The 51,813-nt window shown below is 61.4% G+C and carries 45 protein-coding genes and 4 tRNA genes; 40 read left to right on the top strand and 9 right to left on the bottom strand.

The window, feature by feature from the left end; genetic code table 11:
• Positions 1 to 2,320, bottom strand: a 2,320-nt coding sequence (locus tag HY896_03885; protein MBI5575483.1) for a response regulator, incomplete at its 3' end; no start/stop codon positions are given.
• Positions 2,321 to 2,561: 241 nt separating this feature from the next.
• Entirely contained in the window at positions 2,562 to 3,194 is a 633-nt protein-coding gene (msrA, locus tag HY896_03880) for a peptide-methionine (S)-S-oxide reductase MsrA (protein ID MBI5575482.1), read from the bottom strand.
• A 116-nt stretch (positions 3,195 to 3,310) separates the two neighbouring features.
• On the opposite strand from msrA, the gene HY896_03875 reads away from it, so the two are divergent.
• The 6 genes from HY896_03875 (at position 3,311) to HY896_03850 (ending at position 11,752) form a co-directional block, all read left to right on the top strand.
• Positions 3,311 to 4,135, top strand: coding sequence for a PIG-L family deacetylase (locus HY896_03875; GenBank protein ID MBI5575481.1), 825 nt, complete (start codon positions 3,311 to 3,313; stop codon positions 4,133 to 4,135).
• A gap of 89 nt (positions 4,136 to 4,224) precedes the next feature.
• Positions 4,225 to 5,529, top strand: coding sequence for an NCS2 family permease (locus HY896_03870; GenBank protein ID MBI5575480.1), 1,305 nt, complete (start codon positions 4,225 to 4,227; stop codon positions 5,527 to 5,529).
• Between the two features lie 101 nt (positions 5,530 to 5,630).
• Positions 5,631 to 6,098, top strand: a complete 468-nt coding sequence (locus HY896_03865) for a cache domain-containing protein (GenBank protein ID MBI5575479.1) — start codon at positions 5,631 to 5,633, stop codon at positions 6,096 to 6,098.
• A 58-nt stretch (positions 6,099 to 6,156) separates the two neighbouring features.
• Positions 6,157 to 8,577 carry an AAA family ATPase gene (locus HY896_03860; protein MBI5575478.1) on the top strand — a complete coding sequence of 807 codons (2,421 nt, stop codon included), beginning with the start codon at positions 6,157 to 6,159 and terminating at the stop codon, positions 8,575 to 8,577.
• Positions 8,578 to 8,652: 75 nt separating this feature from the next.
• Positions 8,653 to 9,363 carry a protein-L-isoaspartate(D-aspartate) O-methyltransferase gene (locus HY896_03855; GenBank protein ID MBI5575477.1) on the top strand — a complete coding sequence of 237 codons (711 nt, stop codon included), beginning with the start codon at positions 8,653 to 8,655 and terminating at the stop codon, positions 9,361 to 9,363.
• A complete protein-coding gene (locus HY896_03850; protein ID MBI5575476.1) occupies positions 9,302 to 11,752 on the top strand; it encodes a hypothetical protein in 2,451 nt (816 codons plus the stop codon). The genes HY896_03855 and HY896_03850 overlap by 62 nt, the downstream gene beginning before the upstream one ends.
• A gap of 1 nt (position 11,753) precedes the next feature.
• Here HY896_03850 and HY896_03845 read toward each other — a convergent pair whose 3' ends face one another.
• Positions 11,754 to 13,181, bottom strand: coding sequence for a 1-acyl-sn-glycerol-3-phosphate acyltransferase (locus HY896_03845; protein ID MBI5575475.1), 1,428 nt, complete (start codon positions 13,179 to 13,181; stop codon positions 11,754 to 11,756).
• A gap of 103 nt (positions 13,182 to 13,284) precedes the next feature.
• On the opposite strand from HY896_03845, the gene HY896_03840 reads away from it, so the two are divergent.
• From HY896_03840 to HY896_03830, 3 genes are all read left to right on the top strand, one after another.
• Positions 13,285 to 13,698 carry a hypothetical protein gene (locus HY896_03840; protein MBI5575474.1) on the top strand — a complete coding sequence of 138 codons (414 nt, stop codon included), beginning with the start codon at positions 13,285 to 13,287 and terminating at the stop codon, positions 13,696 to 13,698.
• Positions 13,699 to 13,872: 174 nt separating this feature from the next.
• Complete coding sequence (locus tag HY896_03835) at positions 13,873 to 14,076, top strand: cold-shock protein (GenBank protein ID MBI5575473.1); 204 nt, start codon at positions 13,873 to 13,875, stop codon at positions 14,074 to 14,076.
• Between the two features lie 89 nt (positions 14,077 to 14,165).
• Entirely contained in the window at positions 14,166 to 14,516 is a 351-nt protein-coding gene (locus HY896_03830; protein MBI5575472.1) for a DUF4282 domain-containing protein, read from the top strand.
• A gap of 62 nt (positions 14,517 to 14,578) precedes the next feature.
• On the opposite strand, the gene trxB is transcribed toward HY896_03830, so the two are convergent.
• Entirely contained in the window at positions 14,579 to 15,499 is a 921-nt protein-coding gene (trxB, locus tag HY896_03825; protein ID MBI5575471.1) for a thioredoxin-disulfide reductase, read from the bottom strand.
• A gap of 153 nt (positions 15,500 to 15,652) precedes the next feature.
• Between trxB and HY896_03820 the strand changes: the two genes are divergently transcribed.
• The 6 genes from HY896_03820 to HY896_03795 are packed head-to-tail and all read left to right on the top strand — an operon-like array spanning position 15,653 to position 21,138.
• Entirely contained in the window at positions 15,653 to 16,798 is a 1,146-nt protein-coding gene (locus HY896_03820; protein ID MBI5575470.1) for an ABC transporter substrate-binding protein, read from the top strand.
• Between the two features lie 12 nt (positions 16,799 to 16,810).
• On the top strand, positions 16,811 to 17,695 hold the full coding sequence (locus HY896_03815; GenBank protein ID MBI5575469.1) for a branched-chain amino acid ABC transporter permease: 885 nt from the start codon (positions 16,811 to 16,813) through the stop codon (positions 17,693 to 17,695).
• Positions 17,692 to 18,666: a branched-chain amino acid ABC transporter permease gene (locus tag HY896_03810; protein MBI5575468.1), complete on the top strand. Its 975-nt coding sequence runs from the start codon at positions 17,692 to 17,694 to the stop codon at positions 18,664 to 18,666. The genes HY896_03815 and HY896_03810 overlap by 4 nt, the downstream gene beginning before the upstream one ends.
• Positions 18,663 to 19,448 carry an ABC transporter ATP-binding protein gene (locus HY896_03805; GenBank protein MBI5575467.1) on the top strand — a complete coding sequence of 262 codons (786 nt, stop codon included), beginning with the start codon at positions 18,663 to 18,665 and terminating at the stop codon, positions 19,446 to 19,448. Before HY896_03810 ends, HY896_03805 begins: the two co-directional genes overlap by 4 nt.
• A gap of 12 nt (positions 19,449 to 19,460) precedes the next feature.
• The gene (locus tag HY896_03800) at positions 19,461 to 20,165 is read left to right on the top strand and encodes an ABC transporter ATP-binding protein (protein ID MBI5575466.1); all 705 of its coding nucleotides are present in this window, start codon (positions 19,461 to 19,463) and stop codon (positions 20,163 to 20,165) included.
• 13 nt (positions 20,166 to 20,178) lie between these two features.
• Positions 20,179 to 21,138 carry a WYL domain-containing protein gene (locus tag HY896_03795; protein ID MBI5575465.1) on the top strand — a complete coding sequence of 320 codons (960 nt, stop codon included), beginning with the start codon at positions 20,179 to 20,181 and terminating at the stop codon, positions 21,136 to 21,138.
• A gap of 218 nt (positions 21,139 to 21,356) precedes the next feature.
• On the opposite strand, the gene HY896_03790 is transcribed toward HY896_03795, so the two are convergent.
• The 4 genes from HY896_03790 to HY896_03775 are packed head-to-tail and all read right to left on the bottom strand — an operon-like array spanning position 21,357 to position 31,518.
• Positions 21,357 to 22,379 carry a cytochrome d ubiquinol oxidase subunit II gene (locus tag HY896_03790; protein MBI5575464.1) on the bottom strand — a complete coding sequence of 341 codons (1,023 nt, stop codon included), beginning with the start codon at positions 22,377 to 22,379 and terminating at the stop codon, positions 21,357 to 21,359.
• A 1-nt stretch (position 22,380) separates the two neighbouring features.
• Entirely contained in the window at positions 22,381 to 23,721 is a 1,341-nt protein-coding gene (locus HY896_03785; GenBank protein MBI5575463.1) for a cytochrome ubiquinol oxidase subunit I, read from the bottom strand.
• A 43-nt stretch (positions 23,722 to 23,764) separates the two neighbouring features.
• Positions 23,765 to 28,759: an SDR family NAD(P)-dependent oxidoreductase gene (locus HY896_03780; protein MBI5575462.1), complete on the bottom strand. Its 4,995-nt coding sequence runs from the start codon at positions 28,757 to 28,759 to the stop codon at positions 23,765 to 23,767.
• Positions 28,756 to 31,518 carry an enoyl-CoA hydratase/isomerase family protein gene (locus HY896_03775; protein MBI5575461.1) on the bottom strand — a complete coding sequence of 921 codons (2,763 nt, stop codon included), beginning with the start codon at positions 31,516 to 31,518 and terminating at the stop codon, positions 28,756 to 28,758. Before HY896_03775 ends, HY896_03780 begins: the two co-directional genes overlap by 4 nt.
• Positions 31,519 to 31,688: 170 nt before the next feature.
• Here HY896_03775 and HY896_03770 point away from each other — a divergent pair, with 170 nt between their 5' ends.
• The 5 genes from HY896_03770 (at position 31,689) to ald (ending at position 35,987) form a co-directional block, all read left to right on the top strand.
• Positions 31,689 to 31,841 carry a hypothetical protein gene (locus HY896_03770; GenBank protein MBI5575460.1) on the top strand — a complete coding sequence of 51 codons (153 nt, stop codon included), beginning with the start codon at positions 31,689 to 31,691 and terminating at the stop codon, positions 31,839 to 31,841.
• A 245-nt stretch (positions 31,842 to 32,086) separates the two neighbouring features.
• Positions 32,087 to 32,326: a hypothetical protein gene (locus HY896_03765; protein MBI5575459.1), complete on the top strand. Its 240-nt coding sequence runs from the start codon at positions 32,087 to 32,089 to the stop codon at positions 32,324 to 32,326.
• A gap of 191 nt (positions 32,327 to 32,517) precedes the next feature.
• Positions 32,518 to 32,718 (top strand): cold-shock protein, encoded by a 201-nt coding sequence (locus tag HY896_03760; GenBank protein ID MBI5575458.1) that lies wholly within the window; start codon positions 32,518 to 32,520, stop codon positions 32,716 to 32,718.
• A 108-nt stretch (positions 32,719 to 32,826) separates the two neighbouring features.
• Positions 32,827 to 34,854 carry an acetate--CoA ligase family protein gene (locus tag HY896_03755; GenBank protein MBI5575457.1) on the top strand — a complete coding sequence of 676 codons (2,028 nt, stop codon included), beginning with the start codon at positions 32,827 to 32,829 and terminating at the stop codon, positions 34,852 to 34,854.
• Between the two features lie 2 nt (positions 34,855 to 34,856).
• On the top strand, positions 34,857 to 35,987 hold the full coding sequence (gene ald, locus HY896_03750; protein MBI5575456.1) for an alanine dehydrogenase: 1,131 nt from the start codon (positions 34,857 to 34,859) through the stop codon (positions 35,985 to 35,987).
• Positions 35,988 to 36,034: 47 nt separating this feature from the next.
• On the opposite strand, the gene HY896_03745 is transcribed toward ald, so the two are convergent.
• Positions 36,035 to 36,637 carry a dephospho-CoA kinase gene (locus tag HY896_03745; GenBank protein ID MBI5575455.1) on the bottom strand — a complete coding sequence of 201 codons (603 nt, stop codon included), beginning with the start codon at positions 36,635 to 36,637 and terminating at the stop codon, positions 36,035 to 36,037.
• 102 nt (positions 36,638 to 36,739) lie between these two features.
• Here HY896_03745 and HY896_03740 point away from each other — a divergent pair, with 102 nt between their 5' ends.
• The 20 genes from HY896_03740 to tuf form a co-directional block, all read left to right on the top strand.
• Positions 36,740 to 37,063, top strand: coding sequence for an SCP2 sterol-binding domain-containing protein (locus HY896_03740; protein MBI5575454.1), 324 nt, complete (start codon positions 36,740 to 36,742; stop codon positions 37,061 to 37,063).
• Between the two features lie 12 nt (positions 37,064 to 37,075).
• A complete protein-coding gene (locus HY896_03735) occupies positions 37,076 to 37,840 on the top strand; it encodes an NAD-dependent deacylase (protein ID MBI5575453.1) in 765 nt (254 codons plus the stop codon).
• A 301-nt stretch (positions 37,841 to 38,141) separates the two neighbouring features.
• On the top strand, positions 38,142 to 38,480 hold the full coding sequence (locus HY896_03730) for a hypothetical protein (GenBank protein MBI5575452.1): 339 nt from the start codon (positions 38,142 to 38,144) through the stop codon (positions 38,478 to 38,480).
• Positions 38,481 to 38,583: 103 nt separating this feature from the next.
• The gene (locus HY896_03725) at positions 38,584 to 42,453 is read left to right on the top strand and encodes a hypothetical protein (GenBank protein ID MBI5575451.1); all 3,870 of its coding nucleotides are present in this window, start codon (positions 38,584 to 38,586) and stop codon (positions 42,451 to 42,453) included.
• Between the two features lie 6 nt (positions 42,454 to 42,459).
• Positions 42,460 to 42,990 carry a prepilin-type N-terminal cleavage/methylation domain-containing protein gene (locus tag HY896_03720; protein ID MBI5575450.1) on the top strand — a complete coding sequence of 177 codons (531 nt, stop codon included), beginning with the start codon at positions 42,460 to 42,462 and terminating at the stop codon, positions 42,988 to 42,990.
• On the top strand, positions 42,980 to 43,381 hold the full coding sequence (locus tag HY896_03715; GenBank protein ID MBI5575449.1) for a prepilin-type N-terminal cleavage/methylation domain-containing protein: 402 nt from the start codon (positions 42,980 to 42,982) through the stop codon (positions 43,379 to 43,381). Before HY896_03720 ends, HY896_03715 begins: the two co-directional genes overlap by 11 nt.
• Positions 43,378 to 44,481: a PilW family protein gene (locus HY896_03710; GenBank protein MBI5575448.1), complete on the top strand. Its 1,104-nt coding sequence runs from the start codon at positions 43,378 to 43,380 to the stop codon at positions 44,479 to 44,481. Before HY896_03715 ends, HY896_03710 begins: the two co-directional genes overlap by 4 nt.
• A 1-nt stretch (position 44,482) precedes the next feature.
• Positions 44,483 to 45,049 carry a hypothetical protein gene (locus HY896_03705; protein MBI5575447.1) on the top strand — a complete coding sequence of 189 codons (567 nt, stop codon included), beginning with the start codon at positions 44,483 to 44,485 and terminating at the stop codon, positions 45,047 to 45,049.
• Positions 45,050 to 45,162: 113 nt separating this feature from the next.
• Positions 45,163 to 45,792: a cadherin-like domain-containing protein gene (locus tag HY896_03700; protein ID MBI5575446.1), complete on the top strand. Its 630-nt coding sequence runs from the start codon at positions 45,163 to 45,165 to the stop codon at positions 45,790 to 45,792.
• 31 nt (positions 45,793 to 45,823) lie between these two features.
• Positions 45,824 to 46,297 carry a hypothetical protein gene (locus HY896_03695; GenBank protein MBI5575445.1) on the top strand — a complete coding sequence of 158 codons (474 nt, stop codon included), beginning with the start codon at positions 45,824 to 45,826 and terminating at the stop codon, positions 46,295 to 46,297.
• A gap of 1 nt (position 46,298) precedes the next feature.
• Positions 46,299 to 46,742 carry a hypothetical protein gene (locus HY896_03690; GenBank protein ID MBI5575444.1) on the top strand — a complete coding sequence of 148 codons (444 nt, stop codon included), beginning with the start codon at positions 46,299 to 46,301 and terminating at the stop codon, positions 46,740 to 46,742.
• 48 nt (positions 46,743 to 46,790) lie between these two features.
• Positions 46,791 to 47,864, top strand: coding sequence for a flavodoxin-dependent (E)-4-hydroxy-3-methylbut-2-enyl-diphosphate synthase (gene ispG / locus HY896_03685; protein ID MBI5575443.1), 1,074 nt, complete (start codon positions 46,791 to 46,793; stop codon positions 47,862 to 47,864).
• Positions 47,864 to 49,591 (top strand): proline--tRNA ligase, encoded by a 1,728-nt coding sequence (locus HY896_03680; GenBank protein MBI5575442.1) that lies wholly within the window; start codon positions 47,864 to 47,866, stop codon positions 49,589 to 49,591. Before ispG ends, HY896_03680 begins: the two co-directional genes overlap by 1 nt.
• A complete protein-coding gene (gene pyrF, locus HY896_03675) occupies positions 49,592 to 50,287 on the top strand; it encodes an orotidine-5'-phosphate decarboxylase (GenBank protein ID MBI5575441.1) in 696 nt (231 codons plus the stop codon).
• A 12-nt stretch (positions 50,288 to 50,299) separates the two neighbouring features.
• Complete coding sequence (rlmB, locus tag HY896_03670; protein MBI5575440.1) at positions 50,300 to 51,025, top strand: 23S rRNA (guanosine(2251)-2'-O)-methyltransferase RlmB; 726 nt, start codon at positions 50,300 to 50,302, stop codon at positions 51,023 to 51,025.
• A 59-nt stretch (positions 51,026 to 51,084) separates the two neighbouring features.
• Positions 51,085 to 51,159: transfer RNA gene (locus tag HY896_03665), tRNA-Thr, on the top strand.
• Positions 51,160 to 51,207: 48 nt separating this feature from the next.
• Positions 51,208 to 51,292, top strand: a tRNA-Tyr gene (locus HY896_03660).
• Positions 51,293 to 51,462: 170 nt separating this feature from the next.
• A tRNA-Gly gene (locus tag HY896_03655) sits at positions 51,463 to 51,538 on the top strand.
• Between the two features lie 21 nt (positions 51,539 to 51,559).
• Positions 51,560 to 51,635: transfer RNA gene (locus HY896_03650), tRNA-Thr, on the top strand.
• A 39-nt stretch (positions 51,636 to 51,674) separates the two neighbouring features.
• A partial coding sequence (gene tuf, locus HY896_03645) for an elongation factor Tu (protein ID MBI5575439.1) occupies positions 51,675 to 51,813 on the top strand: 139 nt, incomplete at its 3' end.

Genomic DNA, 51,813 nt, shown 5'->3' with positions numbered 1-51,813 from the left:
CCTCGGCGGCTGATTCCATTTCCCGGATACGCTTTTCGCTGTCCCTGATGAAGATCCAGACGAGGTTCTTGACGAAGTCCCTGGTCGGACCCATGGCCTCGATTTCCTCGATCGTCGCTTCGTCGAGGCCGGGCCGGATTTCCTTTTCGCCAGCCGCCCCCGCCGGGGACGGCGGAGTCGCCGCCCCGGGAGAGACGCCGTTCTGAGCAGTCAGCGTCGCAATCAGCGCGAGTACCTTCCTCGTTTCGAAAGGCTTCGTGATGAAGGCTTTCATTCCGCCTTCCTCGCAAGCCTTCCTCGAATCCAGCGTGGCGTCCGCGGTCAGGGCCACGAGCGGCACGGGAGGCCCCTCCTTCGTTTCGGAAAGGTAGATTTTCGCGGCTTCCAGTCCTCCCATGACGGGCATGTTCAGGTCGAGAAGGGCGATATCGACCGTCCCGGTCCGGAGGACCTCCAGCGCCATCTTGCCGTCGGAGACGACCTTGATTTCGTGCCCGGCCCGCTCCAGCAGCTTCTGGATGACCATCTGGTTCGTCGGATTGTCCTCCGCGACCAGGATCTTCAGTCGGCGAGGAGATGCGCCGGCGGCGCCGGCCATCACGGGCAGGGCGGGATGCCATCCCTCGTCGTAGGGGAGGACGTAATGCATCGCGCAGATCAGATCGCGGACGTTTTCCGGGGATTCCAGCATGGCCCGATAACCGTGCCGGGAGGCTTCTTCCCCGTAAGCGCCGTCGCATCCTTCGCCGACGAGGACAAGGCGCATGTTCTGGAGGGCGTCCATCTGCCGCAGAGAGGCGATGAACCTGAACGGGTCTTCGTTCAGCTCGTTTTTGACGACGATGGCGATATGGCAGGTGGAACGGTCCCTGACGACGCGGCTCGAGTAATCGTACGCCTGCCCGGTGTTGTAAACCCTGCGGATATGGCCCACTCCCCATGAAAGGAGGAACCCGTTGACCGTTTCGGCGATCGAGTCGTCCGCGGAAACCAGGAGCACCCGCGTGCGCGAGATGGGCATTCGCATGGAACCCACGGCGGCGTTCTCCGGCTGCTTCCCGAGGGCGATCGTGAACCAGAACGTGCTTCCTTTCCCGGATTCGCTCTCCACGCCGATCTTCCCGCCCATGAGCTCGACGAGCTCTTTCGAGATCGTCGTCCCGAGCCCCGTTCCGCCGAATTTCCGCGTGATCGAGTCGTCCGCCTGGGTGAATCGTTCGAAGATCAGCCCCTTGGCCTCCCTGGTCATTCCGATCCCGGTATCCGCAACCTCGAAGCGCACCGTTACGGTATTTTCGTCCTCCGCGACCTTGAGAACCCGAAGAGTGACCTCTCCCCGTTCCGTGAACTTGGTGGCGTTGGAAAGAAGGTTCGTCAGCACCTGGCGGATCCTTCCCAGGTCCCCCGTCACCAGGAAGGGGACGGATGAAGAAACCATGACGCGGAACGCCAGCCCCTTCGCCTTTACCTGGCGGGCGACAATCGACGCGGTGGTCTTTATGAAGGCATGAAGGTCCATCTCCTCCGGCTGGATCGACACCTTCCCTTCCTCGATCTTCGAGAAATCGAGAACGTCGTTGACCAGGGAAAGGAGCGCGGCCGCGGAAGCCTTGACCGTTTTCACGTACTCCTGCTGCTCGGGGTCGAGCCGTGTCCCGGAGAACAGCTCGACCGTTCCCAGGATTCCGTTCAATGGAGTGCGCATCTCGTGCGACATGTTGGCGACGAACCGTGACTTCGCCCGGTTGGCTACCTCTGCCTTTTCCATGGCGGCGGTGACCTTGCTGATCATGAAGCCGACGAAAACCGCCGGGATCAAGACCACGCCGGCGAGAAGTCCGTAGCCCATCTCCTTGTTTTCGATCCAGTACGGCGTTTGCGTTATGACATACCCGAAGAATATGATGCAGAGCGCGCTGCCGTATAAAAGATAACCTTTACCGTATCGAAACGAGTAGCCGAACATGTTCCAGAAGAGCACGAGGACGAGCGGGGCCCCTGCCTTCCCCGAAAGAAACATGCAGTAGCAGATTATGAGAGTGTCGAGCGTTAGGCCGGAAATGCGGCGGAGGTTGCTTTTCCCCGGCTGGATGAACGTGGAAACGAGCATCACGGTGGAGTAGAAGTTGTAGGTCAATGCCGCCCACAGCACCGCGGTCGGTACATTCCCGTGCCTGAAAAGGTAGATGTTGAATACTACGCAGAGTATGAACCGGATGTACCCCTGGTCCCGCTCCGGGCTTTCGGTTTTACGGGCGTAGATCAGGGCCTTCTTCAGGGCGATTCGCATTCTCCTTACGATAACCGGCTGCTCAGCCATGTCGTTTCCGTTTCGTCCATTTTTACACGGTGGCAGGCGCCGCCGACCTTGCGCATGGATCCAATGGAATCCTTATCGGCGGTCGGAAAAGTAATCTTCAGGGAAATATTTCATATTCATGAAATAAATGTCTGTGACTGACGTGGAACGAATATCAATGTGGACTTGCAATTGACCAAATATTAACGAATAGATGAGATATTAGTTGATAATGTATTAATAATACATTATATATTAGCAATTATTTATCGTTCGGCGCCTTTCCCCAGATTTCCTTGAGCCGTTGGTCGCGGCCGCAGGTCGCACGGTAAAACCTGTACCGTATCGGGTTTTTCTTATAGTAATGCTGATGGTAATCCTCCGCGGGGTAGAAATCCGATGCCTGCGCGATTTCCGTCGCGATTACTCCCTGGAATTGCTCCATTTTCTCCAGTTCACGCCTGGATTCCTCGGCAAGGCTCTTCTGTTCCTCCCCATGGTAGAAAATCGCGGACCTGTATTGCCTGCCCGAGTCGCAGAACTGCCGATCGACCGCGACCGGGTCGATGTTTCGCCAGAAGACATCCAGCAGCTTTCGGTAGCCTATGCGGGACGGATCGAACACAATAAGGACCGATTCCGCGTGTCCGGTTCCGCCGCCGGACACTTCTTCGTAGGTGGGATTCTTCTTCGTGCCGCCCGTGTATCCGGAGGTGACCGAAACGACTCCTTCCAGTTCGTCGAAAGGGTGCTCCATGCACCAGAAGCATCCGCCGGCGAACGTCGCCTTTTCGAGGGGCCGTGCCTCCCCGGCCGGCTCTTTCCCTGCGGCGGACGCGATCGCCGCGGCAACCAGGGATATGGTAAGCGTTACGAACATCACGCGTGCATTCATGCTTTTAAGAGTGCGTATCGGTGGACAAGGTTTCTCAAGGAATTGATCCGGGTGGGAAAAGCGGGTTAAATCCGGAGAGTGCCTCTGCGCATCTGAATTTCGAGAGGAGCCGCATGATGAAATACGATTCGGAATACGTTCCCGATTCGGCGATGGGGATCTTCGCCCATCCCGATGACGCGGAATTCATGGTCGCCGGGACGATCGCGCGGTGGGCGAGAGCCGGTTGCGAAGTGACCCTTGTGCTGCTGACCAGCGGAAACGCCGGGACGCACGATGCGGTGTTTACCCCCGGAACGCTCGCCCGCCTGCGCGAGAAGGAGGCTCGCGCCTCGGCGCGGATCCTCGGAGTGAGGAACGTAGTCTTTTTAAGGCAGGACGACTGCGGCCTTATACCGACCCTGGATCTTCGCAAGGAACTGGTGCGGCAGATTCGGAAGTTCCGGCCCGAGGCCGTGATCTGCGGCGATCCCCAGGCCTGGTTCTTCGACGACCGCTATATAAACCACCCGGACCACCGGGCGGCGGGAGTGGCCGCGCTCGAAGCGGTCTTTCCCGCTTCGGAAATGGAGCTTCTATGGCCGGGCAAGGGGAAACCGCACCGCGTCCAGGCCGTTTACGTATGCTCCACGCAGTCGCCGAACACCTGGGTCGACATCTCGGCCACGATCGACACGAAGATCGAGGCGCTGAAAGCGCACGCCAGCCAGTTGAACGGATGGGATCCATCGAGCAGGATCCGGGATTGGGCGGGCGCGGAGGCGCGGAACTCGAAGAGCGCGGGGCGGCGCGGCGGCGGAGGCCGCCCGGGCCGCGTTTCGCGGCCTATGTACGCGGAAAGCTTCCGGGTGATGAGGTTAAGGGAGCGTGAGAGGAGGCCTGAGGAACAGGACAATTCGTACGATCCCGCCGGCAGGCGAACAGCCCGCCGAAAGAGTTGAACTTATCCCGAACCGGTGCCTTGTGGTACATTTTCGTATCTGCCTGACGCCGCGCGCGGTTGCCATACGCGATTCCGGGAAGGATCCGAATGAAGGATTACTTCGAGTTTTCCCGCCACGGAACCGGATACCGCCGGGAGACGCTCGCCGGAATTTCGACTTTCCTTACCATGTCGTACATAGTCATCGTGAATCCGGCTATCCTCGCGGCGGCCGGCATTCCGAAGGGCCCGTCGATGGTTGCGACGATCGTTTCCGCGGTCTTCGGCACCGTCGTGATGGGGCTATACGCGAAGCGCCCGTTCGCCATCGCTCCTTACATGGGGGAGAACGCATTCGTCGCCTACACTGTCGTGAAGGTGCTGGGGTATTCCTGGCAAACGGCGCTGGGCGCCGTGTTCGTAGCGGGCGTCCTGTTCACCCTGCTGACGGTCTTGAAGGTAAGGAGCTGGCTGGCCGATGCGCTTCCGCAGACGCTGAAATTCAGCTTCGCGGCGGGAATCGGCCTCTTCATGACCTTCATCGGCCTCAACGAAACCGGCTGGGTGCGCCTGGGCGTCCCCGGCGCCCCCGTCGCCCTGGGAAATCTTGCCCAGCCTGCACCGCTTCTCGCGCTGTTCACGTTTCTCGCGATCGTGCTGATGATGATCCGGCGGATACGGGGCGCAATCGTGATAGGCCTTCTCGCGGCCACGTTCCTGTCGTTCCTTTGGAAAGTCTCTCCGGTCCCCGGAGAATGGATCGGCCTTCCTCCCTATCCCCGTCCGATACTGCTCCAGCTCGATATCCGGGGAGCGTTGAGTTTCCGCTTTTTTCCCATAGTGCTGACGATGTTCGTGATGGCCTTCGTGGACACGGTCGGAACGCTGATCGGCCTGTCCGCCCGTGCGGGGCTGCTGGACGAAAAAGGAAACCTGCCGGACATCGAGAAGCCGATGCTTGCGGATGCCCTCGCCACGACCGCCGCCCCCTTGCTGGGAACGACCACTACCGGGGCCTTCATCGAATCCGCAGCGGGGATAGAAGAGGGGGGAAGGACCGGGTTCACGGCGCTGGTCGTGGCGTTCCTGTTTCTTCTGTCCCTCTTCTTCGCGCCCCTGCTTACCGCCGTTCCTCCCCATGCGTATGGAGCGGTTCTCATAGTCATCGGGGTGTTCATGATCGCGCCGATCGCGAGGATCGACTTTTCGGACTACACCGAATCGATACCGGCGTTCCTGACGATCGTGCTTATGAGCTTCACCTACAACATCGGCGTCGGGATGACGGCGGGCCTGATGGCATACCCTGTGATCAAGGCGCTCTCGGGGCGCAGCCGGGAGGTGACCGCCGGCATGTGGGTATTGGCGGCGCTCGCTCTTTCATTCTACGTTTATTATCCATATCCTGAGTAGGGAAGGGGGTGGTCGGGGGAGATCCGCGAACGTGTCGCATGGGGCCGCGTAGTGAGAAATCGAACAAACGAAAGGATGAAGGAAATTCCAGGGAGGAACCCATGAGAAAGGCCGCCGTGACGATGCTGGTGATGGTGTTCGGTCTGTTCCTTGCCGCCGGAGCCCTGGCAGACAGCGCCACGAAGGATGAATGCGTGGCGAAGACGAAGGAAGCCGCGATGATGATCAACGAGAAGGGGCTGGACGATGCGGTAAAGGAGATCAACAACAAGCAGGGAAAGTTCGTTTGGAAGGACACGTACGTGTTCCTCATGGATCTTGACGGAAAGATGCTCGCCCATCCGATGAGTCCGGCGCTGATCGGGCAGAACCTGCTCGACAGGAAGGACAAGGGGGAACCCGGGAAACTCCTCTTCAAGGAGTTCGTGGATCTCGCCAAGGCCAAGGGCGAGGGATGGGTAGATTACATGTGGATGAACCCCGGCGATCCGAAGCCGAGGAAGAAGATCAGCTTCATCTACCGCGTACCCGGAAAGGACCTGCTGGCGGGCGCGGGGATCTGGGAATAGGATTTCGCGGCGGGGCCGGCGTTTTTTAAAGGCCGGCCCCGCGCTTCGGGAGACAACGATGGCAAAGAGCCTCACGCCGGACGAACTCTACAGGCGGTGCGACACCTCGTCGCTGCCCTTCAGGACGACCGCGAACCTGCCCCCCCTGGCAGGGATCATCGGCCAGAAGCGCGCGATCGACGCGATCGATTTCGGGCTGAACCTGCACAGCGACGGATTCAACATCTACGCTCTCGGGGAAAGCGGTACGGGCAAGGCATCGGCGATCCGCACTTTCATTTCCCGCAAGGCGGAGAAGGAGATCGTTCCCCCCGACTGGTGCTACGTCAACAATTTCCGGGAGACCGGCGAGCCGATCGCCATCTGGCTCGAGCCGGGGCGCGGGGCCGAATTCCAGAAGGACATGCAAGAGCTCATCGCCTTCCTGAAGACGGAGATCCCCCGGGTGTTCGAGTCGAAGGAATACAAGAGGCGGCGGAGCGCCGTGACCGAGGAATTCCAGGCGAAGCAGAAGGAAGAATTCGGGGCGATCGAACGCGAGGCTGAATCGAAGGGTTTCCGGATCAAGTCGGCTATGGGCGGATTCTCCATCGTCGCGATAGGCGCCTCGGGCGAACCGATCACGGAGGAGGAATACAACTCCCTGGAGCATCAACGGAAGGAAGAGCTCCGGGAGAACGGCCGTATGATCCAGGAGAAGATGGACGATGCGATCCGGCTCGTGAAAAAGGAGGAGAAGGCGACCGGTGAGAAGCTTAACGAGCTCGAACGGTTCGCGGCGCTGTCCGTACTGGGGCACCTGATCGAGGACATCAAGTCCAGGTACCCGAACAACTCGAAACTTATCTCATACCTGGACTCCGCGCAGGAGAACATCCTCGGCAACATCGACGACTTCAAGGCGCAGGCGGAGGAACAGCCCGCCCCGCCCCTCCCTTTCCTGAAGATGCAGAAGGAGGAGCCGAGTTACACGAGATACGCCGTGAACGTCCTTGTGAACAACGGGAACGCTGCAGGGAGTCCGTGCGTCTTCGAAAGCAACCCCACCTATTACAACCTCTTCGGACGCCTCGAGCACAAGCTGCAGCTCGGCGCCGCCATCACCGATTTCACGATGATCAAGGCCGGCTCCCTGCACAAGGCCAACGGCGGATATCTCGTCGTGAACGCCCTGGACCTCCTCCGGAACCTCTTCTCATACGAATCGCTCAAGCGCGCGATAAAGAATTCCGAGGTGAGGGTCGAAGACGTGTGGGAGCAGTACCGCCTCATCACAACGTCGGCCATGAAACCGGAGCCGATCCCGCTGAACGTGAAAGTCATCCTGATCGGAAGCCCGGAGATCTACACCATCCTGTACAACCTGGACGAGGAATACCGCGAGCTCTTCAAGGTGAAGGCGGACTTCGACAACCGCATGGACCGCAACGACGGGAATATCCTGAAGTACGCCGGGTTCGTCGCCTCGAAGACGGGAGAGGAGCACCTGCTTCCCTTCGATCCCTCGGGCGTGGCCCGTGTCGTCGAGTTCGGGTCGCGGCTGGCGGAGCACCAGGAGAAGCTTTCTTCGAAGTTCAGCGACGTCTCCAACCTGATACGTGAATCGCACTATTGGGCGAAAAAGGAAGACGCCGACATCGTCACCGGGGAACACGTGGAGAAGGCGCTCGGCGAGAAGATCTACCGCCACAGCAGGGTCGAGGACAGGATGCGCGAGATGATGGCGGAAGGGTCGCTCATCGTCGAAACTTCGGGGGAGCGGGTGGGGCAGGTGAACGGGCTTGCCGTCCTTGACACCGGGGACTACAGGTTCGGCAGCCCTTCCAGGATCACCACCGCAGTCTATACGGGGAAAGCGGGCGTGGTGAACATAGAGCGCGAAACGAAGCTTTCGGGAAAGATCCATGAGAAAGCGATTCTCATCCTTTCCAATTACCTCGGTAGCAGGTACGCCGCGAGACGGCCGATCAGCCTGTCGGCGTCGATCACGTTCGAGCAGCTCTACGGGATGATCGAAGGCGACAGCGCCACGTGCGCCGAGCTCTATTCGCTTGTGAGCGCGATCGCGGGAGTGCCGATCCGGCAGGGGGTGGCGGTCACCGGCTCCATGGACCAGAACGGGGGAGTGCAGCCCGTGGGGGGGGTGAACGAGAAGATAGAGGGATTCTTCGACCTGTGCTCCCTGCGGGGGCTCACCGGCGGGCAGGGGGTGATAATTCCGGAGCGGAACGTAAGGAACCTGATGTTGAAAAAAGAGGTCGTCGATGCCGTCGCGCAGGGAAAATTCCGGATCCACGCCATCGGGCACGTGGAAGAGGGAATCGAAATACTGGCCGGAATCCGGGCCGGGGAAGCTGATGCGGGCGGGAAGTACCCGGAAGGCACGATGAACCGAAAGGTGGAAGACCGGCTGACGGAGCTGCGCGAGGCCGTAAAAAAGGAAGGCGAGGCGGAGAGGAAAGACAAGAAAGAGGATTAGAAAAACTCGTTAAAAACTAAAACTGCGGGCGAGCCGCCGAGGCGGGGTGCCCGCTGAATCCGAATGAGCGATATTATGTCATTCATCCACCGGTTTATATTTATTCTGTTGGCCGTGTCCCTTCAATTTCCCCCGTGCCTGTGGGGGGGAGACGATCAGTACGCGGCCGAACGCCTGGCCATGGTGAGGGATCAGATCCGGGGCGGCGGGATCGCCGATCCGCGCGTGCTGCAGGCGATGAGCGAGGTTCCCCGACACCTCTTCGTGCCCGGCGAGTACCGCTCCCGCGCATACTATCCGCGTCCTTTGCCCATCGGGGAAGGCCAGACCATCTCGCAACCCTATATCGTGGGGTTCATGACCGAAATCCTGCGTCTGAAACCGACGGACCGCGTCCTTGAGGTAGGCACCGGCTCGGGATACCAGGCGGCGGTCGCCGCGAAAATCGCGGCGGAAGTTTACTCCGTCGAAATCTTCGAATCGCTGGCCTCGCGCAGCAGGGCCGCCCTGGCCGCCCCGGGATACGGCAACGTCCACGTCCGGCAGGGCGACGGATATTACGGGTGGGAGGAGAAATCCCCCTTCGACGCGATAATCGTGACCTGCGCAGGCGGCCACATTCCTCCGCCGCTTCTACGCCAGTTGAAGAACGGCGGCAGGATGGTCATGCCGGTCGGGGGCCCCTTCCTGACGCAGAACCTGGTATTCATCGAGAAGGGCAGCGATGGAAACATCAGCCAGCGAAACGTCCTGCCCGTCGCCTTCGTCCGCCTCCTTGGACACTGAGGAGAAGTCCCACCGGGGAGTTATACACGCCGTCTTTCTCCTGTCGGCTGCTGCGCTGGCGGACGAGATATTCCTTATCCGGCTCCTGTCCATCCGGTTCTGGCCGCATTTCGTCCCGATGATAGTGTCCCAGGCGATGCTCGGTTTCGGAGCGGCCGGCGTAGCCCTTCACCTGCTGCGAGAGAGAATCGAAAAATATCCCCGCCGGGTCTTCGCCTGGCTGATCATTCTTGCGGCCCCGTCGTTCGATCTTGCATTCCGCGCTTCGCAACGGATCGCGTTCGATCCGTTCCTGCTCCTTTGGGAGCCTGGAGCCTGGCCGGCGTTCGGACTGTTTTTCATACTGTTGGCCGTGCCGTTCTTCCTGGCGGGCGGCGCCATCGCCGTACCCTTTTCCTTCCGGATGGGAAGGCCGGGGCCGGTCTATGCTGCGAGTTTCGCCGGCTCGGCGGCGGGAGCCGTCATCGCGCTGGCGGTTTTCCCGCTGGTCCGGACGGAATCGCTGCTGCGAATCCCCCTGGCGTTATGCCTCGCCGCCGGACTCCTCTTCCTTCGCGAACCGCGACGGGGGGGCCGATGGGGCCGGAGGGCCGCCTGGGGGTTTTCCCTTCTCCTGCTTCTTCTTCCGCCCGCCGAATTGTCGCCGTCCCCTTACAAGGACCTGGCCGTTGCGCGCAAGCTCCCGGGGGCAAGACAGCTTGCCGCCCGTTACGGGCCGTCGGGGGATTACAGGGCGGTGTACGCGCCGGGGATCCACGTCGCCCCCGGATTGAGCTTCCGGTTCGCAGGGGATATCCCTCCGCAGGCGGTCGTTTTCTGCGACGGGGAGGCGAGAGGGATCGTACCCGCGGAAGGGTCGATACGCTATCCCGCCTATCTCGATTACTTCCCGTCCTCGCTCGCCTACCGCCTCGTAACACGGCCGGCTGTATTGCAATTCGGTTTGAGGGGGACCGAGGGGATCCTGGCGGCGGCAGGCAACGGAGCCTCCTCCATAACGGTCGTCGAGCCCGCGGGAGAACTCGCATCCCTGCTCAGGAACGACCTTGCCGCATTCTCCGGCGGATGGCCGGCCCCGGCGGGCACTGAGATACGGACCGAAGGGGCGAGAAATTTCCTCGCGAGGAATTCGGGCAGGTTCGACCTGATCGAAGCTGCGGAAATCTCGTCTCCTTCCTTCACTTCGCTGGGAATCCACGCTACCGGCGAGACGTTCCTCCTGACGCGGGAAGGAGTGCGTTCCGCCCTGTCCCGCTTGTCGGACAGGGGGCTTCTTTCCTTTTCCGGGTGGCTCAAGTCGCCTCCAAGGGAAAGCGTGAAGATCCTTGCGACGGTGCGGCTGGAGCTTGAACGCTCCGGAGCGGCGCCCGCATCGGATCGGATCATTATAGCGAGGGGATGGGGGACCTTCGTCGTACTTGCACGGCGCACGCCGTTCACGGAGGAGGATCTTCTCCGGGCGCGGCGGTTCTGCGAGGAGAGGGGATTTTCGATGGTCTGGCCTGCCGGGAGGGGATCCGTTTCCGGGGGAGAAGAGGAGAGGGCTTTGCAGGCCGCCGTGAAAAGGACGATGGAAGGATATTCCGGAGATCGTTCGGCCGACTTTTTCGACCTTTCCCCGGTCACGGACGATTCTCCGTATTTCTACCGCCTGCTCAAGCCGGGAAAACTTCCGGAGTTTCGGCGGATACTTGGAAGCCAGTGGATTCCGTTCGCGGAGTGGGGCGTCGTGTTCCTTCTTTTGTCCCTTGCCGTTTCGCTGGCGCTTGCCGCTGTCTGCCTCCTTGCCCCCCTCGGATTCTCACGCTTCCGGGAGTCGGCCGGCGGTGCGCCGTTCGCCGCATACTTTTCCGCGCTCGGGCTCGCCTACATGCTGATCGAGCTGACCTGGCTTAAAATCGGCATCCTGATCCTGGGCGATTCCATCCGTGCCGCGACGGCTGCGATCGGCGGCTTCGCGTTCTTTTCCGGACTGGGGAGCGCTGCGTCCGGCCGGTGGGATGCTCCGCGGACGATGAGCCGGCGTGTTTTCCCCGCAATCGCAGTTTTCACCCTGTCGGGATATACGTTCCTCTCCCTGTCGGCGGATAACCTTTTGTCCTCCGGAGAGGCGTTGCGTACGATCGCATTCCTGGCGTCACTTGCCCCGGCGGCCCTCCTTATGGGCGCGCCGTTCCCCGCGGCCATGTCCCGCCTGTCGGTTTCCGCGCCTTCCTCCATTCCGTTCGCGTGGGGGATCAACGGCTTCTTTTCCGTGGCGGGCGCTTCCCTTGCGTCGGTCGGTGCAATGTGGATGGGATTCCGCGGCACCGTGATCGCGGGCGCAGCCCTCTACCTCGCGGCCGGGGCGCTATATCCGAGGGTCGGCATCCGAAAAGGCGGCGAGTAAGTCACCTGGACGCGGCATCGGGTGACCGGAACAGGTGGGTGATGGCGTTGGCGTAGTAACACAGAAGCGGCAACTCATCCGGGCGCGCGGAATAGAGCCCGTCCCTCTCGTCCACAAGGCGGCGGAGCATAAGCATTCGAAGCCCGACGTCGACGGCGTAATCCTGGTCGCCGCGCGGAATGTAGACACGCGCCCCCGCGCCCAGTCCGCGAATGCAACGGTGCACCTCGGCCTTCAGCTCCAGGGCGCTGAGTCCTGTTCCGGGATTACGGAGGAATGCCGTAGCGACGAGGGAAACCGGCAGCACCGGGATGACGTTTCCCACGGAATCCATCAAACGCCGAGCCAGCGCCTCCACTTCCGGGAACCGCTCTTCCTTCTCCATCGAGCGGAAGTCGATACTCAGCTCGCGGCAATAATCCTTCATCGAAAGCGGCGTGCCGAAGTTGACGCAGGCGTAGCCGAACCGGTACCAGCGCCCGCGAAGCATAAGGTAAAGGTTCCGGAAGAAGAAGCCGAAGGTTTTCGCGAGAGCGAACGGGAAACTTTTCCGTTCCGCCGCGGGCTCGAGGTCGGCCAGCAGGCTGCGGTCTTCGAGCGTTCGGTCGTAGTTTATCCCCACGGGGATGAATACGAGGTCGCGCTCGCCCTCGGGCGGGAAAGACCTCAACATGTAATCGAGCAGGCCGAGCTTCGGCGGGCGCAGCGTCCCGTCGCGTGAAAGGCCGCCTTCGGGAAAGATCGCCTGGACGACGCCGCTTTCGGTGGCCATGCCCACGTACCGTTCCAGCACGAGGCGGTAAAGCGGATTGCCGGATTTGCGCCGTATGAAATAGGCGCCCAGCGAACGGATGAGAGCCTGCAGAGGCCATATCCTCGCCCATTCCCCCACTGCATAGCTTAACGCCGTGCGGGTCGCGGCAAGGTACGCCACAAGGATGTAATCCATGTTGCTTCGGTGGTTCATCACGAAGACCACGCTGGACTTCGGATGGACCCGTGATAGACCCGCGTCGTCGGTGAATCCCACCCGCACCCGGTAAAGCATGCGCGCCGCCCGCCTCGCCAGCCAATAACCGAGCCTGAAGTAGGCGTAGGCGTTGAAGGAAGGGACGATCTCGCGCGCATACCGTCCGACTTCGGCCATCACTGCGTCGCGGGGCACGTTGTCCCGGCGGGCGCATATTCCGGCGGCTTCCATGATCCTGGGGTCGTACATCAGCCGGTCTATGAGTACCTGCCGCCTGGTCATCGCGAAAGGATGAATCTCGAGATGGAGGCGCTTGTTGATCTCCTCTATGAACATGGCCGCTCTCCGCCGGAAGAACCATCGTACGCCGGGGATCAGCAGGCGTTCGAGCACGGCCCAAATCGCCAGCAGGGCCACGACGGCGGCAAGCCATAGAGGGAGGGTCACGTTTCCGGTCATTCCGGCTCCCTTTTCGATGGGATCTTCAATATTACCGTCATTTTTTACGGGGAAAAGCATCTATAATTCCATCAAGCGGAAAATACGCCGAGAGAGGAGAATCATGATGGCCGATTCGGTGAAAAAGGTCGATTACTTCAAAGCCATGGTTTCCAACAAAATCGGAGAGGGTGCGAAAACCCTTGAGGCCTTGAAAAGGGAAGGGGTGAACCTGCTGGCATTCAGCGGGTTCCCGCGCGGTAAAAAGGCCCAGCTCGATTTCGTCGCGAAGGACGGCGCTGAGTTCCGCAGGGCGGCCAGGCGGGCGGGAATCGACATCACGGAAAAGAAGACATGCTTTCTGATCCAGGGGAAGGATCGCGCAGGCGCGGTGGCCGCCGTTGCGGGGAAACTGGCGGAGGCGGGAGTGGGCATAGTCGCTCTCGACGCCGTAGCCGCGGGCGGCGGAAGATACGGAGCCATTCTCTGGGTCGCGCCGAAGGACGTCGGAAAAGCGGCGAAAGCGCTGGGCGCGTAGCGCAAACCGGGGCGCCGGCTGAATGCATCTCAGGAATAGAGGGCGCAAACCTGTATATTCCGATGGGTTTATATTTCCTTGACGCCTTGGCGGAATTGCTGTTAGAGTGTGCAGCGTCGATCGAAGCGTAAGTCCGCGTCGGACGGCGGGAATAATCTTAAGGAGGAAGGGCAAGTGGTACAAGGCACCGTGAAGTGGTTCAACGACGCAAAGGGGTTCGGTTTCATCTCCCAGGAGGGCGGGCCGGACGTGTTCGTGCATTACAGCGCAATCAAGGGCGAAGGCTTCAAGTCGCTCAACGAGGGAGACCGGGTCGATTTCGAAATCACCCAGGGCCCCAAGGGACCGCAGGCATCGAACGTCGTCAAAGTGAAGTGACGGCATAAGAATCGGGGGAAACAGCGCCCCTGACAATTGAGGCCTCGGCGCATCATTGCCGGGGCTTTAATGTTTACTTGAGGTGAAGTATGCCCGACGACAAGCGCGGGCTGTTCGAATCGCTGTTCGACATTTCCTTCAAGACTCTTGTCACGCCGCGGATCATCAAGGTCCTCTACGCGCTGTCGATCGTGGCGGCCGGTTTCATCGCCGTGGTGCTCGTCATCGAGGGGTTCTCCGAGTCGGCGGGAAAAGGGTTCCTGTCGCTGTTTTTCGTGTCTCCTCTCGTCTTCCTGATACTCGTGATATCCTCCCGGATCGTCTACGAATTGGCCATCGTCGTTTTCCGCATCTCCGAACACACGGCGGAAATCGCGAGGAACACCGCCTTAACGCCACGGCAGGAGGAAACGGCTCCGCCCGCGCCACCCGCCGGCTGAACGGGTTCCTGCGCCGCCTTCCCCGCCGCAGCAGAAGCCTGGCGGGAAATGGGGGGCAGGGGCTAGTCTTCCGCTTCCAGGAATTTTTCCGCGTCGATGGCGGCCTTGCATCCGCTTCCCGCTGCGGTCACCGCCTGCCGGTAGGAAAGGTCGTGCACGTCCCCCGCGGCGAACACTCCCTCCACGCTCGTCTTCGAGCCGTCGCGGAGCACGATATAACCCTTGTCCATATCGAGCTGTCCCTCGAAGATTTTCGTGTTGGGCTCATGACCGATGGCGACGAAGACCCCGTCGATCTTCCGTATTTCTTCCGCGCCGCTTTTCGTGTTCCGGATGCGCGCGGCCGACACCTCGTTTTTTTCGGAATCGAGGATGTCCACGACGACGCGATCCAGGAGGAATTCGATCTTCGTATTCCTCATCGCCCGGTCGATCATGATCCTGGACGCGCGGAACCGGTCGCGCCTGTGCACCAGGGCGACCCTGCTTGCGAAACGCGTGAGGAATATCGCCTCCTCGAGCGCGGTGTCGCCGCCTCCCACCACGATCACCTCCCGATTGCGGAAGAATGCCCCGTCGCAGGTGGCGCATGTGGATACGCCACGGCCCATGAGCCGTTTCTCCGAATCAAGCCCGAGGGTTTTCGCGGAGGCTCCGGTGGCGACGATCAACGTTCTTGTCCGGTACTCCGCCGACTCCGTCCTGACGGTGAAAGGACGGTTTCGGAGATCCACTTCCATCGCCGTTTCGAACGCGTATTCGGCGCCGAAACGTTGCGCCTGGCGTTTCATGATGTCGACCAGTTCCGGTCCCTGGATGCCGTCGACGAAACCAGGGTAGTTTTCGACGTCCGTCGTCAGCGTGAGCTGGCCCCCGGGCTCCCTTCCTTCCAGCACAAGCGGGCCGAGATTGGCGCGTGCGGTGTAGATCGCCGCCGTGGACCCGGCGCAGCCCGAGCCGAGGATGATCACGTTGCGGGTCATCTGGTTTCCTCCCGTTCTTGCGTTATCCGGGAAAGTGTGCCCCCGGCATGTAACGGATGTCAAGGGACGCATGGGCGTTGCAAAAAAAGGCTTAACGAAACGGGTAACTCAAAATAGGATAAGGGGATGAATCGCTCTCAATCCGTCCAGGGGATGGAGGGTCCCATGAAAAAACTCGCGGCGGTCGCGGCGGCGGCGTTGCTGCTTGCCGGGTGCAAACCTCAAGCATCGAACGAAATCAGGATCGGGCTCATCACCCCGCTGACGGGGGATGTGAAGACCTACGGCGAGTCGGTGAGAAACGCATTCGGCATCGCCGTGGACGAGGCGAACCGGGCAGGCGGGGTCGCCGGGATGAAAATAGTCCCCATCGTGGAGGACGACCGGAACGATCCCACCGAGGCGGCAAACGCAGCAACCAAGCTTATCAAGCAGGACCGCGTCCGCGCGATCGTCGGATCCGTAACCTCGAAGGCCACGATCCCGGTATCCGATATCGCTCAGGGTTCGAAGATCCCCGCAATCACCCCTTCCGCCACGAACCCGAAGGTCACGGTTGCCGACGGGAAACGGAAAGACTTCATGTTCCGCGCCTGCTTCATCGATCCTTTCCAGGGCAGGGTGATGGCGAAGTTCGCCCGCGAATCGCTTTTCAAGGAGAAGGCCGCCGTCCTGTACGACGCTTCCAACGACTACTCCAGGGGGATCGCGGAATATTTCGGCGACGCATTCCGGTCCATGGGCGGAAAGGTCGTCTCCTACGAATCGTACGGCAAGGACGACGTGGACTTCTCCGCCTTGCTCACGAAGGTGAAGGCCGCCTCGCCGGACGTGATATTCCTGCCGGACTATTACAACAAGGTCGGGCTGATCGCGAAACAGGCAAGGGAGAAGGGTATACAGACCTCGCTTATCGGCCCCGACGGGTGGGATTCGCCGGACCTGGTGAAGATCGCCGGGAACGCCGTTGAAGGCGGGTATTTCTCGAACCATTACTCGCCCGAAGACACGCGCCCCGAAGTGGTCGACTGGGTGAAGAAGTACAAGGAAAAGTTCGGGCAGACGCCGGACGCGCTCGGAACGCTCGCCTACGACGCCACGAACCTCCTGCTTGAAGCGATCCGGAAGGCCAACAGCGACGATCCCGCCAGGATCCGGCAGGCGCTCGCATCCATCAAGGGATACAAGGGAGTGACGGGGGAGGCCGGGATGGACGACAACGGCAACGCCGTCAAGAGCGCCGTGATCCTGCAGATCGTAAACGGCAGGCAGAAATACCTCAAGGTGGTGAATCCCTGACGGTGAACCCGTGTGGAATACTTTCTTCAACAGTTTCTTAACGGTCTTCAGACAGGATTCGTTTATGCGCTGATCGCCCTCGGATACACCATGGTGTACGGCATCGTCAGGCTGATCAATTTCGCCCACGGCGATGTCTTCATGGTGGGCGCGTTCCTCGGCCTGTACGCGATCGAAAAATTCGGCCTGCCCCTTCCCGCCGTCTTCCTCCTTGCCGTATTCGGGTGCGCCCTCGTGGCGGTCGCGATGGAGCGGGTCGCCTACCGGCCCCTGCGTGAAGCGCCAAGGATCGCGTCCCTTATCACCGCCATCGGCATGTCGCTGTTCCTGGAATACTTCACGTCGCTGCGGCAGGTCTTCGGCCCGAATTACTACTCTTTCCCGAGGCCGTTTCCCGTCACCTCATGGGAAGCGGGCGGGGTATCACTGACCAACATCCAGGTTATTATCTTCGCGGTGACGCTCTGTTGCCTTGCGATCCTCCAGTTCGTCGTATTCCGGACCCGCATGGGGAAGGCGATGCGGGCGGTCTCTTACGACCATGTGACGGCGGGGTTGATGGGTGTGAACGTCAACATGGTGATTTCGTTCACGTTCGGGCTCGGGGCCGCACTGGCGGGGGTGGGAGGCGTTCTGTACGGCATCGCATATCCGCAGATCAATACCTTCATGGGAGTCATGCCGGGCCTCAAGGCTTTCACCGCGGCCGTGCTCGGCGGCATCGGAAGCATTCCGGGGGCGGTGCTGGGGGCACTCATCATGGGGCAATCGGAAACCCTTACCGCCGCGTACCTGTCTTCCACTTACCGTGACGGAATCGCCTTCGTGATCCTGATCGCCGTCCTGTTGTTGCGCCCCACGGGGATCCTCGGCGTCCGGCGGACGGAAAAGGTTTGACCGGCGCCGGACGCATCGCATCCTTCGCACGGAATGCCGCTGCCTTTGCGGCCGCGGCGGCGGCGGGATACCTTCTGGAAGCGACCGGCATCGTCAATCCGTACTGGATCCAGATCTTCCAGCTTGCCTGCATCATGTCCATCTCGGCGTTGGGGTTGAACCTGATCTACGGGTTCACCGGCCTGTTTTCGCTGGGTCACGCCGCTTTCTACGGGATCGGCGCCTATACCGCGGCGTGCGTGATGAAATCCGCCGGCGGGGAATCGCAGGCGGTCTTCCTTGTTTCGCTGGCTGCCGGCACTGCAGGCGCGGCGGCGGTCGCTTTGCTTGTCGGCCTTCCCGTGCTGCGGCTGACGTCGGATTATCTGGGCATCGCCACTTTAGGATTCGGCATCATCATGAAAGTGCTGTTCGACAACGCCGACAGCTTCCTTCCGATGGCGGGCGGCGCGAGGGGAATGACGGGCATCGCGAAGATGACCAACGCCGCGTGGTGCGTCGCCTCCCTATGGATCGTCGCGGTCGCGGTGAGAAACCTCGTCCGCTCCGGTTTCGGCAGGGCGCTCGTTTCGATCCGGGAAGACGAAATCGCGGCGGAATCGGTCGGCATAGACACGTTCCTGTACAAGCTGGCGGGATTCGTCGCCGGCTGCGGCCTGGCGGGCATGGCGGGCGGCCTCTACGCGCACCTGTACACCTTCCTTCATCCCGGCAATTTCGATTTCTTCAAATCGGTCGACGTCCTGGTGATCGTCGTTCTCGGCGGCCTCGGAAACATCAGCGGCACGCTGGTCGCATCCTTCGGATGGATCTTCCTGCTGGAGGTATTGAGGGTCGTTCTCCCCTCCGAATTCATCGAATTCCGCTGGGTGCTGATCCCGGTCCTCCTGATCGTGACGATGCTTCTTCGCCCGCAGGGCCTGTTCGGATTCCGGGAGTTCCGGTTTTTCCGGGACGGAACGGAGGGATGATGCTCGAGGTCAAGGGCATCACGAAACATTTCGGCGGCATAATGGCGTTGTCGGGCGTGGACCTGCGCCTGCGCGAGGGAGAACTTGCAGGGCTGATCGGGCCGAACGGTTCCGGTAAGACCACGGTGTTCAACGTAGTGACCGGTATCTACCGGCCGGACGAAGGCACGGTTGCGGTTTCCGGGAAGACGATATCCGGGTTTGCCCCCCACCGCATCCTGGCGATGGGGATCGCACGCACATTCCAGAACATCCGCCTCTTCCGGAACCTCACGGTCATGGACAATGTGCGCACGGCTCTCCATCCCGGCGCGCCGTACGGCCTGTATTCGGCACTGTTCCGCGCGGGGAGATACGACGAGGGAGAAAGGGAGCTGCGGGAAAAGGCCATGGACCTGCTGTCCATGTTTTCGCTCCAGGTACGGAAGGACGACCTCGCCGGCAGCCTTCCTTACGGGGATCAGCGCAGGCTTGAAATCGCAAGGGCGCTCGCCACCCGGCCGAAAGTGCTTCTTCTCGACGAACCCGCCGCGGGCATGAATCCGTCGGAAGTAAGGGCGTTGATGGAATTTCTCACGGGAATCAGGAAGCGTTTCGGCCTGTCGATCCTGCTGATCGAGCACCAGATGAGGCTCGCGATGGGGATATGCGAACGGCTGATCGTGCTTGATTTCGGTACGGTGATCGCCGAAGGGACGCCCGAAGAAATACGGAACGACCGCCGGGTTATCGAAGCGTATCTCGGCCGGGGTTTCAAACGCGACCCGGAACTTAATGGATAAGGTCGGAAATTGATTCTAATTATAGATAAAATAAGCGTATATTACGGAAGCATGCCGGCGTTGCGAGATCTTTCACTTGAAGTGGGCAAAGGGGAAATCGTTTCGCTGATCGGCGCGAACGGAGCGGGAAAATCCACCGTATTGAAGGCCGTCTCCGGAGTCGTTTCACCGCGCATGGGAAGGGTCCTGTTCGGAGGGGCGGACATAACCGGCAAGCCGCCGCACAGGATCGCCAGGATGGGCATAGCCCACGTTCCCGAAGGACGGGGCGTATTCGCCAACATGACGGTTTCGGAGAACCTGGAGCTGGGGGGATACACCAGGAAATCCGCGCAGGAAGTAAGGAAAGACATGGAGCAGGTCTATTCGCTGTTCCCGAGGCTGAAAGAACGATCCAGGCAGGTCGCGGGCACGCTTTCGGGCGGGGAGCAGCAGATGCTGTCGATCGGCCGCGCCATGGTCGCCAGGCCGGCGCTGATGCTGCTGGACGAGCCTTCGATGGGCCTTTCTCCCTTCCTGGTGGGGGAGATATTCGACATGATCGAAGAGGTGAACCGCAAAGGCGTCGCCATCCTGCTGGTGGAGCAGAACGCTTCCATGGCGCTGGCGATCGCCGGCAGGGCGTACGTGCTGGAGGCGGGGAATATCGTCTTGCAGGGGAATGCCGCCGAATTGCAGAATGAGCCTAAAGTCCGGGAGGCATACCTGGGGGGGTAGCTGCAAAATGTCCATGGAGCGGATCCTTTGGTTCGACGAGCAGCTCCGTGCGGGGCGCAATCCCCGGTCCGCGGATCTGGCGGCGCGCTTCGATGTTTCCCTCCGGACCGCCCAGCGGGATATCGAGGCGATGCGAGACCGCCTGCAGGCTCCGTTGAAGCATCTTCACGGCGGAAAAGGCTACGCTTACGGCGACAAGTCGTTCGACCTTCCGTCCGCCTTCTTCCGCAAGGAGGAACTCGTCGCCCTGCTTTACGCGAGGCGGTTGTTCCGGGAAATCCGTCCCCCGCTGAAGGCGGAGGCCGAATCCATTTCCGCGCGGCTCGACGAGATGTTCCGTTCACCGCTCCTCGAAAAACTGGAAGACGCGGTTTCGTTCGATATCGGGCAGAGGGCCGATATTCCCGAAAGGATATTCTTCGACATGCTTCGCGCGATTCTCCGTAAGCTGGCGGTGCGCATCCACTTCCATCCTTACGAAGACGGAGAGGCCTCCGGGCGCGGTTTCGAAGCCGAGCCGCTGGGGCTTCATTTCGCGCACGGAAACTGGGTTCTTCTCGCGCATGCCGGGAAAAAGAAGGGTGTCTGCGCTTATCCCCTTGCGCGCATGCGGAGGGTCGAGGTCACGGGCCGGCATTTCGTTCATTCGGCGATGGCGGCCGCTGCGGATGCCGCCGCCCGCAGGGGGACGGCGATTTTCCGCGGTGGAATGGCGCGCGGCGTGCGGATCCGGTTTTCCCCCGGAAGGGCCGATCGGATTTCAGCGCAGCGATGGCATCCCGAACAGCGGGTCCAGTTCGGGCTGGACGGCTCGGCGGTCCTCGAGATTCCCGAAGCGCGGGTCCTGTGGGTCCTCGGCCTCGTCCTCCAGGAGCGCGGGGAAGCGGCCGTCATCGCCCCCGCGGAGCTGCGCGACGCCGTGCAATCCGAAATCGACCGCCTGTCGGCCGCGTACCCCGACAGGAAGCGTTAGCCCGCAATTCTCACCACGCTTCTGCGGCGGCGGCGGATACGGCCATGTCTACTGCGTTGCGCTCGGTCGGGCTCCTCGACGTAGTGTCAACTACGCCTGCGGTGCCCTCGGTCGCGACGCCTTGTATACATACCCGTCTCCACCGTCTCGCGACGAACCGTGGTGAGAATTGCGGGCTAGCCCGCCAGGCGCACGATGGGGACGGGTCCCGACGGCTCCTAAGGGTTGCGGGTGCGGCCGAAAACGGCGTCCTTCTTGAACACCCAGAAGAGCCAGCCGATCGCGGGGAAGAGGAACATGCCGCCGGCCGCGAGCGCGATCAGGAGAAAACGCAGCGTCGCCTGCGGGGACGCCGCGGCGGGGACGGTGACGTCGGGGCGGACGAGGAACGGATATTGCGCGGCTCCCCAGCCGGCCAGGATGATGACCGCCTGTGCGGCGGCGCAGATTCGTGCAACGGGATAGGACCGAAGAAGCAGCGACACGTGGGCGCCGAGCGCGGCGGTGGCGGCAAGGAAAACGAGCCCCGGCGACCAGTCGCTCCCCAACAGGGAATGATGGAAATCCTGGGCGCCGCGCCGGGCCAGCAACGGTACGATGACCATCAGGACCCCGACTGCCGCCGACGACCAAAGGGCGCGAAGGCGGAAGTCTTCCCGCAGGGCGGGATCGTCCGTTTCGAAGATCAGGTACACAGCCGCGAGGTAGGAAAAGACCGACAGGGTGAGGAACCCTACCGAGATCGGGAAGGGAGCGAGCCATGCCCGGGAGGCTCCGAATGCGGCCGCTTCCGCAGCGCGTATGCCTCCGGAGGAGACCGCGCCGATCACGACGCCCAGGAGGAGCGGCGTGATGAGGCTCGAGCCGGCGAAAACAAGCCCCCAGCGCCTTCTCTCCCCCTCCTCGTCGTGAAGGTGGTAGGAATGGAACGCGAACGCCGCCCCACGCAGGACGATCCCCGCAAGCAGCAATGTCACCGGAAGGAACAGGGCTGTGGAGACGAGAGCGAACGCGTGCGGAAATCCCGTGAACAGGATCACCACCGCGACGATGACCCAGATATGGTTCGTCTCCCATATGGGGCCGATGGCCTGCGCGATGAGGGCCCTGTGGGCGGGGCTGCGCGGCCCGCGGGAAAGCAGGTCCCAAACGCCTCCCCCGAAATCGGCGCCGCCGAGCAGCGCGTACAGGATCAGGGATGCGAGGATGGCCCCTGCCGCAAGGAGGGAAAGGTCGTGCATTTTATCCCTCCCCCCCGCGAACCGGCGGTCTTTCATCAGATGCGGGAAACGAGGGGCTCCTCGATACCTCTCTCCTGAGAAGCCAGGCGGCCGAAATTCCCAGGGCCAGGTACAGCAGGGAGAAAAATGCGAAGGGAAGCGCCAGGCCGCCGACGGGAGTGACGGCGTCGGCGGTCTTCATCACACCGCGTATGACCCATGGCTGGCGGCCGAGCTCGGTGACGCACCATCCCGCCTGCACCGCGACGATCCCCAGGGGGCTTGAAACGAGCACGGCGAGCAGAAACCTCGGATGGAGCAGATTCTCCCTCGCCCTCCACGCCAGAAGCCCGGCTGACAGCGCGAGCACTGCCATCGCAGTTCCGCAGGCCACCATGGCCTGGAAGGCGGCGTGAACGAGAAGGGGATCGGGCCATTCCTCCCGCGGAAACGCATCGAGACCCTTGACCTCGGCATCCGCGTCATGGAAAGCGAGCAGGCTCAACGCCTTCGGGATCTCGATCGCGAACCTCGTCGTGCCGCTTCGCGCGTCGGGGATTCCACCGATGCGCAGGGGCGCGCCGCGCTGGGTGCGGAACTGGCCTTCCATGGCGGCGAGTTTCGACGGCTGGTCCTTCGCGAGAAAACGCGCATTGAAGTCCCCGCTGACGGGAAGCAGGACGGCGGCCGTTCCCCCCACCCACAGGGCGATGGAGAGGGCATGGCGGTGAAAGAGATTCTCCCGGTCGCCAAGGAGCTTATATGCATGGATTCCCGCGACCGCGAAGCCCGAAGCCGCAAATGCGGCCAGCGACATGTGGACCGCTTCGGTAGCCCAGGCAGGATTCGCCATTGCGGCGAGAGGATCCACGGCCGTAGCCTTTCCATCGACGAGGAGGAAACCCGCGGGGCTGTTCATCCAGGCGTTCGCGGACACCACGAGTATCCCGGATGCCAGGCCCCCGAGCGCCACGCCGATCCCCGCAAGAATGTGCGCACCCGGTGAAACGCGCCCCCAGCCGTAAAGGTAGATCCCCAGGAATATCGCCTCCGCGAAAAAGGCGAATCCCTCGAGGGCGAAGGGGAGACCGACGATCCCGCCGGAGAACGCCATGAACCCGGGCCAAAGCAGGCCGAGTTCGAATGAGAGGACGGTCCCGGAAACTGCCCCGACCGCGAAGAGGACGGCGGTCCCGCGCGCCCAACGCTTCGCCAGCTCGAGGAACACAGGTTTTCCCGTCCTCCGGTGGGCCGCTTCGGCTATCACCATGAGCAGCGGCATTCCCATTCCGGCGACGGCGAAGACGATGTGGAACGCGAACATCATCGCCATCTGGGCGCGCGCGAGAGCCAGCTCGGTCACCGGTACCTCCCGGGCGATATTCTACACCACGTTGCGCTATTTATTACGGCCGGAGGTGCCCGACCGGGATCGGTTCGACTTCGGGAGGGGAGTTGCCCGAGAGGATATCGATAATGCGCTGGTGGAATGATTTCTCTTCCGCGCCGCGGTGAGAGGTGAGGAGGCTCACGCGCAGCGTTTTACCGCCGGGGAGGAAATGCTGCTCCGCGAGAAGGGTTCGCACCATTTGCCTCGCGGCGGCGCGAACGAGAAGTCCTTCCTCCGAATCCCCCGGAGGGACCGCAACGATTACGTGACCGTTGTCGCGGACCGCGTTCGCAGACCCGGCGATGACGTTCAGGACCTTGCTCAGGTGCAGGAGGAATCCATCTTTTTCCTCCGGTCCGAAGGACAGGATCGGTTTGCCCGCGGTCGTCGTTCCCAATGCAGCCACCGCGCCGGCGGGCGGAGAGCCGCCGATGAGTGTATTGTCCAGCCAGGGTTCCAGCAAGCGGGGATCCGAAAGGTCCAGGTCCCGCCGGATCGTTTCGGCGGGCCGGCGCTTCGCCGATGAGGGTGCGCCGTACGCCGGCCGGGAGATCGCCACCTGTCCCGGATTCGATGGATCCTCGGCAAGGGAAGTGATCGCCGCGCCGCGCTCCTTGAGTGCATCCGCCGGCACGGTATAGGTTACCGGCGGTATGCCGAGAGAAAGGAATTGGTATGATTCCCCGGAAATACGTTCCTTCCTGGCAGGGCATTCCCCGGGGAACGTCGAAAAGGAGCCCATGGTGGAAACCTCAAGGAATCGGTCATCGAGGAAGCGGCAGTTCTTCGCTGCATAGAGCACGGCATCCGCCACCTGCTCGTTCGCGGGCGGGTCGCCCGGGACCGTTGCCGGGAACCAGTCCCCGATACGTCCGAACCATTCCTCCAATTCCGCGCGCCTCCCCTTCGGCAGGCTGCTCTCGCGGATGCCGGCGAGAAAGGCCTTCGACGCGCTTTCACGTTCCCGGGGGGAGAGGGAGCGGTCGAAGGAGCGGAGGAAGCGTTCCTGGAGAGACCCGCTCTCGGCTCCCTTGAGGTCGCGCAGCGAACCCAGGCGCTCCGCGAATTTGCCGGCGTAATTCTTCATCACCCAATCCATCCGCGGTCCCGCGATAAGGCTGGGGGCGACGTCCGCGATCCGGATGTTTTCTTCACCGAGGCGTTTCCGGAGCGCGAGCGTCAAGGCCTTGAGAAGGATCTTGGATACCGTGTAGATCGTCCGGAACAGGTACGGATGATCGGCGTAATACGTGGACACGTTCACTATAGTACCGCCGCCGGGCTGGTTCTTCATGATGTCCCGGAGGATTGATACCGCCGTCCAGGGTCCGAGGAAATTGCTTCTCAGGACGGCGTCCCAGCTCGGCCGGTGGTCGCGGAGGACCTCTCCGACCGGGGAGAAATCCCCGCCCGCCCCCGCATTGTTCACGAACGCGTCGATCCTGCCGAAGCGGTTCCGCGTTTCCTCGATGAGGGCTCGCACTTTCCGGTGGCTGGAGACGTCCGTATCGATCCAGAGCGTGCGTCCTCCCGCACGGCGCATGGCGGCAAGCGCGGCGTCGGCCGCCGACAGCTCCTTCCGGGCCTTTTCCGTTTCCTCGGCGGTCTGGCCGGTCGAGCGCGGATGCCGGCTTGCAGCCACCACGGTCGCATGTTCCGCGGCGAACCGCAGCGATATTTCCCTGCCGAGGTTCCGGATGCCACCGGTCACCACGACTACCTTCCCTGCCATCGAGCCGGGCGCTTCCAGTGGTTCCTCCGGCAGGCGTGCGGTCGCGTTCTTCTCGTCGGGGAGGAGGACCGCTCCCGATACGATTTTTCCCTCTTCAAGGAGCCAAAGAACCGTAGCGGCCGTCCTCGCGGCGCCGGCGGCCTTGTTCCTTCCGTCCGTCCTGCCGGGAAGGATCAGGCCGATGTTGATGTCGCTTACGTGCGACGGGGACGTGCCGTCGTCCTGCGCCTTCCTCATAAGGGCGCGTTCCATCGACTCGGTTGCGACTGCCGGGCGCAGCATCGCCTGGAAAACCTGCACGAGAAGCCGTTCCCGCAGGGAGGGAACGCCGGAGAGGTCCGGTCCCACGATGACGATCGTACCGTCGACTCCGTCGCGGTCCATCCTTCGCTCGGCCTGCCAGCAGAGAAGCCGGGGGATAAATCCGAACCGGTCGACGCATCCGCTCCACTCTTCGAAAGGATATCGGGATAGAGGGCGCTTCCAGTCCACGCTTCCGGTGAAATGAAGAAGGAGATCGATTCGGGGGAGGCTGTCGAAGAGTTCCTGCACTTCCGCCTGGCGGGAAAGGTCCGCGGGATAAACGGTCGCCGTCCCGTCGCCGCCGCTGGAATTTATCCGGTGGGCGAGTTCCTCGAGTTCGTCCGTCCGGCCTCCGGCGAGGACGACGTTCCCTCCCGCGCGGGCCAGCGCTTTCGCGGACGCTTCGATGAGCGGTCCGTCCCCGCCGGAGCAGGAGTGCAACGCAATCAGCGCCACCTTTCCTGCGAAGTCCGGGTATCGCGAAAGCGCGGCGGGGGATGGCAGCACGGCCGGCGGCTGCTCGTAGGTAACGCCTCCCATCGGAAGGCGGTGCCCCCCTATGGTGCGCCGGAAGGCGACGTGCTGGACTTCGAGCGCTACCCTCGCGAAATGCCTGGGATGGACGAATTCGCGGCCTACCGTGCGGTCGAGAGTGTCCCGTTCCAGCGTCTCGGGAGATACCTTGCGCCCGATGCGGGCGCGCGCCTGCGACCCCTTGTCGAAGACGCCGGAGCCTTTCCGGATACGGTCTGTAGCCACAGCCGCGGGGTTGAGGGACAGGACGGAGATGTTCTTTTCGGCGAGCATCCAGGCGAGATAATCGCCCAGGGCAAGCTTGGCGGATTGCGCGGAGGTGTACGGAAGCCGGCCGGGGTAGGCGTGAAGCACGTGGCGGTGGATGCTCTCGCTGTAGAAGGTCCCGACCATGACGATCACGCCGCCGCGGGGCCTGGTTTCCATCAGGCGTGCGGCCTCGAGGCTGGCGAGCCATGCCCCCGTAAGGTGGATATTCATCGCCTCACGGTACTGGTCGAAATGCTCCTCCCGGTATGCGGAGCCGAATTCCACAGGCCCCGATACGCCCGCGTTGTTGTAGAGGAGGTCGATCCTGCCGAATTCCCGTTCGATCCGCTCGAACATCTCGCCGACGTACTTGGGATCGCTCAAGTCTCCCTGCACGATCAGTGTCCGGTTCGTCAACCCGAGGAAACGGATCAGGTCTTCGATGTCCGCGCGCGTCTCCTCGAGCGGCGCGGGCCGCCGTCCCGTTATGACGACGTTCGCCCCGCGCCCGGCGGCTTCGAGCGCGATCGCCCTCCCCATCCCGGTTCCCCCTCCCGTGACGACTACGACCTGTCCGGCGAGCGACGTATCGGGATACCGGACATAGTTATAGGAATGGGTTACCGAGACGGCGCGGCGGATGAGGTGGCTTGCGCGGGCTGGATTCGTCTCTTCGCCGAGCGAGACGAACAGGCGGTAAAGAGGGTCCTCCATGCCGGTGGCTTCATAGTAGGCCGCCATCAGGCGCCGGGTATCGGCGGTCAGGGACTGGAAGAACCGGTAGCCCTCGAGCGCGCCCTTTACCGCCACCCCGAACTGTTTGTCTATATTGAGTTTTTCATCGGGGAATGCTCCGTCGCGGACGAACCGGCAAGCCAGGATGGCCGGAATCCCTTCCGGAAAGTTTCCTGACGTCATTTCCCGGCCCAACGATTCGATGAACGATTTTTCGAATACCCAGTGCACGCGTCCATGGCCGTCGATGAACTTCGCACTGGGCCGCTCGAGATCGGAGATGACGTGGATGCTCCTGGGGCTGCCTTTCTCCGCCAACGGGTCCGTGCCGGTGTCGCCGCCGAGGGCTTCCTGCCGGCCACGGACCACCTCCGCGGCGGCGCCGAGCAGCGATGCGAGTTCCCTTGCTTTCCTCCCCGCCCATGGTTCCGCAAGGATCTCGCCTTTCTCCATGCGGAGCCCTTCGTACCCCGGGTCGGCATCGAGCGCATGCGACCGGATGGCGATGGCGATCAGCCCGGAGATCTCCTCCCGCGAGCTCTCCGGGGTATCCTGCGAAAGGGCCATCTTCCGAAGTATCTCCAATGCGTCGTCGGTGTTTCCCTCCTCCAGGGCTTTCCTTCCCTGGGCCACGCGTTCGCGGGCTATCTCTCCGCGCGTCTCTTTCAGGACCGTTTCCACGTGCTCCCGGTACCTTGCGCCCATCGCCCGTGCGAGGGAGACCACCTCGCCGATCCTTCGTTCGTCCGTCCCGTACGCCGCCGCAAGTTCCTCCATCCGGAACTCGTCCGGTTCGTAGGAAGCTCCGAGGATGCGGTCGAAGTAGGCGAAGTCCCGGTCGCGGCCCGCTTCCCCGGCGATGAAGCGGTTCAGGTCGCTGATGTCGGTGCCGTCCGGGGACGGAGGCGAAGCGTTGAAGGCCGACTCGCAAAGCACCGCCGCCATGTGCGGCAGGCCGAAGGCCCACTCGAGGATCGGGTGCAGGATCGCCTGAAGAAGAAGGCGCGGGTTCTGCCGCGTCTTCGAGAGAAACGCTTTCGTGATGAAGATGCAGGGCGAAGCGCCGTCCACGTCGGGAAACCGCTTTTTCCCCGCCCAAAGGATCTCGCTCCCTTTACGGACGAGCAGGACCTCGCAGGTCGGACGTGCGTTATCCCGGGGAAACCCGGTCCGTTCGTCGAGGTCGACGATCGAGACTCCTATCTCTCCTTTCCTTAGAATGCGCGCGGCGTTTTCCGAAGCGTTGCCCGCGCCGGCCGGAAATATGGAAGCGGTCGCAGCGGGAAACCGGTGCCCGCGAAGGAGGAACAGGATCTCTTTCAATGCCGCCTGCGGAAGATCGAAGACCTTTCCCTCCGCCTCTTTCTCGCGGATAAGGCCGGCGATGCTTTCTATCTCATCGGCGCCGATATGGCGGTCCCCGGGAGCTTTCTTCGTTATCGGCATATCGCCGCTCATGCTTCCTCCGGAAGTGTCAGCAATGTGAGAAACGACGATTGGCGAGGGTCCTTCTCAACGAAGCGGCGAACCCATTCCTGCCCTCCCGCCGATGCGGCCGCCTCGCCGAACGCCACTGCGTCGTTCGCGAGACCCGCCGCGAAGCCGTTTTCGAAACCGTGTATCATCGCCTGCAGGGCGACCCTTGCGGCGAATCTCCTTGCGGCCCGCAGGTCGGAGGCTTCGGCGGCGCCGGGGGCGGGAGCGGAAAGGATGTCTCGCACGGACGGCAGTCCGAGAAGGCGGTCGAGGGCTGCCTTCTGCCGCGACGCGGCGCCGTCCCAATCGATCTTCGGCGCCTTCCTTTTACCTTCGAGTATCTCCTTCACCACCCGGATCGCGCGCGGGAGGGCGGCCGCCGAATTGCAGAATTCATCGGCAAGCCCCATCCCGACGGCGGCGTGGCCGTCGACGGGTTCGCCGTTGACGCACATCGACGCGGCTTTCCACGGCCCCGCGAGGCGCGGAAGGCGCTGCATCCCTCCGTAACCGGGAATGATCCCGAGCTTCACTTCCGGTTGTCCGAGGCTGGCGTTTTCCGTCACGATCCGGTATCGGGCGCTCATGGCGAGCTCGTTGCCGCCGCCGAGCGCGAAACCGTCCACCACCGCGATAACAGGCACCGGGAGGTTTTCCAGCTCCGTGAAGACGCCGATGTTTTTCGCGGCGAGACGCGCTATCTCTTCACTGCTCTTGCCGAGGAACTCCTTGACGTCCGCGCCTGCCACGAAAGACCTTCCGGATCCGGTGAGGATAACCGCCCGCACCGTCTTTCCGTCGATCGTCCCGGATTCCCGGATTCCCCGGATAACGTCCGCTAACTGCGAGAGCACCTCCTCGCTGAGCGCATTCAATGCGTCGGGGCGGTGAAACGAGAGAACTGCGGTCTCGCCCGCAAGGCGAATTCCGAGAAAACGGTTTTGACGCGGATCGGGGGCGCGCAAAGCGTCGCCGAGGTAGCGATCCTCGCAATCCGCGATCGTGCGTCCCGGGCGATCGGCCTGGACGAGCGCAACCCCCTTGGGTTTCGTCATCGAGCCGTCCAGCATGCGCTGCTGCAGCCCGGGGATGCCGTCCAGCCCGGTCATCTCCAGGTCGTCCTGCTCCATCGACAGCCCTCCGCCCGCAAGAAGGCGTACGACTTCCGCCGCCTGCGAGGAGTTGTACATGTGAGACCCGAGGATGGACAGGTCCGTTCCGCCGCGGACAACGATATACCCCGAGGGCATTGCATCTCCCTCATCGAAATCGCGAAGCACGAACGAACTGAAGTGGAGGGTGCTTTGATCCGTTCGCTCGACTACGAAGTCCGGGCTGACCCTGGAGCCGAAGATGCCCCACAACGCTTTGCCCAGGGCCTGCGCATGCTTCGTGAAACCGGAGGCGTACCCGGGATTCGGCCGGCCGTCGGAGGTCAGGGGATCGGGCATGTCCTCGGGGAATTCGAAGGCGTCGCGGTCGAGGAAATTCTTCGGCGGCACCCCCATGCGCCGCAATTCCGCGATTCCCCGCTTTTCCGTTTTCGAGGAAGCGATGACGGCGATTTCGGCTTTCCGCGACAGGGCGGCGCGGGCGAACTTGCGGGCGTAGGCATCGGCGCCCCAAATTAACCCCCGGCGGCCGGGAAGCAGCCCGATTTCATCGAATATCGCATCCGGGTTCCCCTTTCGGAACAGGATCTGCTTCTGGCGCATCCACACCCACCGTGCATCCATGGCGAACCGGCGTCCCCGGTACCAGAACGTCTCCTTGTATTCGCCGCGAAGGCCCGCACCCGTTGCGCCGAAGAAGGCGAGCCTGCCGTCATCCGAAAGGACGGAAACGAGCAGCGGGAAGAGGGCTCCGCCCGTATGCTCGAACACCGCGTCAACGGGACGCCCGCCGTTCGCTTCGAAAACCTTCCTGCGGAACGGCTCCGTCCTTTTTTCCCATTCATCGAGGCTCTCGCCGGAAGGAACGACGCCGAAGACCTCTCCCGGAATTTCCCTGCGGTTCACGAAGGCATCGGCCATCCCCCGTTCGATCAACGACCGGGCAAGTTCGGGGTTCGATCCCATGATGAGTACACGGGCGCCGAGGGCTTTTGCGATCTGTATCCCGGCGAAGCTGGTCCCCTTGCCGCCGCCCATGACGAGGACCGAATCGCCCGGCGCAACCCGAAGGCGCTCGACAACTGCGCGGTAAGCCGTGCCGAAGGTGAGCATCATCGCTGCGAGCCGCTCCGGCGTGTATCCGCGCAACGGCGCGGGGACCGGGATCGCCCGATCTTCCTCGATAACGACGAATTGCGCGTTGAAACCGTCATGGGTTTCGTAGCCGCGGATGTTCCTGCCGGTCCATGAGTCGAGAATGACCGCCTGCCCCGACCTGACGCGCGTTACAGCGGGGCCTGCGTCAACGACAATGCCGAGGGCGTCGCTTCCGGGGATATGGAGCGCGGCCGAATCACCGCGGCCGAACACGGGAACGGGCAATCCGAGGGCCGCAAAGTTCGTGTTGAAGTTCGGGCCCGTCGCCAGAACGGCCACGATGACTTTTTTCGCATCCGTCGGACGAAGCCGCGGCGCGGCGACGGTCTCCATGCGCAACGATTCCGAAGGGGGGCCGTATCGTTCGCGGTGGATCGTGATCGCCTGCATGCGTTCGGGGATGTCCATCTCGAGGCAGGGGAGAACTCCAAGGGGCCAGTAACCGCCGTGCGCGAGGGTCGGTCCGCTCAATTTCTGTTACCTCCGGGTTCGTTGTTCACCTGGCGTCCTGGGGAAATATTTTGTTCTTAGGATTCAGGTGAATTGAAATCGATTCTACGGAATCATATAATAAAAATTGCGGTAAACGGCGCATATGGGCGGCAACTCGCGAACCAACCTTCCGGCGGAAGGGGGTCGCGATGGCGGATTTACTGATCTGGGTGTTTTTCGGAGCCGGTTTTTTCGTGATGATCGTGATGATCGTTTCGGTGTTCCGGGGGATCTGGGAGGGCAGGAAAGAGCGTGAACTCTGGAAGTCATTGGAGGGGAAATCTTCGTTTTTAAAGAAATAAGCGGAATATAATGTTTTTTGTACGGTCATGAATAAAACATACGGGTAAGCAGGCCAATATAATGCTCAAAGTGGGAAAATAATTTCCCATTCGTTTGTTTCAAATCGGCATATAGCCCGAAAAATCCTCTTGAAACCTTCTTATTCCAATGAGCATCCTCACGGTCTGGAATTTGCTTCAATACACGCAAGTGAATGCAACGAACAACCACGTTGCATTAATTCGCAGAGAAGCGCGGGCGCCGAATGGAAATTCGTGGATATCCCGTTTACCGCATCGCAGCAGGAGATAAGGACGTCGAGCGCATCGGTTCCATTCTCGAATTTCGTCGAAGCCGCAGGAGCATGAACCGGCTCGGCCTTACGAAACTCGCGCAGAAGATTTTTGCCGGCGGGCCGGGCGATATCGTCATCGTGGGCTACGATTCCATACTGGAAAGGGAAGAACTCCTACAGGAGTCCGGGATACGAAGTTCCGCAGGATAATCAAGAATCCCATTGACAGCCCGGTTCAATTTGGATAGGTAGAATACGTCACTTTTTCGGTCCTTCGTCCGGGCGTTGCGCGCGCCGATGGCCGGCGCGAAATATAGCTTCCACCTGACGGGCCGAACGCAACGGGGCGGCGCATCGCCCCCAGACGAACGACCCGAGGGGTCGAACCAAAGGAGACGGGAATGGCGACTGGAACGGTCAAGTGGTTCAACGACGCAAAGGGGTACGGCTTCATCACGCAGGACGAGGGGGACGATATCTTCGTACACTTCAGCGAGATCCGCGGAGACGGCTTCCGCTCGCTGGCCGAAGGGCAGAAGGTGGAGTTCGAGGTGACCGCGGGACCGAAGGGGAAAAAGGCGGCGAACGTCCGCAAAGTCTGAACGCCGATTCCCGCATCGAATCCGGGCGCCAGGGGGGCAACTCCCCGGCGCCTTTTCTTTTCCGCACCCCTTTGTTAGATTGTCGAAAACAATCCCGGCGGTGAATCCATGTCCGATTCCCTCGTTCCCCTGTTTCGCCCGGAACGCATCGCGGTCGTCGGCGCTTCGTCCAATCCGGAAAAAATGGGGTTCCAGATATTCCGTAACATCGTCGAGGCGGGGTTCCGGGGAGAAATCCTGCCGGTCAACCCCAAGGGCGAGACAGTGCTCGGCAGGATCTCGCTCAAGTCCGCATCGGAGCTTCCCGAGGGGACCGACCTGGCGGTTCTCATCATACCGGCAAAGCTAGTCCCCGGGACGATTCTCCAGCTCGGCGAGCGGAAGGTCCGGTCCGCCATCGTCATCAGCGGGGGATTCGCGGAGTCGGGGGAGGCGGGGGCAGCCATCCAGGAAGAGATGACGCGCAACGCCGCGCGGTGCGGGATCCGCATCGTAGGGCCGAATTGCCAGGGGGTGAATTACCCTTATCACGGGGTATGCGCCTCGTGGCCGCTCATCACCCGGAGAGGCGACATCGCCTTCATATCCCAAAGCGGCACGGTCGGGGCGGCGATGGCCGACTGGGCTTCGGAGGATCATCTCGGGTTCTCCGCGTTCGTCAGCATGGGGAACCGCGCCGATGTCGACGAGGCGGACCTCATCGCATTCTTCGCGGGCGATCCGAACACGAAAGTGATCTCCCTGTACATAGAAGGGGTGAAGGACGCGGCGAAGTTCCTCGCGGCCGTCGGGAAATGCCGAAAGCCTTTGGTGATCTTCAAGGCGGGACGCACCGAGCGGGGAAGGAAGGCGGCCGAATCCCATACGCGTTCGCTTGCGGGGAGGGACGAGATCTACGACGCTGTGTTCCGGCAGTTCGGAGTCCATCGCGCGCAATCGCTGGAAGACCTCTACGACTTTTCCAAGTCGCTTGCCTACCTGCCTCCGCCGGAAGGCCCAAGTATGCTGATCGTGACAAGCTCGGGGGGATCCGCCATCATCGCCACCGACGTGGCGGAGGAGGAAGGTTTCCGCGTGACCCCGTTGCCGGACGGGCTTGCGGCGCGCTTGAGGGAGTTGCTGCCTTCCCACTGCATCGTGGGGAACCCGCTGGATCTCACCGGAGACACCGACGCAGCAAGGTACAGGAAAGTCCTCGAAGCTGCGGCCGGACATTACGACGTGGTCATGCCCATATTCGGCGACCCGATCCCGGGCGCCTGCGATGTGATCACGCCGGGTAGGTGCGAACTTGTATCCTACCTGGGCGGCGCCGATGTCGAGCGCGCGGAAAGGGTGTTGCTACACGAAAAGAAGATAGCGGTGTTTCCCACTCCCGAGCGGGCGGTGCGCGCCCTTGCGTGTCATGCGCGGTTCCGGCGGGAAACCTTCCCGCTGGAGGCGGGGAAGACGCCTGACGCGCGGAGCGGAGAGGCAGGTGGAAAGGCCCTCGCCCCGGCGGACTCCATGCGGCTCCTGTCGGACGCAGGGTTTCCCGTCGTACCGTTCGCGCACGCGCGGAACGAGGAGGAGGCCGTCAGGGCGGCAAGGAAAATCGGCTATCCCGTCGCGGTGAAGGTGAACTCTCCGGATATTACGCATAAGAGCGATATAGGGGGAGTGCTCCTCGGCATCGCGGACGATGAAGGCGTGCGGCGGGCCTGCCGGGGCATAGCCCAGGCCGTGAAACGATTTGGCGCGAGGGACGAGGGTGTTGTCGTCAGCGCGATGGCGCAGCCGGGAAAGGAAGTCATCGTCGGAGTGGCGAGGGACCTCCAGTTCGGACCTGCCGTCATGTTCGGCATGGGCGGCGTCCTGGTGGAAGCTATGGAGGATGTTTCCTTGCGGATCGTCCCGCTGGCGAAAAAGGACGCGGAGGAAATGATTGCGGGGATACGGGGCGCGAAACTGCTCGAAGGCTATCGCGGCGGAGCTTCCTCGGACACGGCGGCGGTTCGCGAACTTCTGATGAAAGTGTCCGCTTTCGCCGCGGATCATCCCGAAATGGCGGAGCTTGACCTTAACCCGGTCATCGTACACGAAAAAGGGGTTTCGATCGTCGATGCGCGGGTGGTTCCCGCAGACTCGAAGTCATGAGCCTGCGGATCGGCATCCCGAAAGAAATAAAGTCGGGAGAAAACCGCGTCTCAATGACACCGGAAGGGGTGGATGCGCTTGGCCGTGCCGGTGCGTCGGTAATCGTACAGGCCGGCGCGGGGCTGGAAAGCGGGTTCACCGACGATGAATATTCCGCAGCGGGCGGAGCGATCGTCCCTTCGGCCCGTGAAGCCTGGGATACCGACCTCGTCGTCAAGGTAAAGGAACCCGTTACAACCGAGTATCCCTTCCTTTCCGAAAAAACTTCCCTGTTCACGTATCTTCACCTCGCGGCGTTGCCGGAGCTTACGGATGCGTTGCTGGCCCGTCGCGTTACGGCGATCGCGTACGAAACCGTTACCGTGGAAGGCCGGCTGCCGCTTTTGAAACCCATGAGCGAGGTGGCAGGGATCCTGTCGGTGCAGGTAGGCGCGAGGGCTTTGGAGAAGTCCTGCGGAGGGCGGGGGGTCCTGCTGTCGGGCGCAGGCGGTGTTCCCGCATCGCGCGTCCTCGTGATCGGCGCCGGCATCGCGGGCAGGAGCGCGGCGCGGGTCGCCGCCGGAGTGGGCGCGGCGGTGACGATCCTCGACATCTCCGCCGAAAAACTGGTACGCGCCGCCGGTGAAATACCGGCCGGGGTACGAACCGTCCTTTCCACGCAGGAATCGATCCGGGCGGAAATAGCGGAAGCCGACCTGGTCATTTCGACGGTGCTTGTGGTCGGCGACAAGGCGCCGGTGCTCGTATCCCGGGAAATGCTGCGGATGATGAAAAAGGGAGCGGCGGTCGTAGACATTTCCATTGATCAGGGAGGGTCTTTCGAAACTTCCCGCCCGACGACGCACGCTGCCCCCTATTTCGTCGAGGAAGGGGTGGTGCACTATTGCGTCGCGAACATGCCTGCGGCCGTCCCGCGCACTTCGACCGCGGCGCTGGTGTCAGCGACGCTCCCTTATGTGGTTTCGCTGGCGCGCGACGGTGTGGAGGGCGCATTGTGTAAGGATTCCGCGCTGCGGGCAGGGCTCAACACCTTCCGGGGAAAGGTGACCTGCGAAGGAGTGGCAAAGGCGCTCCGCAGGGTGTATACGCAGCCGGAGACGCTCCTTACCTTAAAACGGGGACGTTCCTCTTAAAAACGGGGACGTTCCTGAACTTTTTTCAACAACCTGTGGAAAAAAGTTCAGGAACGTCCCCGTTTTAAGGATGCGACGAAGGCCTGCACCTGGGCGCGGGTGGCGTCAATGGTTCCCGAGTTGTCGATGACGATCCCGGAGGCGCGCGCCTTCTCCTCCGGGTCCATCTGCGATCCGATGCGCTGAAGCGCCTCCTCCCGCGTTATCCCGTCGCGGGACATCAGGCGGCGAACCTGCTCATCGAACCCGCACCGAACGGCGATCACCGCCTCGAAGCGGCCCTTGCGATTCGCTTCGTATATAAGCGCAGCCTCGACGACGGCGATCTCGCGGCCATCCGCTTCAAGCCTGCCGAGCGCGCCGGCGATCTCCATTGCGATGGCCGGATGAGTGAGGGATTCGAGTTCCGCCCGCCTCGCGGGGTCGGCGAAAACGATACCCCCCAGCTTTTTACGGTCGATGCCGCCGTCGGGAAGAAGGATACCGCTGCCGAAACGCCGGACGATTTCCGCATGAACAGGACTTCCCGGGGCCGCTATCTCGCGGGCGATCAGGTCGGCGTCGACGACGGGTATGCCTTCCTCGGCGAGCATGCGCGCCACGGTGCTCTTTCCTGTCCCGATTCCACCCGTCAGCCCGTAAACCTTCATGGCGCGATTATAACAGCCGTTTGTGCGTTGACAACGCAGCGGAAGCGGTGGTACGGTCGTATCATAATGAACCACCATTCATAATTGTTGAAGGAGGGGAAGATGGCCGACGCCGCGGTAACGGAGTTCTTCGAGTCGCTCCAGGTGAGACTGGCGCAGAGCGCTTCCAGGCTGGCCGGGATGAACTGCGTCTACCAGTTCCGGGTGGGAGACGCGCTTTACAATGTCACGCTGGCGGACGGAAAGGCCGCGGTGGCGAAGGGCGAGGCGCCTTCCCCGAACTGCACCGTCACGATGGCGGAAGCCGATTTTCTTGCGCTTATCTCGGGGAAACTCAATGGGCAGATGGCGTTCATGACGGGGAAACTCAAGGTCGCGGGAGATTTCGGTCTCGCTCTAAAGCTGGAATCGCTGCTCAAGGGCTGAAACAGGAAGGAATTGAGGAAGGCAAGGAAAGAACCATACCTCGAGGCGGCGGAAGTTCTCGCTTCCCGAAGGAATGCGGTCGCACTGACGGGGGCGGGTATTTCCGTTGAGAGCGGCGTACCTGCGTTCCGCGGCGCGCAGGGGATGTGGGAGCGTTTCGACCCGTCGGAGTACGCGACCATCGGCGCATTCCTCGAAGACCCGGGAAAAGTCTGGAAAATGCTCTCCGAGATGATCGACGTCCTTAAAAAGGCCGCTCCGAATCCCGCACACAACGTTCTTGCGGAACTTGAAAGGATGGGCATCCTTCGGTCCGTCATCACCCAGAACGTCGACGGCCTTCACCAGGCGGCCGGATCCCGGAAGGTGATCGAATTCCACGGCAATCCGTCGGAACTTGTCTGCATAACTTGCTGGAAGCGCTATCCGTCCCTGGAAAAGGTCGCAGAAGGGATCCCGCCTCGTTGCTCCTGCGGTGCGATACTGAAGCCCGACATCGTGTTTTTCGGAGAGCCGATACCATGGCACGCCCAGGAGGATTCCGAAACCGAAGCGAGGGAATGCAGCGTCCTGCTGGTCATCGGTACCTCCGCGCAGGTCGCCCCGGCTTCGGAAATCCCGCGGATCGCGAGGAGGCAAGGTTCCTTCATCATTGAAATCAACCCGGAAGAGACCCTTTTGACCGCAAACGTTACCGATATCCATCTGCGCTCCGGCGCTTCGGAGGCGTTGGAATTGCTGCTCGGGCATCTCAAGCGGGAGAAAGGAACGATATGATATATTAAAACATTTAATGGAGATAAAATAGTTTAATATTCACATGGGTACCTTTTGCGTTTCAAATAGGATTAATTGTTTCTGCCAACTGCCTGCAAGCGCATGTCCTGTAATTCACCCCAACCCGAATCCTCTTTTTTATCAAAAAGATGAAGTTACAGCCCGAACAGGCCGATAAGGACTTGATGCGACACTGGAAGCATATACTGGCATCGGCACCGTTATTGCTGCGCTTTAAATTTGCTGTCGGGAAAACGGGTATCCCTTGATTTTCGCAGCAGCGGGAAATTCCCGTCCCTGAATGGAGGAGATGATGGGTTCGAAGAGCAGGAAGAAACGTTGTCAGTCGGTCGCAGCGGCCTTGTTGCCGCTCGCGATACTCCTTGTCGCGATCGCAGGGCTGCCCGATACCGCCGTAGCGTCGCGTCTTCCCTCGATCGAGGGAATCGTCGAGAGTGCGTCCGGCACGCACGTCGCGGTGAGAGGCAATACATACGACATAGGCCACGCAACCGTCAGGTCGACGTCGGGCATATCGGTTTCCCTTTCGGAAGTGGCCAGGGGGAGGAAAGTGAAGTTGTACCTGTCGAAAGGGAAAGTGACAGCCGTGGTCGTCTACCCCGCTGACATGATCGAGTGAGGTATCCCTTATGAAGAACCTGAAGTCGTCTCCGGCATTTCCATTTGTATTTATCTTGGTGTCCTTTTTGTTAATGACCTCGCCGGGGACGCTCCGAGCGGGGATGACGGATTACTGCATCGTACCGCCGTATGTAATACAGAACGTCCAGCCGAACGTCATGATCGTTGTCGATACGTCCGGAAGCATGTTCAATATGGCGTACTACGATGGTTTCAACCGGATCCCCTCTGCGAGCGACAACGACTGCTCGCTGGACCAGGCCTGCAGCGGATTCCTAACCCCCGGCACGTACCCGGACTATAAATATTACGGCTATTTCAACCCGGACTACTGGTACACGTACGACAATTCAGGCAATAAATTCGTGCAATCCGTAACAAAGGTTACAAGATCGAAGAATTCGTCCGAGTGGGATGGGAACTTCCTCAACTGGCTGACCATGCGCCGCGTCGACATAATTCGGAAAGTGTTGACAGGGGGGAAGCGCGCAGGAGGAGAGGGGACCGGCTGGGACAAGGTGGAAGGAGAAAAATCCGACTGCGAAGCGCGGGGGGTCCTGAAGCAATTCACGGACAATCAAAGTTATACCCCTTATAACGGTGCGAAAACATATACGTTCAATTACCAGTCGGGGAGCTGCAACGGCTCCGGCTCGGGTACATCGACTTTCACCATCAGCGGCGTCAGTGGAACTTTTTATGTACGCGTTCGCGTGCCGTCTCCCGTCCAGGGCGTTCTGCAGGACGTCGTAGGTTCCAGGGCGCGGATCGGGCTAACTTTTTACAAAGTGAACGATGCAAGCGGCAACAATGAAGGCGGCAGGGTCAGGGTCAACGTGGGCAGCGGAAGCCTCTCCAGCACCGTCAACGAAATAAACAACACGAGGCCCTTTACGAACACGCCGCTGGGGGAAACGCTTTATACGGCGATGGGATATTTCGCCCAGCAGGCGTCGATGCACGGAGGGCCGGGGCCAAGGTACGAGACCAGCGACTACAACATTTCATCCAGCGCGGACCCGATGAATTACGGCACTGGAACTCCGCGTTACCCGGTTTGCCAGAAGAGTTTCGTGCTCTACATCACGGACGGCGAGCCGTGCGGCGATGGAAATATGCCGGCGATAATGGTGAACTATGCGTCCGGCAGATCGAACTACAATTGCGAAGGCGAAAGCTGTCCGGCCGTTTCAAAGCCGATTACGGGAGGGCAATTTTCCTCATCGTCCTTCGGATCATGCGGCGCCGGGGGCTACACTGCCGGCATGGAGGACGTGGCGCTCTACATGCACACGAACGACCTGCGAAGCGACATTGGCGGCACACAGAATATCACCCTGTACAACGTCTTCGCCTTCGGGAAGGGATCCACGCTTCTCCGCTACGCCGCCATCAACGGGGGGTTCCAGGACAACGCCAGCTGTACCGCGAACAACCAGTCATGCTGGGACACCGACCTCGACGGCGAGCCCGACACCTTCTACGAAGCCAACGACGGGAATGAACTGGAGCAGGCGATCCGGAACGCATTTGCTAGCATCCTGAAGCGTGCGTCGTCCGGCACCGCCGCGTCGGTCCTCGCCTCGGGAGAGGGTAGCGGCGCGAACCTGATTCAGGCGGTTTTTTACCCGCGGCGCGCGATCGGCGACGATATCGTCTGGTGGGCGGGGGCGCTTCAGAACCAGTGGTACTATGTGGACCCGTTTTTCGCGAATGCAACCATCCGCGAGGAAACGACGGGAGACAACATACTTAACCTGAGGAACGACGATATCCTTCAGTTTTACTTCAACCCTGTCACCCAGCTTACCGAGGTGCGGCTTTGGGATGACAGTAACGGCGACGGCATAAAGGACACCCAGCCCGGCCCCAACCGCATCGTGCGGTTCGAAGACGTGAGCAGCCTGTGGGAGGCGGGGAAAAAACTTTGGGAGCGTGACCTGGCTTCCAATCCACGGACGATCAAAACCTCCGTGAGCGGCACGGCATTGATAGATTTTTCCGTGGCCAACGCGTCCACTTTGAGTCCCTACATTCTGCCCGACACCGGTGACAACGTGGTCACGATCATCAATTACGTCAACGGGATCGACAACACAGATGATTGGAACCTTCGCAGGCGAACAGTATCTTTCGGCGGCGACAACAGCGTGTGGAGACTGGGCGATATCGTCAATTCCACCCCCCGGATCGTCGCGGGCATCCAGCTGAACAAATACGACTCGGTCTACAGCGATACGACGTATAAAAGCTTCATCGACAACACCGCATATAAAAACCGCGGAATGGTCTTCACCGGCGGGAACGACGGGATGCTGCACGCTTTCCGCCTCGGGAAACTGGAGCTGAACTGGGACGGGAAACAAACGTGGGAAAAAGCCAGGATCACGAATCCGTACACCGGCACGATCCTAGGAGACGAGGCGTGGGCTTTCATTCCGCGGAACGCCCTGCCGTATCTCAAATACCTGAAGGACCCGGACTATTGCCACCTGTACTATGTCGACCTTACTCCGTACGTATTCGACGCGAGCATACAGGGCAATACGACTGATGTCCGCACTGCGGAAAGCTGGCGGACGATCCTCATCGCGGGAATGCGTTTCGGAGGGGCGTGCGAAAACGCAACAACTTGCTCCACGGGGGAGGATTGTGTCAAGACGCCGGCCGCGGACAAGGGGTTTTCCTCGTACTTCGCAATGGACGTAACGGATCCGACGACTCCCACCCTGTTATGGGAATTCTCCAACGTGAATATCCCGGATGCCGTTGCGAACGGCGGGCTCGGGTTCACGACGACGGGACCCGCGATCGTCAGGATCAACGCCGTGAATCCGTCGACCGGCCAGCGCGACCGGTCGCGGAACGGCGAATGGTATGTCGTTTTCGGCTCGGGGCCGACCGGACCGATCGACACCGCGAACAACCAGTTCCTCGGCCGGTCCAACCAGCAGCTCCGATTCTTCGTCCTGAACCTTGAAACCGGGGCGCTGGTCCAGACCATCACGCCGAGCCCGGCGATCACGTATGCCTTCGCCGGCTCCATGATCAATTCGGTGGCGGATTTCAACATAGACTACCAGGACGATGCGATCTATGTCGGATACGTGAAAAGGACCGGTTCGGGCAGCAATTACTCCTGGACCCAGGGCGGGGTCGGCCGGATCGTGACGAAGAACGTGACGCCGTCAAATTCTCCCGGAGCAGGTTGGGTTTTCAACAAGGTGATCGACGATATCGGGCCGGTCACGTCCTACGTGGCAAGGCTTCAGAACAAAAACTACAGTCAGAACTGGCTGTACTTCGGGACCGGGAGATATTTTTTCGAGGTCCCGCCGTCCGGCTCCCAAACAAGTCCCACCATCGACGACGAAACGAACCAGCGTCGTCTTTTCGCGGTCAAGGATCCCTGCTTCACGCAGTACAACACGATCAACGATAACTGCACGACCACGATCGCTTTCCCTCCGACGGATAACACGTTCAGGAACGTAACCGACAACAACAGCGTTCCATCGGAGTTAACTGCGAGCAGTGCGTCGTTCAAGGGATGGTATATAGACCTCGATCCGTCCTCGACGATCGATAACACAATGTCATGGTATACCTATGACAATGTTGCGCGGCCGTACCGGGCGGAAAGGGTCATAACAGATCCCCTGGCCACCACCTCAGGAATCGTGTTCTTCACGACTTTCAAGCCGTATGCCGACGAGTGCGCGCTGGGAGGAAAGAGTTTCATCTGGGCGACACGATACAACACGGGAGGCGCGCCGAAAGTTTTAAAAGGGCAGGGACTTGTCCAGGTATCTACGGCGAGCGTGGAACAGGTTGACCTGTCCAGCGCTTTTTCGGAAAAGGGAGGCCGCAGAACGAGTGCTTTGGAGGGTGTGCCGCCGACTGCGCAGGGGCTGTCGCTTCTCTCGCAGCCGCCGCCGGTAAAGCGGATCCTGCACATGAGGGAGAGGTAGGAATCCGTGAAGGAAAGGACCGGCAGGGGAGGGTACACCCTTGTTGAGATCGCCATGGCGGTCGCCATCCTCGGGATTCTCGTGATGCTCGCCATCAGTTCGTTCAGCGATCTCAGGGTGAAATACGGAATGGAGGCCGAGACGAAGGAGTTGTATGCGTACCTTATGGATGCGCGGGGACGTTCCATGCAGAGGAGCCGGTTCCATTTCGTGCGATTTACGCCCAACGGGTATGCCACTTACGAGGACACCAACCCGCTGCCCGACGGAAACCGGCAGTACGATGCCGGATCAGACAACCAGGTCGCCGGCGGGACGGTGAATTACCCGGTAGTCTCCTTTCTTTCAGCTACCGGAACGCAGGACAACGTGATCTTCAACAGGCACGGCGAGGCCACGGGGACGGGGTATATCCTGATTTCCCCCCCGGCCGGGTCGTCGGTCAACCCGGATTACGACTGCATCTCGATCGCGCAAACGAGGATGCGGACGGGAAGGTACTCGAGCGCGGGGGGAGGGTCCTGCGTTGAGAAGTGAAGCCGGCCTGACGCTGATCGAGGTGCTCGTGGCCGTCGTGATCACCTTCGTCATTTTCCTGGGGATCACGAACGCCGGGCTCGTGGTGCTCGATCAGAACATCAAGAACCTGCAGCGCGACCAGGCTGTGAGCGTGGCCGACAACGTGATGCAGCAGGCGAGAAACATCCCGTACGACAATCTTGTTCTCACCACGACAACGGACAACGTGTTCGTACAGGTCCGCGGGAGCGACCGGACTTACGCCGTCACAAGGAACATCGCGGCGATCGATAACGTCAACGCCGCGTTGGGCCGCCAGGTGACGGTCACCGTGTCATGGACCCGGACGGAGTACGGCCAGCCGAGGACTTACAACCATACGATCATGACCATAGTGAGGCCGCGATGAAACGGCGCGATTCCGGCTTCACACTTATAGAGATTCTCATCGCAGTCGCGATCGTGGGATTCGTACTCGCAGCGGCCTCGACGTTCTTCATCATGTCGGTGAAACAGTACAAAACCCAGACGAAAATCGTGGAAACGAACATTGAAGGGATCCTGGGACTGGAACTCCTTCGAAGGGATATGGAAAGCCTCGGTTTCGGACTGCCGTGGAACAACCTGCCGACGTCCACTCCACTGTACAGTGAAACGTCCGCGGACAACCTGAGCACCCTCAACGATTTCCCGAACGCACCGCGCGCGGCGGCCGGCATCGACAATGCGGCCTTCACCGTGAACCGGTCCGACTATTTAACGGTCAAGTCGGTGACCGTAGGCACGGCGGACGCGGCGGGCAAGTGGACGACGCTGACGCAGGCGGGGACGACGCGGAACTGGGGTTCCACGGAAGAGAACATCGCGGGCACCGAATATGTAATCGTGCTCGCATTGGGAAGCACGGACGCCAACCGGCGGTCTCTGGTCAATCCCGCCTCCCCGTACGCACAATTCAGCAGCACGGCGGCGTACGTTCCCACGGAACCTTATTCGGCGAATATCGTCTACGGAGTCGATGGCTCTCCCCCGATGCGGCCATTCAACCGCGCGGATTACTACGTCGCGAATGCATCGTCCAATCCGCCGGTAACTGTTCCCCTGAGATGCGCGCCGAACACCGGGGTGCTCGTAAAAGGTTTCGTGTCCCACGACAACAACGGCACCTTGAACCTCCTGCCCTTGTTGGACTGCGTGGCCGACATGCAGGTGGTGTACGGCCTTGACGTCGACGGGAACGGGTCGGTGGACCAATGGACCAACGCCGGCGGGTTGCCCGCCGCAGGCGCCACGGCCGCCGCGACAATGCGAACGCAGCTGAGGGAAATCAGGGTCTCCATCCTGGCGCAGGAAGGGATGCGGGACGATTCCTACACGCATCCGGTAAACCCGATCTATGTGGGAATGGCGGATGCCGGATTCGGGAACAATTTCGACATCACCGGATACACGAACTATCGCTGGAAAGTGTACCACCTGGCCGTTAAACCCTGGAACCTGGCGCAGTGAAATGAAAACACTTCGGAACGAAAAAGGGTTCGCCCTGGCGTTCGTCCTAATCCTTGCGGTGATCGCCCTCGTATTCACTATCGCCATGCTTACCATGGTGGGCAGGGGCTCGTTCCTCTCCGGCCAGCAGAAGAGATACCGGACGGCGGTGGAGGCGGGGCACGGGGGCGCTGAGACGATGCTCCAGATGATTTCCAGCAGGGGCTATCTCGACAATGTCTACAACGAGCAATTCACCCCGAACTCGACCGGACTGAACACAAAGCTCGGAAGTCCGACCGGCGTGTGGATCGGATTGGACAACACGACGACGATAGATCCGAATACCCCGTCCACATATGACATGAGGGTACACTTGGGGACCTATCTCGTGTACACGAAGATCGCCGATACCGTTGAAGGAAATTCGGGGGCCGACGAAGGGCTGTTGAAGGAAAGCGTGGTCAATACGGGTTCCGGGGAAGTGACGGTCGTGAGCGTTCCTTATCTGTACACCATCGAGGTCCTGTCCCAGGCCGATGCGAATCCCACCGACCGATCCAGGATATCGGTCTTATACCAGTATTGACGACTATGCTTTTCAATCGTCGTCGCTCCCTCGCTGCCGGATTGATCTTTCTGGCGGGATGTTCCGGCAGTCCGGGACCCGCACCAGCTCCGTCTCCGGCCGGTAACGATTCCATGGCAGGCGCGCCGGCGCAATCGACGCCCGGCAGTGTTGGTGTACCCGACGTTTCGCGTGAAGCGAAGAAACATAACACTCCGCCCGAGATCAAGTGGATCCGCTTCGTCCTTGGCGACGGCGGGCAGGCTAATTCGATAGGGGTGGAAACGGGGACGTTCGACGCGGACGGCGATTCCGTGCGCGTGGATGTCGAATGGCGGAAAAACGGAGAGCCTGCGGGAACGGGGAACCGCCTTGGAGTCCCGGTGAAACGAGGGGACAGGATCGACGTCACCGTCATACCGCGCGACGGCGATGCGCAGGGGAAGATCGCGACGCTTCACCGGGAGATAAGAAACTCCGCTCCCGTGGTCGAAGGGCAGGAACAGTTCAATGCCGACGGAAACCACGTCACCTTCCGCGTCAAGGCTTCCGACCCGGACGGCGACAAGCTGTCTTTCGCCGTCAAGGACGCCCCCGCAGGGATGAAAATCGACCGGGAAACCGGATGGGTGCGATGGGAAACCGCCCCGGGCGAAACCGGAAAGGTCCCGTTCACCGTCACGGTCTCCGACGGGTCCGGAGGAGAGGCGACCGCCCGCTTCAACGTGACGATAGCGGAGCAGCCTCCCTCCCGGGGACGGTAGGATTTCCAGCCGGAAGGCAAGTTCAATTCCGATGTTTAGCCCGCGTCGAAAACGTCGATGCGCGGGAGGGTTCTCCCTCCTCGAGGCGGTCATCGCCCTGCTTATCCTGACCGCCGGAATCTTCGGACTTGCAATGATCCAGCTGACCGCCGTCACCGCGAGGAACCCGCAGGCCGCTTCCAGAAATCGCATAGCTACGGGGCTCGCGCAGGAAAAGCTCGAACGGATGCAGGGGATCGAGTGGAAAAGTCTCGGCTCTTCTCCTTCCGGCGGATTAGAAGAGGGGCCCCACGGGCCGTCCCCGGCATTTTCGAAGTTTCCTTTGGCGGCGGGGGACGCGGTCACGGTTCAGGGGACCGCATATTACCGGGTCTGGCGGGTGGCGCAGGATACGGAAATCCCCGCGTTGAAGACCTTGTCGGCATGGTGCTGCTGGAAGCAGGGCGACGGTACGTGGCGCCAGGTTCTCCTCGTTACACAGCGTTCGGATGCGGCTTACAGATAACATGCGCGGACGCGAGGGAAGCGCCATCGTGCTGGCGATGCTCCTGCTCGTCCTGCTCAACGCGATCGGCATGTATGCCGTCTCCCGCCCTGTTCCCGTGCCGGATTCCGCAAGGCATCATCACCAATCTTTCGTGGCCCGCAACATGGCACGGGGAGGGGCGCACGCCGCCATAGCTCAATTGCCCTCGGTGTTCCCGGAAGGCGCTCCGTATGTCCGCCGGATACCGTCGGGGGAGGATGCGACCGGAAGATATTCGGTCACCTCGCAACGCATCCCGGGCGCCGGATACGGGTACAGGCTGGTATCAGAGGGCACGGTACCCGGTTCCTCCGCAGGCAGGTACATGGTACGTGCGGAAGTGCGCATGGAGGGCGGAAGGACGCGCATCGTCAGATGGGAGGAGATCGGGCCGGCGGCGGCGACCGGCAGCGCGGAACGGTGAAAAAGGGAATCGACGGGGCTTCCGCATCTCGCATATAGTATTGCGATCATGAAGGAACGAAGGATTACTCGGCGCATACGCGTAGGAAGCGTGCCGGTGGGCGGCGGCGCGCCGGTATCGGTCCAGAGCATGACCGCCACGGATACTCGCGACGTGAGGGCGACGGTCGGGCAGATCCGTTCGCTTGCGCGCGAGGGGTGCGAGATCGTTCGGGTGGCGGTGCCCGACGAAGCCGCTGCGAAGGCCTTCCGGAAGATCCGCGCCGCATCGCCCATACCTGTAATCGCCGACATACACTTCAATCATCGGCTTGCGATCGCGTGCGCCGAGGCAGGGGCCGACGCGCTGCGCATAAACCCGGGAAACATCGGAGGCGAGGAGAACACGCTCCGCGTCCTTCGATCGGCCCGGGAGAACCGGATTCCCGTGCGGATCGGGGTCAATGCGGGCTCCCTGGAAAAGGACGTCCTTCGCAAGCACGGCGGCCCGACGGCGAGGGCTCTTGCCGAAAGCGCCGCCCGCTGGGCGCGCTTCTGCGAAAAGGCCCGCTTCACGAACCTTAAATTTTCCCTTAAGGCCTCCGACGTCCCCACTACCGTCGAGGCGTACAGAATCTTTTCCAGGCGTTTCGACTATCCGCTCCACATCGGGGTTACGGAGGCGGGTACATTGATCTCGGGGGCCGTAAAGTCCGCCGTGGGGCTGGGGATCCTCCTGTCCGAAGGCATCGGCGACACTCTCAGGGTTTCCATTACGGGTCCTCCGGAAGACGAGGTCCGCATAGGCTGGAGAATACTTAAAAGCCTTGGCTTGCGCGACCGCGGCCCCGATTTCATCTCCTGTCCGACCTGCGGCAGGGTCTCGATCGACGTCGTCGGCATCGCACAGGAAGTGGAACGGCGGCTCTCCCGGCTCCCCGTTCCGCTGAAGATCGCCGTGATGGGGTGCGCCGTCAACGGACCGGGAGAGGCAAGGGAGGCCGACGTCGGGGTGGCGGGCGGACGGGGTGAAGGATTGATCTTCGTAAAAGGAGAGATCGTGAAGAAAGTGAAGGAAAAGGACATCGTGGCCGAGTTGGTCAGGTACGCGGAAAGACTGGCCGGGGGGAGGAAAGCGCATTGATCAGGTACTCGCAATTTCTTATGCCGACGACGAAGGAAACCCCCTCCGACGCCGAAGTGGCAAGCCACCGGTTGATGCTTCGCGCGGGGATGATACGGAAGGTGGCCTCGGGCATCTACAACTATCTTCCCGCGGGACTGCGTGTGCTGCGGAAAGTGGAGAAGATCATTCGCGAAGAGATGGACCGCGCGGGCGCACAGGAAGTCCTGATGCCCACGGTCATCCCTTCGGAACTCTGGAAGGAAAGCGGCAGGTGGGACGCATACGGAAAGGAACTTCTCCGGTTCCGGGACCGCGCCGACCGTGAGTTCTGCCTTGGCCCGACCCACGAGGAAGTCATCACGGACCTCGTGCGCCGCGAGGTCAGGTCGTATCGCCAGCTTCCGCTGAACCTCTACCAGATCCAGGACAAGTTCCGGGACGAGATCCGCCCGCGGTTCGGATTGATGCGGGGCCGGGAGTTCTTCATGAAAGACGCCTATTCCTTCGACGCCGACGAGGAAGGCGCCGCGCAATCCTACCGGAAGATGTACGAGGCCTATTGCCGCATCTTCCGCAGAATGGGGCTATCGTTCCGCGCGGTGGAGGCGGACACCGGGTCGATCGGCGGGAGCAGCTCTCACGAATTCATGGTGATAGCGGATTCGGGGGAGGACGCCATCGTGTCCTGCGAGGCGTGCGACTACGCGGCCAACCTGGAGAAGGCGGAAGTTCCGCCTGCGGCGGACGAAACCGGCGCAGGAGGAGCGGCCGCGGGCCCGCCGAGGAAAGTCTCGACGCCGGGCAAGCGGACGATCGCGGAAGTCGCGGAATTTCTCGGCATCGATCCCGCATCGCTGATCAAGACGCTGATCTTCGAGTCGGACAAGGGGGACGTGGCGGTGCTGGTCTCGGGCCGATACGACGTCAACGAGATCAAGGTCAGGAACCTTCTCGGAGCGGACTGGGTCCGCCTTGCCCCGGAAGAGCGCGTGCGGGAGCTGACCGGCTCGCCGACCGGCTATGCGGGGCCGGTCGGATTGAAATTGCGTATGCTGGCCGACAGTTCCGTCCGGCATATCCGGGCGGGCGCTACAGGCGCGAACGAGAAGGATGCGCACCTCGTCGACGTCGTGCCGGGAAGGGACTTCTCTCCGGAAGGATACGCCGACCTGCGGCTCGTGACGGAAAGCGATCCCTGCCCGCGATGCGGGGGCGCATTGCGTTTTTCGCGCGGTATCGAAGTCGGGCACGTGTTCCGGCTCGGAACGAAATACAGCAAGGCGCTTTCCGCCGTATATCTCGACGCCGGCGGGAAGGAGCGCACGATCGTAATGGGGTGCTACGGGATCGGGGTCGGGCGCACGGCTGCGGCGGCGATCGAGCAGAACCACGACGCGGACGGCATCGTCTGGCCGATTTCCATCGCTCCATTCGAGGTCGCCGTCGTCCCGGTCAACGTGAAGCACGAGGGGATCGCAAAGGAATCGGCGCGGTTCGCCGAAGAACTTTCCTCAGGCGGCATCGAGACGCTGCTGGACGATCGGGACGAGCGCCCGGGAATCAAGTTCAAGGACGCCGATCTTAGCGGCATCCCCCTTCGTGTGACGTTCGGTGAAAAGAATTTCGCGGCGGGGTTCGCGGAGGTGAGGGACAGGAGGACGGGGGAGACCGTCCGGGTGGAAATCTCCCGGCTGGCGGAAAGCGTTCGGGCCGCCGTCGAAGCGAAAAGGAAGGAGTGCGCCTGAATGAAGGAAAGGATCATCGTCGCGCTGGACACCGATTCGCCGGAAAAGGCCCTTGACACGGTCTCTGCGCTTGCAGGCGAGGTGGGGCTGTTCAAGGTCGGGATGGAGCTGTTTCCCCGAGGCGGGCCGCGGCTCATCGAGAAGATACGAGAAACCGGTTCCCGGGTTTTTCTCGACCTGAAGTTCCACGACATTCCCAACACCGTCGCAGGGGCGGTCAGGTCCGCCGTTGCGCTCGGAGTATCGTTCGCGACCGTTCACGCCTCGGGGGGGAAGGCGATGCTCGCTGCGGCCGCGGAAGCCGCAGCGGGAAGCGGAACGGCGATCCTCGCGGTAACGGTGCTCACCAGCCTCGACGACGCCGATCTTTCATCCATAGGGTTCTCCGTGCCCGCCGGGGAAGCGGTCGGCCGGCTGGCGGGACTGGCCGTCGATGCAGGCATCGGCGGGATCGTATGCTCCGCGAAAGAGGTCGCCTCGCTGCGGGAACGGCTCGGGAGCAAGGTCACGCTCGTAACTCCCGGCGTCCGCCTTCCGGAAGACGCCGTGGGAGATCAGAAGCGCGTGGTCACCCCTTACGACGCCGTGCGAGCGGGCGCCGACTACCTTGTCGTCGGCAGGCCCATTACGAAAGCCGCGGACCCCGTGGCCGCCGCCCGCAAATTCGCAACCGAAATGCAACGCGCCAAAGGTTAACGGCGGCATCGCATGTGGATCACGGGGAAGCATCCGGTCGAGGAACTGCTTGGGTCGATCCGCCAGAAGGCGACGCGGCTCCTGCTCTCGGATTCCATGCCCGCCGAAACCGTCAGGCACCTGTCGGAACGAGCGGGCAGGCTGCGGATCCCGTGCGCCACGTGTCAAAGGGAGGAGTGGGAACGGCGTACGGGAGACCGGGGCGGGGGAGGAATCGCAGCGGAGCTCGCGGAGTTCCATTACGCGGATTTCCACGACTGGGCGGCGGGACTGGGCCAAAACGCCCTCGTTTTTCTGCTCGACGGGATCACCGACCCGCAGAACCTCGGCTCCATCCTGAGAAATGCCAGGGCGTTCGGAGTGGACGGCGTTGTCGTTCCGAAGGACCGGTCATCCCCTGTGACCGCGGCGGTTTTCAGGTCGTCTGCGGGCGCCGCCGCGCATGTGCCGTTGATCCTGGTTACGAACCTGGCCCGGACGGTCGAGGGACTGCAGGAAAAAGGATTCTGGATGTACGCCGCCGCCGAAAAGGGAGAGACGGGACTCTTCGACCTGAAACCAGCGGCCCGGACAGGCATCGTTCTGGGCAGCGAGGAACACGGGATAAGGAAGCTCGTCCGGGAGAAATGCGACGGATCGGTTCGGATCCAGATGGAACCAGGCATAGATTCCCTGAACGTGGGGGTAGCATCCGGCATCCTGGCATTCTTCTTGAGGGGAATGTCCGAAAAACGTTGACAACCTCCCGTAAAAGGGTTCAAATTCAATGTTTCGGAATCGCCGTGATTTCGGAATGCGCCGACGTAGCTCAACGGCAGAGCGTCTGATTTGTAATCAGATGGTTGGAGGTTCAACTCCTCTCGTCGGCTCCAGCCTTCGCTCGAAAGCGTGCCGGGCGCAGGGTAACGGCACGATAGCGTGGAGGGGTACCCGAGTGGCCAAAGGGGGCAGACTGTAAATCTGCTGGCAGCGCCTACGGAGGTTCGAATCCTCCCCCCTCCACCAACCTTAGGTTTTAAATCGCGGTTGTCCGCCAACTTTCCATTCCCCCGCCCGCCGGAAGGCGTGCGAAGGGGAGGGATTTTTTTGCGTTTTATTCGGCAATAATGATTGACAGGGCTATTTTACCTATATAAAATTGTAAGATTCCGGTGAACCCGATATACGGGTAATGGGCGGGCGTAACTCAGTTGGCAGAGTCACAGCCTTCCAAGCTGTTGGTCGCGGGTTCGATTCCCGTCGCCCGCTCCAGAGATTCCCGGAGGGATATTCGCCCACGTAGCTCAGTCGGCAGAGCACGTCCTTGGTAAGGACGGGGTCAGCAGTTCAATCCTGCTCGTGGGCTCCAACTTGACCCATAACTCTCTTTCCCGGAGGAGCCGAATCCATGTCCAAGCAGAAGTTTGAGCGCACGAAGCCTCACGTGAACGTGGGAACGATCGGTCACGTGGATCACGGGAAGACGACCTTGACGGCGGCGATCACGAAGGTATTGGCGAATCGCGGCTGGGCGGAGTTTGTGCCGT

This window comes from Deltaproteobacteria bacterium, from assembly GCA_016218975.1.
Lineage (GTDB): Bacteria > Desulfobacterota > Deferrimicrobia > Deferrimicrobiales > Deferrimicrobiaceae > JAENIX01.
This window is presented reverse-complemented; position numbering and strand designations above follow the sequence as displayed.

What these genes read in the sequence shown, in the direction of transcription:
- msrA (MBI5575482.1), bottom strand. Translation starts at nt 3,194, where the DNA reads ATGAATGCACGCGTGATGTTCGTAACGCTTACCATATCCCTGGTTGCC.
- HY896_03875 (MBI5575481.1), top strand. Translation starts at nt 3,311, where the DNA reads ATGAAATACGATTCGGAATACGTTCCCGATTCGGCGATGGGGATCTTC.
- HY896_03870 (MBI5575480.1), top strand. Translation starts at nt 4,225, where the DNA reads ATGAAGGATTACTTCGAGTTTTCCCGCCACGGAACCGGATACCGCCGG.
- HY896_03865 (MBI5575479.1), top strand. Translation starts at nt 5,631, where the DNA reads ATGAGAAAGGCCGCCGTGACGATGCTGGTGATGGTGTTCGGTCTGTTC.
- HY896_03860 (MBI5575478.1), top strand. Translation starts at nt 6,157, where the DNA reads ATGGCAAAGAGCCTCACGCCGGACGAACTCTACAGGCGGTGCGACACC.
- HY896_03855 (MBI5575477.1), top strand. Translation starts at nt 8,653, where the DNA reads ATGTCATTCATCCACCGGTTTATATTTATTCTGTTGGCCGTGTCCCTT.
- HY896_03850 (MBI5575476.1), top strand. Translation starts at nt 9,302, where the DNA reads ATGGAAACATCAGCCAGCGAAACGTCCTGCCCGTCGCCTTCGTCCGCC.
- HY896_03845 (MBI5575475.1), bottom strand. Translation starts at nt 13,181, where the DNA reads ATGACCGGAAACGTGACCCTCCCTCTATGGCTTGCCGCCGTCGTGGCC.
- HY896_03840 (MBI5575474.1), top strand. Translation starts at nt 13,285, where the DNA reads ATGATGGCCGATTCGGTGAAAAAGGTCGATTACTTCAAAGCCATGGTT.
- HY896_03830 (MBI5575472.1), top strand. Translation starts at nt 14,166, where the DNA reads ATGCCCGACGACAAGCGCGGGCTGTTCGAATCGCTGTTCGACATTTCC.
- trxB (MBI5575471.1), bottom strand. Translation starts at nt 15,499, where the DNA reads ATGACCCGCAACGTGATCATCCTCGGCTCGGGCTGCGCCGGGTCCACG.
- HY896_03820 (MBI5575470.1), top strand. Translation starts at nt 15,653, where the DNA reads ATGGAGGGTCCCATGAAAAAACTCGCGGCGGTCGCGGCGGCGGCGTTG.
- HY896_03805 (MBI5575467.1), top strand. Translation starts at nt 18,663, where the DNA reads ATGATGCTCGAGGTCAAGGGCATCACGAAACATTTCGGCGGCATAATG.
- HY896_03795 (MBI5575465.1), top strand. Translation starts at nt 20,179, where the DNA reads ATGGAGCGGATCCTTTGGTTCGACGAGCAGCTCCGTGCGGGGCGCAAT.
- HY896_03790 (MBI5575464.1), bottom strand. Translation starts at nt 22,379, where the DNA reads ATGCACGACCTTTCCCTCCTTGCGGCAGGGGCCATCCTCGCATCCCTG.
- HY896_03780 (MBI5575462.1), bottom strand. Translation starts at nt 28,759, where the DNA reads ATGAGCGGCGATATGCCGATAACGAAGAAAGCTCCCGGGGACCGCCAT.
- HY896_03770 (MBI5575460.1), top strand. Translation starts at nt 31,689, where the DNA reads ATGGCGGATTTACTGATCTGGGTGTTTTTCGGAGCCGGTTTTTTCGTG.
- HY896_03765 (MBI5575459.1), top strand. Translation starts at nt 32,087, where the DNA reads ATGGAAATTCGTGGATATCCCGTTTACCGCATCGCAGCAGGAGATAAG.
- HY896_03760 (MBI5575458.1), top strand. Translation starts at nt 32,518, where the DNA reads ATGGCGACTGGAACGGTCAAGTGGTTCAACGACGCAAAGGGGTACGGC.
- HY896_03755 (MBI5575457.1), top strand. Translation starts at nt 32,827, where the DNA reads ATGTCCGATTCCCTCGTTCCCCTGTTTCGCCCGGAACGCATCGCGGTC.
- HY896_03745 (MBI5575455.1), bottom strand. Translation starts at nt 36,637, where the DNA reads ATGAAGGTTTACGGGCTGACGGGTGGAATCGGGACAGGAAAGAGCACC.
- HY896_03740 (MBI5575454.1), top strand. Translation starts at nt 36,740, where the DNA reads ATGGCCGACGCCGCGGTAACGGAGTTCTTCGAGTCGCTCCAGGTGAGA.
- HY896_03730 (MBI5575452.1), top strand. Translation starts at nt 38,142, where the DNA reads ATGGAGGAGATGATGGGTTCGAAGAGCAGGAAGAAACGTTGTCAGTCG.
- HY896_03725 (MBI5575451.1), top strand. Translation starts at nt 38,584, where the DNA reads ATGACGGATTACTGCATCGTACCGCCGTATGTAATACAGAACGTCCAG.
- HY896_03710 (MBI5575448.1), top strand. Translation starts at nt 43,378, where the DNA reads ATGAAACGGCGCGATTCCGGCTTCACACTTATAGAGATTCTCATCGCA.
- HY896_03705 (MBI5575447.1), top strand. Translation starts at nt 44,483, where the DNA reads ATGAAAACACTTCGGAACGAAAAAGGGTTCGCCCTGGCGTTCGTCCTA.
- HY896_03700 (MBI5575446.1), top strand. Translation starts at nt 45,163, where the DNA reads ATGGCAGGCGCGCCGGCGCAATCGACGCCCGGCAGTGTTGGTGTACCC.
- HY896_03695 (MBI5575445.1), top strand. Translation starts at nt 45,824, where the DNA reads ATGTTTAGCCCGCGTCGAAAACGTCGATGCGCGGGAGGGTTCTCCCTC.
- HY896_03690 (MBI5575444.1), top strand. Translation starts at nt 46,299, where the DNA reads ATGCGCGGACGCGAGGGAAGCGCCATCGTGCTGGCGATGCTCCTGCTC.
- ispG (MBI5575443.1), top strand. Translation starts at nt 46,791, where the DNA reads ATGAAGGAACGAAGGATTACTCGGCGCATACGCGTAGGAAGCGTGCCG.
- pyrF (MBI5575441.1), top strand. Translation starts at nt 49,592, where the DNA reads ATGAAGGAAAGGATCATCGTCGCGCTGGACACCGATTCGCCGGAAAAG.
- rlmB (MBI5575440.1), top strand. Translation starts at nt 50,300, where the DNA reads ATGTGGATCACGGGGAAGCATCCGGTCGAGGAACTGCTTGGGTCGATC.